At 69.0% G+C, this 55,172-nt stretch carries 56 protein-coding genes, 2 tRNA genes and 1 pseudogene (1 of these 59 running past the window's edge); 34 read left to right on the top strand and 25 right to left on the bottom strand.

Annotation, left to right across the window (positions count from 1 at the left end; genetic code table 11):
- Window positions 1-475 carry the 3' portion of a DUF8185 domain-containing protein gene (locus NC7_RS17460; protein ID WP_067984401.1) on the top strand. The gene continues 197 nt to the left of window position 1, outside the view, so 475 of the gene's 672 nt are visible here — the last part of the coding sequence; the start codon falls outside the window, past its left edge; it ends in the stop codon at window positions 473-475.
- 237 nt (window positions 476-712) lie between these two features.
- Here NC7_RS17460 and NC7_RS17455 read toward each other — a convergent pair whose 3' ends face one another.
- Together NC7_RS17455 and NC7_RS30425 are read right to left on the bottom strand one after the other, a co-directional pair.
- Complete coding sequence (locus NC7_RS17455; protein ID WP_067486144.1) at window positions 713-1,033, bottom strand: AzlD domain-containing protein; 321 nt, start codon at window positions 1,031-1,033, stop codon at window positions 713-715.
- A complete protein-coding gene (locus NC7_RS30425) occupies window positions 1,030-2,022 on the bottom strand; it encodes an AzlC family ABC transporter permease (RefSeq protein ID WP_157102052.1) in 993 nt (330 codons plus the stop codon). Before NC7_RS30425 ends, NC7_RS17455 begins: the two co-directional genes overlap by 4 nt.
- A gap of 64 nt (window positions 2,023-2,086) precedes the next feature.
- Between NC7_RS30425 and NC7_RS17445 the strand changes: the two genes are divergently transcribed.
- Complete coding sequence (locus tag NC7_RS17445; RefSeq protein WP_067984399.1) at window positions 2,087-2,656, top strand: helix-turn-helix domain-containing protein; 570 nt, start codon at window positions 2,087-2,089, stop codon at window positions 2,654-2,656.
- On the opposite strand, the gene NC7_RS17440 is transcribed toward NC7_RS17445, so the two are convergent.
- Window positions 2,657-3,370 carry an HNH endonuclease gene (locus NC7_RS17440; RefSeq protein ID WP_236573554.1) on the bottom strand — a complete coding sequence of 238 codons (714 nt, stop codon included), beginning with the start codon at window positions 3,368-3,370 and terminating at the stop codon, window positions 2,657-2,659.
- Between the two features lie 152 nt (window positions 3,371-3,522).
- Here NC7_RS17440 and NC7_RS17435 point away from each other — a divergent pair, with 152 nt between their 5' ends.
- The 9 genes from NC7_RS17435 to NC7_RS17395 all read left to right on the top strand — a co-directional run bounded on the left by NC7_RS17435 (window position 3,523) and on the right by NC7_RS17395 (window position 11,032).
- On the top strand, window positions 3,523-3,936 hold the full coding sequence (locus NC7_RS17435) for a globin (protein WP_067984396.1): 414 nt from the start codon (window positions 3,523-3,525) through the stop codon (window positions 3,934-3,936).
- Between the two features lie 175 nt (window positions 3,937-4,111).
- Complete coding sequence (locus NC7_RS17430; protein WP_236573552.1) at window positions 4,112-5,713, top strand: glycoside hydrolase family 13 protein; 1,602 nt, start codon at window positions 4,112-4,114, stop codon at window positions 5,711-5,713.
- A gap of 61 nt (window positions 5,714-5,774) precedes the next feature.
- Entirely contained in the window at window positions 5,775-6,053 is a 279-nt protein-coding gene (gene ctaJ / locus NC7_RS17425; RefSeq protein WP_067486150.1) for an aa3-type cytochrome oxidase subunit CtaJ, read from the top strand.
- Window positions 6,040-6,504, top strand: a complete 465-nt coding sequence (locus NC7_RS17420) for a DUF5130 domain-containing protein (protein ID WP_067984395.1) — start codon at window positions 6,040-6,042, stop codon at window positions 6,502-6,504. Before ctaJ ends, NC7_RS17420 begins: the two co-directional genes overlap by 14 nt.
- A gap of 151 nt (window positions 6,505-6,655) precedes the next feature.
- Window positions 6,656-7,795, top strand: a complete 1,140-nt coding sequence (locus tag NC7_RS17415) for an MFS transporter (RefSeq protein WP_084458558.1) — start codon at window positions 6,656-6,658, stop codon at window positions 7,793-7,795.
- Between the two features lie 37 nt (window positions 7,796-7,832).
- The gene (locus NC7_RS17410) at window positions 7,833-8,699 is read left to right on the top strand and encodes an alpha/beta fold hydrolase (RefSeq protein WP_067984389.1); all 867 of its coding nucleotides are present in this window, start codon (window positions 7,833-7,835) and stop codon (window positions 8,697-8,699) included.
- Window positions 8,700-8,805: 106 nt separating this feature from the next.
- A complete protein-coding gene (locus NC7_RS17405; protein ID WP_067984387.1) occupies window positions 8,806-10,005 on the top strand; it encodes a lipase family protein in 1,200 nt (399 codons plus the stop codon).
- A gap of 61 nt (window positions 10,006-10,066) precedes the next feature.
- Window positions 10,067-10,453 carry a helix-turn-helix domain-containing protein gene (locus tag NC7_RS17400; protein ID WP_067984385.1) on the top strand — a complete coding sequence of 129 codons (387 nt, stop codon included), beginning with the start codon at window positions 10,067-10,069 and terminating at the stop codon, window positions 10,451-10,453.
- Window positions 10,454-10,546: 93 nt separating this feature from the next.
- A complete protein-coding gene (locus NC7_RS17395; RefSeq protein ID WP_157102051.1) occupies window positions 10,547-11,032 on the top strand; it encodes a DUF732 domain-containing protein in 486 nt (161 codons plus the stop codon).
- A gap of 74 nt (window positions 11,033-11,106) precedes the next feature.
- Here NC7_RS17395 and NC7_RS17390 read toward each other — a convergent pair whose 3' ends face one another.
- Window positions 11,107-11,706 carry a TetR/AcrR family transcriptional regulator gene (locus tag NC7_RS17390; protein WP_067984381.1) on the bottom strand — a complete coding sequence of 200 codons (600 nt, stop codon included), beginning with the start codon at window positions 11,704-11,706 and terminating at the stop codon, window positions 11,107-11,109.
- Between the two features lie 60 nt (window positions 11,707-11,766).
- Between NC7_RS17390 and NC7_RS17385 the strand changes: the two genes are divergently transcribed.
- The 3 genes from NC7_RS17385 to NC7_RS17375 all read left to right on the top strand — a co-directional run bounded on the left by NC7_RS17385 (window position 11,767) and on the right by NC7_RS17375 (window position 15,137).
- The gene (locus NC7_RS17385) at window positions 11,767-12,732 is read left to right on the top strand and encodes a patatin-like phospholipase family protein (RefSeq protein WP_067984379.1); all 966 of its coding nucleotides are present in this window, start codon (window positions 11,767-11,769) and stop codon (window positions 12,730-12,732) included.
- A gap of 105 nt (window positions 12,733-12,837) precedes the next feature.
- Window positions 12,838-14,304 (top strand): flavin-containing monooxygenase, encoded by a 1,467-nt coding sequence (locus NC7_RS17380; RefSeq protein WP_067984377.1) that lies wholly within the window; start codon window positions 12,838-12,840, stop codon window positions 14,302-14,304.
- Window positions 14,301-15,137, top strand: a complete 837-nt coding sequence (locus tag NC7_RS17375; RefSeq protein ID WP_067984375.1) for an SDR family oxidoreductase — start codon at window positions 14,301-14,303, stop codon at window positions 15,135-15,137. Before NC7_RS17380 ends, NC7_RS17375 begins: the two co-directional genes overlap by 4 nt.
- A 12-nt stretch (window positions 15,138-15,149) precedes the next feature.
- On the opposite strand, the gene NC7_RS17370 is transcribed toward NC7_RS17375, so the two are convergent.
- The 5 genes from NC7_RS17370 to NC7_RS17350 all read right to left on the bottom strand — a co-directional run bounded on the left by NC7_RS17370 (window position 15,150) and on the right by NC7_RS17350 (window position 21,024).
- A complete protein-coding gene (locus tag NC7_RS17370) occupies window positions 15,150-15,740 on the bottom strand; it encodes a ClpP family protease (RefSeq protein WP_067984373.1) in 591 nt (196 codons plus the stop codon).
- A gap of 141 nt (window positions 15,741-15,881) precedes the next feature.
- On the bottom strand, window positions 15,882-16,487 hold the full coding sequence (locus NC7_RS17365) for a ClpP family protease (RefSeq protein WP_067984697.1): 606 nt from the start codon (window positions 16,485-16,487) through the stop codon (window positions 15,882-15,884).
- Between the two features lie 198 nt (window positions 16,488-16,685).
- Window positions 16,686-17,138: an SRPBCC family protein gene (locus NC7_RS17360; RefSeq protein WP_067984371.1), complete on the bottom strand. Its 453-nt coding sequence runs from the start codon at window positions 17,136-17,138 to the stop codon at window positions 16,686-16,688.
- Between the two features lie 129 nt (window positions 17,139-17,267).
- Window positions 17,268-19,859 carry an aminopeptidase N gene (pepN, locus tag NC7_RS17355; protein WP_067984369.1) on the bottom strand — a complete coding sequence of 864 codons (2,592 nt, stop codon included), beginning with the start codon at window positions 19,857-19,859 and terminating at the stop codon, window positions 17,268-17,270.
- A 217-nt stretch (window positions 19,860-20,076) separates the two neighbouring features.
- A complete protein-coding gene (locus tag NC7_RS17350; RefSeq protein WP_067984695.1) occupies window positions 20,077-21,024 on the bottom strand; it encodes an NADP-dependent oxidoreductase in 948 nt (315 codons plus the stop codon).
- Window positions 21,025-21,094: 70 nt separating this feature from the next.
- Here NC7_RS17350 and NC7_RS17345 point away from each other — a divergent pair, with 70 nt between their 5' ends.
- Together NC7_RS17345 and NC7_RS17340 are read left to right on the top strand one after the other, a co-directional pair.
- Window positions 21,095-22,051, top strand: a complete 957-nt coding sequence (locus NC7_RS17345) for a GlxA family transcriptional regulator (protein ID WP_067984367.1) — start codon at window positions 21,095-21,097, stop codon at window positions 22,049-22,051.
- Between the two features lie 138 nt (window positions 22,052-22,189).
- Window positions 22,190-23,029: a phosphoribosylaminoimidazolesuccinocarboxamide synthase gene (locus tag NC7_RS17340; RefSeq protein ID WP_067984365.1), complete on the top strand. Its 840-nt coding sequence runs from the start codon at window positions 22,190-22,192 to the stop codon at window positions 23,027-23,029.
- Between the two features lie 125 nt (window positions 23,030-23,154).
- Here the strand turns inward: NC7_RS17340 and NC7_RS17335 are convergent, their stop codons facing one another.
- Window positions 23,155-23,511, bottom strand: a complete 357-nt coding sequence (locus NC7_RS17335; protein ID WP_067984363.1) for a winged helix-turn-helix transcriptional regulator — start codon at window positions 23,509-23,511, stop codon at window positions 23,155-23,157.
- An 81-nt stretch (window positions 23,512-23,592) separates the two neighbouring features.
- Between NC7_RS17335 and NC7_RS17330 the strand changes: the two genes are divergently transcribed.
- On the top strand, window positions 23,593-24,456 hold the full coding sequence (locus NC7_RS17330; RefSeq protein WP_255285058.1) for an NAD(P)-dependent oxidoreductase: 864 nt from the start codon (window positions 23,593-23,595) through the stop codon (window positions 24,454-24,456).
- A 108-nt stretch (window positions 24,457-24,564) separates the two neighbouring features.
- Here NC7_RS17330 and NC7_RS17325 read toward each other — a convergent pair whose 3' ends face one another.
- A complete protein-coding gene (locus NC7_RS17325; protein WP_084458557.1) occupies window positions 24,565-25,356 on the bottom strand; it encodes an NAD(P)H oxidoreductase in 792 nt (263 codons plus the stop codon).
- 124 nt (window positions 25,357-25,480) lie between these two features.
- Between NC7_RS17325 and NC7_RS17320 the strand changes: the two genes are divergently transcribed.
- Window positions 25,481-26,443 carry an AraC family transcriptional regulator gene (locus NC7_RS17320; RefSeq protein WP_067984359.1) on the top strand — a complete coding sequence of 321 codons (963 nt, stop codon included), beginning with the start codon at window positions 25,481-25,483 and terminating at the stop codon, window positions 26,441-26,443.
- Window positions 26,444-26,449: 6 nt separating this feature from the next.
- Here the strand turns inward: NC7_RS17320 and NC7_RS17315 are convergent, their stop codons facing one another.
- The 3 genes from NC7_RS17315 to NC7_RS17305 form a co-directional block, all read right to left on the bottom strand.
- Window positions 26,450-26,941, bottom strand: a complete 492-nt coding sequence (locus NC7_RS17315) for an NUDIX hydrolase (protein WP_067984356.1) — start codon at window positions 26,939-26,941, stop codon at window positions 26,450-26,452.
- Between the two features lie 38 nt (window positions 26,942-26,979).
- Window positions 26,980-27,573 carry a winged helix DNA-binding protein gene (locus tag NC7_RS29740; protein ID WP_174550237.1) on the bottom strand — a complete coding sequence of 198 codons (594 nt, stop codon included), beginning with the start codon at window positions 27,571-27,573 and terminating at the stop codon, window positions 26,980-26,982.
- 117 nt (window positions 27,574-27,690) lie between these two features.
- Entirely contained in the window at window positions 27,691-28,911 is a 1,221-nt protein-coding gene (locus NC7_RS17305; protein ID WP_067984354.1) for an NAD(P)/FAD-dependent oxidoreductase, read from the bottom strand.
- A 148-nt stretch (window positions 28,912-29,059) separates the two neighbouring features.
- Here NC7_RS17305 and NC7_RS17300 point away from each other — a divergent pair, with 148 nt between their 5' ends.
- Complete coding sequence (locus NC7_RS17300; protein ID WP_067984352.1) at window positions 29,060-29,701, top strand: mycothiol-dependent nitroreductase Rv2466c family protein; 642 nt, start codon at window positions 29,060-29,062, stop codon at window positions 29,699-29,701.
- 165 nt (window positions 29,702-29,866) lie between these two features.
- Here the strand turns inward: NC7_RS17300 and NC7_RS17295 are convergent, their stop codons facing one another.
- Complete coding sequence (locus tag NC7_RS17295) at window positions 29,867-30,232, bottom strand: VOC family protein (RefSeq protein WP_067984351.1); 366 nt, start codon at window positions 30,230-30,232, stop codon at window positions 29,867-29,869.
- Window positions 30,233-30,272: 40 nt separating this feature from the next.
- Complete coding sequence (locus NC7_RS30205; RefSeq protein WP_236573550.1) at window positions 30,273-31,277, bottom strand: M48 family metallopeptidase; 1,005 nt, start codon at window positions 31,275-31,277, stop codon at window positions 30,273-30,275.
- 588 nt (window positions 31,278-31,865) lie between these two features.
- Here NC7_RS30205 and NC7_RS17285 point away from each other — a divergent pair.
- Both NC7_RS17285 and NC7_RS17280 read left to right on the top strand, forming a co-directional pair.
- A complete protein-coding gene (locus tag NC7_RS17285; protein WP_067984328.1) occupies window positions 31,866-32,339 on the top strand; it encodes a ribose-5-phosphate isomerase in 474 nt (157 codons plus the stop codon).
- A gap of 148 nt (window positions 32,340-32,487) precedes the next feature.
- Complete coding sequence (locus NC7_RS17280) at window positions 32,488-33,291, top strand: Fpg/Nei family DNA glycosylase (RefSeq protein WP_067984326.1); 804 nt, start codon at window positions 32,488-32,490, stop codon at window positions 33,289-33,291.
- Window positions 33,292-33,388: 97 nt separating this feature from the next.
- Here NC7_RS17280 and NC7_RS17275 read toward each other — a convergent pair whose 3' ends face one another.
- The gene (locus NC7_RS17275) at window positions 33,389-34,345 is read right to left on the bottom strand and encodes a GGDEF domain-containing protein (RefSeq protein WP_067486965.1); all 957 of its coding nucleotides are present in this window, start codon (window positions 34,343-34,345) and stop codon (window positions 33,389-33,391) included.
- A 649-nt stretch (window positions 34,346-34,994) separates the two neighbouring features.
- On the opposite strand from NC7_RS17275, the gene NC7_RS17270 reads away from it, so the two are divergent.
- The 3 genes from NC7_RS17270 (at window position 34,995) to fabG (ending at window position 35,975) form a co-directional block, all read left to right on the top strand.
- Window positions 34,995-35,065: transfer RNA gene (locus NC7_RS17270), tRNA-Gly, on the top strand.
- A gap of 42 nt (window positions 35,066-35,107) precedes the next feature.
- Window positions 35,108-35,184: transfer RNA gene (locus NC7_RS17265), tRNA-Pro, on the top strand.
- 32 nt (window positions 35,185-35,216) lie between these two features.
- Window positions 35,217-35,975 carry a 3-oxoacyl-ACP reductase FabG gene (gene fabG, locus NC7_RS17260; protein WP_067984324.1) on the top strand — a complete coding sequence of 253 codons (759 nt, stop codon included), beginning with the start codon at window positions 35,217-35,219 and terminating at the stop codon, window positions 35,973-35,975.
- A gap of 3 nt (window positions 35,976-35,978) precedes the next feature.
- Here the strand turns inward: fabG and NC7_RS17255 are convergent, their stop codons facing one another.
- The 3 genes and pseudogenes from NC7_RS17255 to NC7_RS17245 all read right to left on the bottom strand — a co-directional run bounded on the left by NC7_RS17255 (window position 35,979) and on the right by NC7_RS17245 (window position 39,711).
- Window positions 35,979-36,338, bottom strand: a complete 360-nt coding sequence (locus NC7_RS17255; RefSeq protein ID WP_067984322.1) for a hypothetical protein — start codon at window positions 36,336-36,338, stop codon at window positions 35,979-35,981.
- 79 nt (window positions 36,339-36,417) lie between these two features.
- Window positions 36,418-37,155 (bottom strand): annotated as a pseudogene (locus NC7_RS17250) (metallophosphoesterase); the annotation flags it as partial.
- 78 nt (window positions 37,156-37,233) lie between these two features.
- Window positions 37,234-39,711: a phosphoketolase family protein gene (locus tag NC7_RS17245; RefSeq protein ID WP_084458555.1), complete on the bottom strand. Its 2,478-nt coding sequence runs from the start codon at window positions 39,709-39,711 to the stop codon at window positions 37,234-37,236.
- Window positions 39,712-39,872: 161 nt separating this feature from the next.
- Here NC7_RS17245 and NC7_RS17240 point away from each other — a divergent pair, with 161 nt between their 5' ends.
- From NC7_RS17240 to clpX, 5 genes are all read left to right on the top strand, one after another.
- Window positions 39,873-40,394 carry an FKBP-type peptidyl-prolyl cis-trans isomerase gene (locus NC7_RS17240; protein ID WP_067984317.1) on the top strand — a complete coding sequence of 174 codons (522 nt, stop codon included), beginning with the start codon at window positions 39,873-39,875 and terminating at the stop codon, window positions 40,392-40,394.
- Window positions 40,395-40,537: 143 nt separating this feature from the next.
- Window positions 40,538-41,902: a trigger factor gene (tig, locus tag NC7_RS17235; protein WP_067984686.1), complete on the top strand. Its 1,365-nt coding sequence runs from the start codon at window positions 40,538-40,540 to the stop codon at window positions 41,900-41,902.
- Window positions 41,903-42,066: 164 nt separating this feature from the next.
- On the top strand, window positions 42,067-42,642 hold the full coding sequence (locus NC7_RS17230; RefSeq protein WP_067984684.1) for an ATP-dependent Clp protease proteolytic subunit: 576 nt from the start codon (window positions 42,067-42,069) through the stop codon (window positions 42,640-42,642).
- Window positions 42,643-42,688: 46 nt separating this feature from the next.
- A complete protein-coding gene (locus tag NC7_RS17225) occupies window positions 42,689-43,354 on the top strand; it encodes an ATP-dependent Clp protease proteolytic subunit (protein WP_067486212.1) in 666 nt (221 codons plus the stop codon).
- A gap of 212 nt (window positions 43,355-43,566) precedes the next feature.
- Window positions 43,567-44,847 carry an ATP-dependent Clp protease ATP-binding subunit ClpX gene (clpX, locus tag NC7_RS17220; protein WP_067984316.1) on the top strand — a complete coding sequence of 427 codons (1,281 nt, stop codon included), beginning with the start codon at window positions 43,567-43,569 and terminating at the stop codon, window positions 44,845-44,847.
- A 67-nt stretch (window positions 44,848-44,914) separates the two neighbouring features.
- On the opposite strand, the gene NC7_RS17215 is transcribed toward clpX, so the two are convergent.
- Window positions 44,915-45,724, bottom strand: coding sequence for a hypothetical protein (locus NC7_RS17215; RefSeq protein WP_067984313.1), 810 nt, complete (start codon window positions 45,722-45,724; stop codon window positions 44,915-44,917).
- 475 nt (window positions 45,725-46,199) lie between these two features.
- Here NC7_RS17215 and mihF point away from each other — a divergent pair, with 475 nt between their 5' ends.
- Entirely contained in the window at window positions 46,200-46,514 is a 315-nt protein-coding gene (mihF, locus tag NC7_RS17210; protein ID WP_019045768.1) for an integration host factor, actinobacterial type, read from the top strand.
- 63 nt (window positions 46,515-46,577) lie between these two features.
- Here the strand turns inward: mihF and NC7_RS17205 are convergent, their stop codons facing one another.
- Window positions 46,578-47,735 (bottom strand): hypothetical protein, encoded by a 1,158-nt coding sequence (locus NC7_RS17205; RefSeq protein WP_157102050.1) that lies wholly within the window; start codon window positions 47,733-47,735, stop codon window positions 46,578-46,580.
- A 124-nt stretch (window positions 47,736-47,859) separates the two neighbouring features.
- On the opposite strand from NC7_RS17205, the gene NC7_RS17200 reads away from it, so the two are divergent.
- On the top strand, window positions 47,860-48,501 hold the full coding sequence (locus NC7_RS17200) for a TetR/AcrR family transcriptional regulator (protein ID WP_067984309.1): 642 nt from the start codon (window positions 47,860-47,862) through the stop codon (window positions 48,499-48,501).
- Entirely contained in the window at window positions 48,498-49,139 is a 642-nt protein-coding gene (locus NC7_RS17195) for a GNAT family N-acetyltransferase (RefSeq protein ID WP_084458554.1), read from the top strand. Before NC7_RS17200 ends, NC7_RS17195 begins: the two co-directional genes overlap by 4 nt.
- Before the next feature lie 89 nt (window positions 49,140-49,228).
- On the opposite strand, the gene NC7_RS17190 is transcribed toward NC7_RS17195, so the two are convergent.
- Together NC7_RS17190 and NC7_RS17185 are read right to left on the bottom strand one after the other, a co-directional pair.
- Window positions 49,229-50,788 (bottom strand): glycerol-3-phosphate dehydrogenase/oxidase, encoded by a 1,560-nt coding sequence (locus NC7_RS17190; protein ID WP_067984682.1) that lies wholly within the window; start codon window positions 50,786-50,788, stop codon window positions 49,229-49,231.
- Between the two features lie 18 nt (window positions 50,789-50,806).
- Window positions 50,807-51,400, bottom strand: coding sequence for a TetR/AcrR family transcriptional regulator (locus tag NC7_RS17185; protein WP_067984307.1), 594 nt, complete (start codon window positions 51,398-51,400; stop codon window positions 50,807-50,809).
- A 195-nt stretch (window positions 51,401-51,595) separates the two neighbouring features.
- Between NC7_RS17185 and NC7_RS17180 the strand changes: the two genes are divergently transcribed.
- Window positions 51,596-53,224, top strand: coding sequence for an FAD-binding oxidoreductase (locus NC7_RS17180; protein ID WP_084458553.1), 1,629 nt, complete (start codon window positions 51,596-51,598; stop codon window positions 53,222-53,224).
- Window positions 53,221-54,171, top strand: coding sequence for a diacylglycerol kinase family protein (locus NC7_RS17175; RefSeq protein WP_067984305.1), 951 nt, complete (start codon window positions 53,221-53,223; stop codon window positions 54,169-54,171). The genes NC7_RS17180 and NC7_RS17175 overlap by 4 nt, the downstream gene beginning before the upstream one ends.
- Before the next feature lie 35 nt (window positions 54,172-54,206).
- Here the strand turns inward: NC7_RS17175 and NC7_RS17170 are convergent, their stop codons facing one another.
- Window positions 54,207-54,899, bottom strand: coding sequence for an AAA family ATPase (locus NC7_RS17170; protein WP_236573548.1), 693 nt, complete (start codon window positions 54,897-54,899; stop codon window positions 54,207-54,209).
- Between the last annotated feature and the right edge of the window lie 273 nt (window positions 54,900-55,172).

Below are 55,172 nucleotides of genomic sequence, written 5' to 3'. Positions count from 1 at the left end.
CGTCGACGATGTGACGGTCGGCGCCGATACCGTGCTGGCGGGGTTGCGCACCGGACACCCGGTGGACCTCGGCTACTCGATGGACTCGGCGTGGCGCGGTGCGTTGCCCCCGATGGACGGCTTCGCCCACGTCGATGACGTGCCCGCCCGCGCCCTGGTCGAATTGGCCGAGCGCGGTGCCGATCTGGCCCGCGAACACGGTGGCGTCCACGGCCCGCCCGCCTCGCTGCTCGATCAGTCGGTGCTCACGGTGACCGGCGCCGACGACCTCGAGGTGCAGGTGCCCATGCGCGTCGTCTTCGCCCTCACCGCCATGGATTTCATCCCGCACGCGGGGGAGAAGGCCGAAGCGCGACGCATCCAGCCCACCGAATTGGTCCGTGTCCGTGCCACCCGCACCTGGCTACGCCTCGACGCCCGCTACGGTTCCGTGGCTCGCCGCTTGGGCGGCGGAATCCCTCTGTCGCCCAGCTGAACTCACACGCATCGGCGCTCGACGCCAACCCGCAGGCACGCAGGTGCCGAATTCGACCCGAGCGCCATGCGAGGTGATCGGGCTGCGTATTGCGATCGGTCGGTACTTTGCCGCTGGGCCGCGCTACGCCACTGGGTCGCGCTACGCCACCGGGCGGCACTCTGCCACGGGCCGGCACCTTGCCGTCGGCCGGCGCTACGCCCCTCGGCCGATCGCGCGGCGCGGGTGGGGCTCGGTTCAATGCACGCCGACGAGCCGAAGCAGTGCGGTCGTGGCGGCTGCGGCGATCACCGTGACGAGCAAGGGTGCCCGTCGCCAGGCGAGCACACCGCCGACCGCCACCCCGGCGGGCAAGGCGACCCCGAGTTCCCCGGTGCCCGTCGGCAACGTCGCCGTCGCCACCAGCGCGGCCAGCAGAATCAACGCCCCGGTGTCGAGCAGCGCAATAGTGCGCGCCGACAACCGGATTCGATCCCGCAACGCGGGCCCCGCCCACCGCAGCGCATAGGTGCCGACCGCCAGCGCCATCATCGCGGGCACCAGGTAGGGCGCGTTCACGACGCACCCCCGCGCGAGAACGCCGCAGCTGGGCAGCAATCCGAGTCGGCGGCGACCCACCCGCCCGGCAGCACGCAGGCACCCGCCGCGCCGATGCCTGCTACGCAACCATCGTCCACCGCTGAAACCACGCCCCGAGCGCCGACGTTGGCATGGCGAGCCGATCGGAGAGCTTGTGGTGCCGCCAAGGCTGTGGCGTCCGGTGCATCGGCTTCCGCGTAGCCGGCCTCCGGGACGCGCTGTGGTGTCGCCCCCGCCGCGTCGACTTCCGCGTGGCCGACACCACCGACGCTCTCCGGCTGTGCCGCTGCGGAATCCGACGGCTTCACAGGCCGGGACGCCAGCACCAACCCGATCAGCGCGATCAACACCGGCAAACCGGCCGGCACGAATGGCGCAATCGCGACTGCCAGCCCGGCCCCGGCCAGCACCGGCCGCAGCGTCGCTCGATCACGCAGCGCGGGCAGCAGGAGTGCGAGCAGGATGACCGGGAACACCGCGTCGAGGCCCAGCGCGGAGGTGTCGGGGACGAGGGAACCGAGGGCGGCGCCGAGGGTCGCGCCGAGCGGCCAGCACAGGGCCACCCCGATTCCGCACGCCCAGTACGCCGCTCGCTTGCGTTCCCGAGCGCCGGGCGCGGTCGCGAAGGCCACCGACTCGTCGTTGAGGACGTGGATGCCGAGCAGGCGCCGCCAGCCGTGACCGAACACGTCGGGGGCGGCCAGCCCGTAAGGCAGATGCCTGGCATTGAGCAGCAGCCCGGCGACGACGGCGGCGAGCGGACTGCCTCCGGCGGCGACGATCCCGAAGAACAGCAGTTCGGAGCCACCGGCGAGCACCGTCACGGCGGCGACGATCGGCATCCACACCGGGAATCCGGCCGCGATGGTCGAGGCGCCGTAGGAGACGCCGAACAGGCCGACGGCCAGACAGGCCGCGGCCACAGCGGCGGAGGTCCGCCGATCGAGTGTTCGCCAGATCGAACGCATGTTTTTCATAGTGAACGCGGCGGGTCGGTAAAGTCAACGCGGAAACAGCTCCCAGGAGGCGTCGATGGACCGGCAGGACCCGGTCGCCGGACCACCCCAAGCGGTGATCGCGGCGGCCCTACGACGTGAACGCGCCCGCGCGGGCCTGTCGCTCACCGAGGTCGCCAGCCGCGCCGGTGTGGCGAAGTCAACACTCTCGCAATTGGAATCGGGCACCGGGAATCCCAGCCTGGAAACCCTGTGGGCGCTGTGTGTCGCGCTGGAGATGCCGTTCTCGCGTCTGCTCGACCCGCCACGCCCGAATGTGCAGGTGATCCGCGCCGAGGAGGGGTCGCCGGTGCCGTCGGCCGACGCCGACTACCGGGTCACCTTGCTCGCGGCAGGCCAGTCACACACGCGCTGCGATGTGTACCGGATCGCGGCCGAACCCGGGCAGATCCGCCGTTCGGAACCGCACACGCCCGGAGTCGTCGAGCATGTGGTGCTCGCCGCCGGGCACGCCATCGTCGGTCCCGCCGACGAACCCGTGGAGATGCGCCCAGGCGACTACATCCGCTACCTGGGCGATCTGCCGCACGTCTTCGAAGCTCTCGAGCCGGGCACGTGGGCCACGATGGTCATCGAGAGCGCCTGATCAGGCCGCCCCTTCGCCCAGGTATTGCAGCCAGAGCGGGTCGAGGTCGGCGGTGGTGGACAGCAACCGCCAGTGTGGACCCTTGGGCGAGACCAGCTGATGACGCAGCGTCCAGCCCAGTTCGGTCAGCATCTTGTCGGCTTTGCGATGGTTGCACGGCGCGCAGCTGGCCACGCAGTTCTCCCATGAGTGCTCCCCGCCGCGGCTGCGCGGGACGACGTGGTCGATGGTCTCGGCTTTGCCGCCGCAGTATCCGCACCGGTAGCGGTCGCGGTGCATGAGTGCGGCACGGGTCATCGGCACCCGAGCGCGGTAGGGGACGCGCACGTAGGTGCGCAACCGGATCACGGAGGGAATGGCTACCGCCGCGCCTGCCGAATGCAGGACCGGGGCGGCGGGATCGTCGTGGACCGCGTCGGCTTTCGCGCAGATCAGCAGAACGACGGCGCGGCGAGCGGACAGTGCGGTGAGTGGTTCGTAGGTGGCGTTGAGAAGCAGGACCCGGCGTTTACGCCAGGCGGCGGCGTCGTGATCGCCGGCGAGATGCAGTGGCGCGGGGCGATGCGGCAGGTCGTGCGGACCGTGTGCGCCCGGATGGTGATCGGACAAGATGTGCAGCGGAGTAGCCCCCGAGCCACGATTGTGGACGTCGGCGGGCTGGAGTTGTCGGTGCGCGCGCGCCTCGTGTGACCTGGCGCCTGGCCGCTGCTTCATTGTGTGACCTCAATTTCATGATTGGCAGGATCATGTGGTATCTGGGGTCGATACTGTCCCCCAGTTGACCACGGTTGGGCCGGTATTGCACGGTTATTTTTCAAACTTTCGGGTGAACTGTGATTGAAGGCCCGGCGCGCGCTCGGGGCACAATGGAGCGCGTGACTTCAGGTGAGCAGACAACGACCTCGTTCTACGACGCGGTGGGTGGCGCGGAGACCTTCCGCCGCATCGTGTCGGTGTTCTATCGCGAGGTCGCTGCCGACGAGATCCTGCGCCCGCTGTACCCGGAGGAGGATCTCGGGCCCGCCGAGCGCAGGTTGCGGTTGTTCCTCGAGCAGTACTGGGGCGGGCCGCGCACCTACTCCGACGAGCGCGGCCACCCGCGGCTGCGGATGCGTCATCATCCGTTCGTCATCGGAGCGCTCGAGCGCGACGCGTGGCTGCGCTGCATGCGGATCGCGGTCGACGAGATCGAGCCGTCGATCCTGGACGCCGAACATCGCAAGGCGATGCTGGACTACTTCCAGATGGCAGCGGCTTCGCTCCAGAACGCGCCGCACTGACCCCGGGACGCCCGGGATTCGCTGATGACCACCAGGTAGCGGCCCGATTTCGGACCTGCGGCCTGGTTTACCGCGATGTTTCGGTCCGGCGTGGCGAACGCTGGCGATTTGCCGGATTCGAAGAAAGTCCCGCGCCGAGTGAATATTGTCGGCGGACTTTGGCAATATTGCGGTTGTGACACAGACACCTGCCTCGCCGGTGCCGGGGGACAACAGCACCGCTCCGTGGTGGAAAACCGCCGTGTTCTATCAGGTCTATCCGCGTTCGTTCGCCGACTCCGATGGTGACGGTGTCGGCGACCTCGGCGGTGTGCGCGAGAAGATGGGCTACCTCGAGCTATTGGGGGTCGACGCGCTGTGGATCTGTCCGGTGATGCGCTCGCCGCAGGCCGACGGTGGTTACGACGTGTCCGATCCGCGCGACATCGACCCGCTCTTCGGCGGTCTCGACGCGCTGGACCGACTCATCGCCGAGGCCCACGATCGCGAGATCAAGGTCACGATGGATCTGGTGCCCAACCACACGAGCACCGAGCATCCGTGGTTCGCGGCCGCGCTCGAAGCCGCGCCGGGCAGCCCCGAGCGGGCCCGCTACATCTTCCGTGACGGCCGGGGCGCCGACGGTGCCGAGCCGCCCAACAACTGGCCGAGCATCTTCGGCGGCCCGGCCTGGACCAGGATCACCGAACCCGACGGCACCCCCGGGCAGTGGTACCTGCACATCTTCGCGCGTGAACAGCCCGACCTGAACTGGGACAACCCCGAGGTGGCCGCGGATTTCGAGAAGACGCTGCGGTTCTGGCTCGATCGCGGGGTCGACGGCTTCCGGCTCGACGTGGCACACGGCATGGCCAAACCCGACGGCCTGCCCGACATGGCGCGCGTCGACACCAAGATGCTGGTGCACGACGACGACGATCCCCGCTTCAACAACCCCGGTGTCCACGCCATCCACCGCCGCATCCGCACGGTGCTCGACGACTATCCGCACGCGGTGTCGATCGGTGAGGTGTGGGTCGACGACAATGTGCGCTTCGGCGAGTACGTGCGCCCCGACGAACTGCACCTGGCGTTCAACTTCCGGCTGGCCGAGGCGGGCTTCGCCGCCGAGGACGTGCGCACCGCCATCACCCATTCCCTCGACGCGGTGAGCGCCGTCGGCGCGCCGCCCACCTGGACGCTGTCCAATCACGACATCGAACGCGAGGTGACCCGGTACGGCGGCGGCAAGACCGGGGTGGCGCGGGCGCGGGCGATGATGATGGTCGAATTGGCGCTGCCCGGTGCGGTTTTCGTCTACAACGGCGCCGAGTTGGGCCTGCCCAATGTCGACGATCTGCCCGAGGACGCGCTGCGGGACCCGGTGTGGGAACGCTCGGGCCACACCGAGCGTGGTCGCGACGGGTGCCGGGTGCCGATCCCGTGGGAGGGCGGCGCGGCGCCGTTCGGTTTCACCTCGGGCACACCGTGGCTTCCGATGCCCGCCCAGTGGGCCGACCGCACCGTCGAAGCGCAGTTGGAAACCCTGCACTCGACGTTGTCGCTGTATCGCCTGGCGATCGATCTGCGTGGCACCCGTGCGGAGTTCGCGGGCGATCGGATCGAGTGGTACGGCAGCCCCACGGGGTGTCTGGCGTTTCGGCGCCCGGGCGGTTTGGTGTGTGTGCTCAACGCGTCCGACGGCCCGATTCAGTTGCCGCCGGGGGAGTTGCTGCTGTCGAGTGCGCCGGTGGCCGACGACCGGTTGCCCGCGAACGCGGCGGCCTGGCTGGTCTGACACGCGGTGTTTCGGCAGCCGGAGGTCGAACTACTACACAGCATCGTCTAACGTTTGATCCGTGAGCATTCTCGAGACAGTGCTGATCTTCGTCGGCATCCCGGCCGCGATCTACTTCGCGATCGCGGGTTTGTCCTATCTCGGTAAGCCACTGCCCGGTGAGAAGCCGGCCCACTTCGAGCTCGGGCAGAAGTGGACCCACCCGCCGGTGCTGTGGAGCGCTACCGACGAGGTGACCGCTGCGTCCGGTCACCACCACGCCGAACCGCATGGCAGCCATGCGGTTCTCGAACCCGCGCACGCGGAGCTGATCGGAGGCCGGGCAAGTGGCAAGTTCTAATTGGCCCGCGGTTGTCGAAGCCGACCTGCCGCACGGGTACGCCCTGACCAGCAGTGGCCGGGTCTCCGGTGTGCACGAGCCGGGCACGGTGTTCGACGAGGTGCCGTTCACCGATCGTGAGCGGGTCGCGCTCGACAACGCGCTCACCGATGCCACCCGCGCGACGAAGGTGCGCTTCAACATCTACCTCGGCGACCTCGGCGCCGACCCGGCCGCGGGCGCCGACGCGCTGCTGCCGAACACGCCCGAGTCCGCCGACTCGGTGCTGATCGCGGTGTCGCCCAACCAGGGTGTTGTCGAGGTCCGTTCGGGTGCCGCGGTGGCCGAGCGTGCCAACGACCGCATCTGCCAGCTCGGCGTCACCGCCGCGCTGGCCTCGTTCCGGCAGGGCAACCTGATCGACGGTCTCATCTCGGCCGTGCGTGTCATGGCCGCGGCCATCGGCCGTTAGTCCGTTCTCCGCGCGACGGCGCGTTCACCCCCAGGGGTGAACGCGCCGTTCGTGTTTCGGCGCAAGAAATTCTTCCGCGTCAGGGAATCAATCAGGCGGCCGTCGACTTCTAACCACTGAAACAGCTGTCAGCGGTTAGGAAGTGGCGAGCATGCGGCGAGAGAATCTTGCCTGGGCAGGACTGGCGGCGATGACCGTCTCGTTCGGGCTGAACTTCACGATGGGGGTGTTCTTCGCACCCACCGCGGCGTCGTACGGGGTGTCGGCGACCGCGCTGGCCGTGGCCGCCGCGCTCGGCACGGCGGTGACCGGGTTGGCCCAGCAGGGAATCGGGCGACTGCTCGACCGGTTCGGGCCCAAGAAGGTACTGATCGGCGGGCTCAGCCTGATCTCGGCCAGCTACCTCGTGCTCGCCGTGGTCACCCAGACCTGGCAGTTCGTCGCCGCCTACATGGTGCTCGGTGGGCTCGGGTTCGCCTCGGCGTCCACGCTCACCGTCACCACGCTGCTCGGGCGGGCGCACGGCGCGCAGGCGGGGCCTGCCATGGCGCGGGCCGCGATCGGCATCAACCTCGGCCAGCTGGTGACACCGTGGGCGGCGACCGCGTTGTTCGAGCCGATCGGCGTGCGCGCCACCTTCGCCCTGCTCGGCGCGGTCGGTCTGGCCGTCACGGCTGTGCTGTGGCTGCTGTTGCCCGACGATCAGCAGGCGAACACCGTGCCGGGAGCGGGCGAGTCACTGGCCGACCGGTGGAAGGTGTTGGTGGCGTTCGGATTGCATTCCGCGACGCTCTACGTGGTCGTGCTGATGCTGCCCGAGCACGCGGTGGAACTGGGTTGGTCGATCACGGGCGCGGGTCGGCTGGTCGCGGTGGCGGCGCTCGCCGCGGGCCTGACTTCCGCCGCGCTGGTCCCGCTGCTGCGCCGTCATCGGCCCGAGGATCTGCTGCGGATCCTGTTCGTGGTGCGACTCGCCGCGTTGCTGCTCGCGGTGTTCGTGCCGGGTTCGCTGGTGCTGGTCGCGGTGCTGTTCGGCATCGCCTCCTTCCCCGTCATCCCGCTCACCATGGCCATAGTGTCGCGTGGTCTCGACCCGGCGCGGATGGGCCGCAGCCTGGCCCCCGCCTGGGTGATCCACCAGCTCTCGGCCGCCGCCGGGCTCGGCGTCGCCGCCGTGATCCACGCCCTCACCGACAGCTATCGCGGCTATTTCGCGCTGACCGTGGTGTTCACCGTGGCCGCCGCCGTCCTCGTCGCACCGGTTCGCCGCCGCGAACCGGTCACCGTCTGACCCTTCCGCAACACCCACCGAGAAAGCGAGAATCATCATGAGCCAGGTCCGTCACCACACGGTGCAGATCCAGGGGCAGTCCCTCTTCTATCGCGAGGCGGGTGACCCGTCGGCACCGACTGTCGTTCTCCTGCACGGATTCCCGGCCAGTTCGGCGATGTTCCGCAATCTGATCCCCGCCCTCGCCGTCGACTACCACGTGATCGCACCCGACCACCTCGGCTTCGGACAGTCCGCAATGCCGAAGGCCGACGAATTCGACTACACCTTCGACAATCTCACGGCACTCACCCTCGCCCTGCTCGACTCCCTCGGCCTCGACCGCTTCGCGATCTACATCCAGGACTACGGCGCCCCCATCGGCCTGCGCATCGCCGCCCGCGACCCGCGGCGCGTCACCGCCATCGTCACCCAGAGCGGCAACGCCTACATGGAGGGCTTCACACCCTTCTGGGAGCCGTTGTTCGCGCATGCCGAGGACCGCACGGGACACGAGGCCGAGATGCGCGAGCTCTACTCGCTCGACGCCACGACATGGCAGTACACCCATGGCGTTCCGGCCGACCGCCTGCCGTTGATCAGCCCCGACACCTGGACCCTCGATCAGGCCTACCTCGATCGTCCCGGCAACCAGGAGATCCAGCTCGATCTGTTCGCCGACTACAAGAATAACCTCGACCTCTACCCCGAGTTCCAGAAGTACTTCGCCGAGCACCGTCCGCCGACCCTCATCACCTGGGGTGCGCACGACGAGATCTTCGGTGCCGACGGCGCCCGCGCCTACCTGCGCGATCTCCCCGACGCCGAGCTGCACCTGCTCGACACGGGCCACTTCGCCCTCGAGACGCACGGTCCCGAGATCGCCGCCCTGATCCGCGATTTCCTCGGTCGGGCCCTGCACTGAGCCACCCGCGACGGCCGGGTACCCGCCCGGCCGTCCGTTGGTGATCGAGTACCCTGATCGGCGGCTTTCGCGGCCGGTCGCGGCCGGTCGCCGGTGAAGGGGGATCATGCGCACAGCACTGGCTCGGATCGTCGTCGCGGTGGCGGCGACCTGCTCGTTGACCGTCGGCTGCGCCGACGACTCGTTCCGCGACACCGAACCCGCCGCCGGTGCGCCGACCTCGGACTTCTACACCGTCGACGGGGAAACCCTGCCGGGCGCACGGGGTTCGGTGATCCGCACGAGGTCGCTGCCCGACGCGGTACCGGGAGCACGCACCGAACTGGTGCTCTACCGCTCCATCGACGCGCACGGGGCGACGGTCGCCGTCTCGGGAACGGTGTCGGTGCCGCCGGGGACGCCACCGCCGGGCGGCTGGCCGCTGATCTCCTTCGCACCGGGCACCAACGGTGTCGCCGACGTGTGCGCGCCCTCGCGAGCCGACGGGGCGTCACCGACGAGGGGCGAACTGGCCCGCTGGGTCGCCGCCGGTTACGCGGTCGCCCGCACCGACTATCAGGGCCTCGGCACCGCGGGCGGCCACGGCTACCTCATCGGGGAGACCGAACAGCGCGCCGTCGCCGACATCGTCGTCGCGGCAAGGGAATTCAACCGTGACATCGGGACCCGCTGGGTGGCGATGGGCCATTCCCAGGGTGGGCACGCCGCCCTGTTCGCCGCGAGCGCGTCGGGAGGCTGGGCACCGGCGGTCGACCTGCTCGGTGCGGTGGCGCTCGCCCCCGCCTCCCACCTGGGAGAGCAGGTGCGGATGGCGAAGTGGGCGGTGTCGAACCCGCTCGGCTCGGTCGGGACCGGTGGGCTGGCGGTGTATCTGCCGATGCTGGTTCGTGGCGCGCAGACCGTCACCGACCTGGATCCGGCCCGGTTCCTCACCGAACGGGCGGTGTCGATGCTGCCGCTCGCCGACACCGACTGCGCGGCCGGGCTCAACGAATCGGGCAAGTGGGGTGGGTTGTCGGTCAAGGAGGTCCTCACCCGCGACGGTGACCTGTCCGGGCTGCTGCGCGTCCTCGACGACAACGACCCGAGCGGACTCGGCTTCACCGAACCGGTGCTGGTGCTGCAGGGCCGCGACGACCACACCGTGCCGTTGAAGTCGACCGACGCGATGGTCGCCCAGCAGCAGATGCGGGGTCAGTCGGTGGACTACCGCAAGTACGACGGCGTCGACCACAGCGAGATCATCTCCGCGTCGTTCGCCGACGCCCTCGGCTGGGTCGACACCCGCTTCGGCATCACCCGCTGACGGGTTACGCCCACAGCAGAAGAACCGGGTGTGTCGCGCCGCCAGTCCTTACGCTCGGACCATGGGCGAGCACAAAGGTTTGCGGGTGATCCCGGGCGGGCGCGAGCAGCGGCGGACACGCCCCGAACCGCTGTGGCGCGAGGCCCTCGGCGAACGCCTGCGCACACTGCGCCAGGAGCAACACTCGACGCTGGTCGACACCGCGGGCCGCGCGGGCATCTCCCCCCAATACCTCTCCGAGGTCGAACGCGGCCGCAAGGAACCCTCCAGCGAGATGATCGCCGCCCTCGCCGGTGCCCTCGGCACCACCGTCGGCGACCTGGTCGCCCAGGTCGCGGCCACGATGCGCACCCGAACCGTCACCCTCGGCGGCGACCGCCGCATCGCCACCCCCGCCATGCGGGGCTCCACCATGACCGCCCCCAACGCCCGGCTGATGGCGGCCTGACGCAGCTGGTCAGCTCGATCGACTACGCGTAACAGTGGCGTCAGCGCGTGCGACAAGTTGGGTAGGGCCGGGGCCTTTCAACGGAGCCACGTCATGAGCATTTACCCGACCCCCAAGACTCTTCGCGTGAGCGCATTCGGAGCTGTTGCGGCAGTTGCCCTTGTCGCGGGGTGCGGCGTAGGCGGTGACACCGAGCCGACTGCCCAGAACCGGGTTTTCCCAGCCACCGAGGCTGACCCGACCACCGAATATGCCCCACTGACCACCGGGTACGCGGCTCCGACCACCGAGTACGCGGCTCCGACATTGTCGGATGACCAGAATGACCAAATCTACCTGGCGGTACTGAGCGAACGTGGAATCACGAGGCTGCAGGGCACCAGTGTCAGCCTGATCGCCTTCGGTGAGACTGTGGTCTGCGGTGCGCTCGAAGAAGAAGTTCACCCGACCCCGGCCTTCGCGGCGGGCTTGGCTCTGGGCGCTGTGGAGTATTTCGACAGCTATGACGACGCCGCCTATGCGATCGGCGCCGCTATCGCCACCTACTGCCCCCGGTTCGAGTACGTGTTCGATGAGTAGCCTTGCGGCACTGGGCATTTGCCTCGAACGGCTGACCTTTCACTCGACTTTCGCAGGTGTGCGCAGCCGTGCGTTCAGGGGGTGCGGATCGGGGCGATCAGTTCGCGGAGCATGTCGACCAGGGCGGTGACCGGCATCTCGGGGTCGAAGGCGCGTTGGACGCCGAGGCCGATGCCGAGCGAGAGCATGCGCAGGGCCGCTTCGTCGGCGGGGATGGGGAGGTCGATGCCGAGTTCGCCTGCCTGGATCTCGACGATGGATGCCAGCACGGCCGTGAGGGAGCGGCGGCGTTCGGCCAGTTCGGTGCGGATCTCGGGGAGATGGCGGGTGCTGGTGGCGAACTCGACTTCCAGCGCCGTCCAGCCGACATCGCCGATGTTCTCGTCGGCCCAGCGGGCGAATCCGTCGATGCGGTCGGCCATGGTGTCGGGGCCGAGGACCGCCGCCGACAGTGATTCGGCCCGCTCCACGTGCACCACGTCGAGCACGGCGAGGCCGAGTTCGTGTTTGGTGGCGAAATTCGAGTAGACCGCGCCCTTGGAGAAGCCTGCCTCGGCGGCGACCTTCTCCAGCGAGGTCACGTTGTACCCGTCGGCCAGGAACAGGCGTTTGGCGGTTTCGACGAGGCGTTCCCGCGTCCGTGCGTGGGACTCTTTGCGCGTCAACCTGGCCATATGCGGCAGTTTAGCAAAAAGGGGTACCGACAGAATTCGAATACCGTTAGTATCTGGAATATGAGCACTCGACGTGGCCTCGCCATCGGTTGCGGAGGCGTCCTCGGCTTCGCCTGGACCGCCGTCGCCCTCGACGCGGTCGAACGCGCACTGGACTGGGATGCCCGATCGGCGGACGCGCTGATCGGGACGTCGGCCGGGGCGGAGATCGTGGCCGCCCTCGGTTCCGGCCGCACACCCGCCGACCTCCTGGCCGCCCTCGACGCCGAGCCCGGCGCCGACCCGGTCCTCGCGGCACACGTCGCCGTCGACCCCGGCCGCTTCCCGCCGCTGCCCGGTCTCGGCCTGCCGAACCTCGGCCTGGTCGGTGCGGGTCTGCGCGCGGGCTCGCCCTACAGCGCGCTGGCCGGGCTCCTGCCGCGCGGCCGCGGTGACGCGAGTTGGCTCCGTTCCTTCGGTCGGGCGCTGGTCGGCGGTGACGGATGGGTTGACCACCCCGCGACCTGGCTGGTGGCCGCCGACGCCGCGACCGGCCGACGAATCACTTTCGGCGCCAAGGAGTTCGAAGCCGATCCGTCGCAGCGGACAGGTGTCGACCTCGGTGACGCGATCGCCGCGTCGTGGGCGATCCCCGGTTGGTTCCCGCCGGTGCGGATCGGTGGCCGCGACTACGTCGACGGCGGCGCGGTCTCCTCGGTCTCGGCCGACCTGCTGCTCCCGCTCGACCTCGACGAGGTGGTGGTGATCGCCCCGATGACCTCTGCGGGCGGCGCCTCGGCGACCGGCCTCGATCGCGTCGAACGACTCCTGCGCACGCAGATGACCCGTGGCCTCGATCGCGAGGTGGAGCTCCTGCGCGACAACGGCATCCGGGTGATCCGCGTCGAACCGGGGCCCGCCGAACTGGCTGCGATGGGCCCCAATTTCATGGATTCGCGCCGTCGCCCGGCGACCCTCGCCGCCGCCCGCGCCAACGCCGATGCCCGCGTGCACGAAGCGCGACGCGCCGCGAGCCGCACGCGATGATCGTCGACCCGGCTACCGGCCTGGTTCCGGGCGCCGAGCATGCGAATCCCACGTGCGCAACACAAGCGCACAGCGACCCGAGATTCTGCGAAGAAGGAGAACCGGATGATTCAGCACCATGAGGTGATCGTGATCGGGGCGGGGGTGTCCGGGGTCGGTGCCGCCATCAAGTTGCGGGAGGCGGGCGTCGACGACGTCGTGATCATCGAGAAGGCCGAGACGTTCGGCGGGACGTGGCGGGCCAACACCTATCCGGGTTGCGCGTGCGATGTGCCGTCGGGGCTGTACTCGTTCTCGTTCGCGCCGAACCCGGAGTGGTCGCGGTTGTTCGCGACCCAGCCGGAGATCCTGGCCTACGTCGACCGAGTGGCCCGCGAGCACGGACTGGCCGAGCGCACCCGCTTCGGAGTGACGATGACCGGCGCCCAGTGGGACGCGGCGGCCGAGCTGTGGCGCCTCGACACCACCTCGGGCGAGTTCACGGCGCGTTTCGTCGTGTCGGCGGCGGGCCCGTGGAACGAACCACGCCTCCCCGACATCAGCGGTCTGGACGAGTTCGAGGGCGAGGTCTTCCATTCGGCGCGTTGGAATCACGACTACGACCTGCGCGGCAAGCGGGTCGCGGTGATCGGCACGGGTGCCTCCGCGGTGCAGTTCGTGCCGCGGATCCAGCCGGAGGTCGCCGCGCTGCACCTGTTCCAGCGCACCGCGCAGTGGGTGCTGCCAAAGCCGGACCATCCGGTGCCGGAGTTCGAGAAGCAGGTGATGCGCCGCGTCCCGTTCGCGCACAAGGCCTTACGTGGCATCGAGTACGCGATGATGGAGGGCCTCGGGGTGGCCTTCCGGCATCCACGCCCGCTCATGCAGGCGGTGCAGGGGATCGGGTCGGCGTATCTGCGTGCGGTGGTGCGTGATCCGGCGCTGCGCGCCAAGCTCACCCCGGACTACCTGCTCGGCTGCAAGCGAATCCTGTTCTCCAACAACTACCTCCAGTCGCTCGTCAAAGCCAATGTCGAGGTGCACGCCACCGCCGTCACCGAGATCCGGGGCAACACGGTGATCGGCGTCGACGGCAGCAGCGCCGAGGTGGACGCGATCATTCTCGGCACCGGCTTCCACATCCTGGACTCCCCGCTGGGCGAGATCGTGCGCGACAGCGACGGACGCTCCTTGGCCGACCACTGGAAGGGTTCGCCCGAGGCGTACCTCGGCACCGTCACCACCGGGTTCCCCAATCTGTTCTCCATCCTCGGCCCGAGCCTGGGCACCGGCCACTCCTCGGCGTTCGCCGTCCTGGAAGCGCAGATCAGCTTCGTGGTCTCGGCCCTCACCCGTGCCCGCCGCGAGGGCTGGCCGGTGCTGGACGTGCGGCCACAGGTGCAGGCCCGGTATGTCGACGAGGTACAGGCCGCGCTCGGGGGCACCGTCTACAACTCCGGTGGCTGCCGCAGCTACTACCTGGACGTGAACGGGCGCAACAGCTTCAGCTGGCCCTGGTCGACCGGGGCACTCACGAGCCGCGTCAGTTCTTTCGATCCGTCCGATTTCACTGTCACCGAGGTGCTGTCATGAGCTATCCGAAAATCGAACTCGACGGCGCGCTGGTCGCCATCACCGGCGCGGCGCGAGGCATCGGCCTGTGCACCGCGCGTGCTTTCGTGGCGGCGGGTGCGCGCGTGGCGCTCGGCGATCTCGACGAGGCGCTGGTCGTGCAGGCCGCGGCCGAATTCGGCGAGGGCGCGATGGGGCACGCGCTCGATGTCACCGACAAGGACTCCTACGCACGCTTCCTCGATGCCGCCGCCGAGTGGCACGGTGGCCCGCTCGATGTCCTGGTCAACAACGCGGGCGTCATGCCCAACGCGCCGTTCCTCGAGCAGTCCGACCGGATCGACCGGCTCACCATGGACGTCAATGTGTACGGCGTCATCCACGGCATGCGCCTGGCACTGCCCGGCATGGTGGAGCGCGGCTACGGTCACGTCGTGAACGTGGCGTCGCTGGCCGGGAAGTTCCCGCTCAAAGGCCTGGCGGTGTACAACGCGAGCAAGTTCGCGGTGGTCGGGCTCAGTGCGGCGACCCGGCTCGAGATGGACGGCACCGGCGTGAGCGTGAGCACCGTCCTGCCCTCGGCCGTGCGCACCGAACTCAGCTCGGGGATCGACGTGGGCATCCTGCCGACGGTCGAGCCCGAGGACATCGCCGCCGCCGTGGTCCGCACCGTGCGGAGCCGCGCCGCCGAGACGGCGGTCCCGTCGTACGCCGGTGTCGCCGCGAACGCCGCAACGCTGCTGCCGGAATCGCTGATCCGGTTGGTGCGCAAGGCCGCTCACGACGACGCCGCGATCAACCGGGTCGACGACAAGGTGCGCCGGGTCTACCTCGACCGCATCGAAAAGCAGTAGCGCCCGGCCGGATCATTCCCGTTCGTGCAGAACCTGATCCACCAGCCCGTACTCCAGGGCTGTGTCAGCGGTGAACACGCGGTCGCGGTCGGTGTCGCGGCGCAAGGTCTCCGGGCTCTGACCCGTGTGCTTCGACAGGATCGCCTCGATCGCCGCCCGCATCCGCACGATCTCGTCGGCCTGCAAAATCAGGTCGGGGATCGTGCCCTGTCCACGAGTCGCGGGCTGGTGCAACACGATGCGGGTGTGCGGCAGCATGGCCCGGTGCCCGGCCTCGCCGCCCGCGAGGAGCACGGCACCGACCGCGATGGCCTGGCCGACGCAGGTGGTGTGCACCGGCGCCTTGATGAACCGCATGGTGTCGTACACGGCGAGCATGGCCGACAGGTCGCCGCCCTCGCAGTTGATGTAAAGGCTGATCGGTTGGCCGGGACTGTCGGACTCCAGGTGCAGCAGTTGCGCGATGAGCGCGTTGGCGACGCCGGAATCGATGGGTGTGCCCAGGTAGACGATGCGTTCGCTGAGCAGATGTGAATAGATGTCGGTGATGCGTTCCCCACCGCGATGCTGGGAAACGACATTCGGAATCGTGTAGCTGGACATATCCGCCTCTCCGCGAATTCTGGCCTGACTCGTCTGCCACCTGGATTGCGTCGGCGGCAAGCTGTCGGCGTAGGGGTCGGGTCGGCCCGTCCCCGGTGAGTTACCCATGTACGCGCGTGATCACCTGGTGCCAGCGGCAATTCATGCGGTGATACCGATGCGACGACGATTGGGTACCACTTGGTCGAAGGACTCCACGACATGGTCGATGAAGCCGTACTCGAGGGCCTGGGTGGCGGTGAACCAGCGGTCGTGCAGGGAGTCCTCGTAGACGCGCTCGAAGGGCTGGCCGGTGTCCTGCGCGATCAGTCCGAGGACGGTGTCCACGGTGTAGCGCAGGTCGTCGGCCTGCACCTCCACCTCCACCGCGCTGCCACCGATGCCCGCCGAACCCTGGTGCATCAGGATGCGGGCGTGCGGCATCGCGTACCGCTTGCCGGGCGTCCCGGAGGACAACAGGAATTGCCCCGCGCTGCAAGCCAATCCAAGTGCGAGGGTCGACACCTCGCACGGAACGAGGCGCATCACGTCGCGGATGGCGAGCATCGACGGCACCGAGCCGCCGGGGGAGTGGATCCACAGTGAGATCCCGGCCTCGGGGGCCTGTGCGGCCAGGGTGAGCAACTGGGTGATGAGCAGGGTCCCGTTGTCGTCGTCGAGCGCACCGTCGAGCACGAGAATTCGCCGCCCGAACAACTGCTCCCGCATCCGCCAACTGAACATCGGTGCTTTGTCGTCGTGTGCCATGCGTCCACGGTGCATGGCTCCCACCACCTCTCGCCGCCGATGCTGCCCGCAGCAGATCTGCTCACAGCAGCGAGCGACGCAGGAGAGACCCGGTTCGCCGCCGATGCTGTCCGCAGCAGCGAGCGACGCAGGAGCCCGACGGCATCGCACCTGGTTCGGGTCGGTCGACGGCGAGAGACAGGAAAGCCGATCGCGTTCTCAGCGGCGGACGGCCACCCCGAGGTCTTTCGCGCACGCGTCGAGGATGTTCCCGAAGACCGCCGCGGCGATCGGCGTGGTGAGCCGGGTGATCGCCGCCGCCGCGAAGGGAGCCTTCACCTCACCGACGCTGGTCCACCGCACCCGGGTGCCACCGGGTTCCGCCGTGAAAGTCATGCTCGCGCCCTCGTGCCGCGACGGTGGAAAGCTGCGCTCGACGAGGTAGTCGAACGCCCGAGGCGGGTCGTAGCGTGTGATCCGCTCGGTGAACCGGCCGATCGACCACAGGTGTTCCCGGACCGCGCCGACACCGTAGGGCGCGTCCGCTCCGTGGCTGACCCAACGATTACGCAGCACCCAGAACGAACGCCCGTAATTCCTTGTGTCGGCGCACCATTCGAAGACCTGCTCGATCGGCGCGGCGATGAAGCGCTCGGCCGTGATGGTTCCCATCTCGTTTCTCCTTCGGAGTGCGACATGGAGGAAATCCCCCGCCTCGAATACTACTCGCGGTAGTAGTTCCGTGGTGGCGAAATGGCCGATGGCCCCGATCCGGCGAGATCGGGGCCATCGGTTCGGTGCCTACTTGGCGTCGAATTCCCGTGCGCGCAAAGAGCGTTCGATCCCGGCGCGACCCTCGGAGACCAGTCGGCGCAGAGCCGGTGGGTGGTCGCCCGCGAGGAATTCGTCGGCCGCGGCCATCGCCTCCTCGGTGATCGCCCAGTGCGGGTACAGGCCGACGACCACGGTCTGGGCCACCTCACTCGAGCGACGCTCCCACACGGCGGGGACATCGGCGAAGTACCGGTCGACGTACCGCGCGAGCAACTCGCCCTGACCCGCAGGAGCGAATCCACCGACGATGGCGCGGGCGGTGATGTTGGGAACCGTGTCGTCGCCCATCACCGTGTTCCACGCCTGTTCCTTCACCGCGGCCAACGGGCGCGCCGTGCGTGCGGCGGCGGCCTGGCGCTTGCCCGCCGCCGTCGGATCACGGTCCAGCTCGGCGTCGATCACCGGCGACTCGAGGCCGTCGGCGTCGATGCGGCCCGCCGCGGCCAGCGCGGTGACCACACGCCAGCGCAGATCGGTGTCGACCGTGAGCCCCGCCAGCCCGACCTCGGCCGGGTCGCTGTCGAGCAGCCGGGCGAGCACATCGGTGTGCCGGGTGTCGAGCTTGGCACCGGTGAGCGCGTTGACGAACGCCAGTTGATGATCCGACCCCGCCTCGGCGCCGCGCGCCAGCTCGAGCAGCCGGTCGGCGAAACCGGGCCAGCCCTCCTGCTCGGCCCACCCGGGCTCGGCGTAGCTGGAGATGGCGGTCGCGGCCTGCATGAGCAGCCGCTGCACCACCCCGATCTCGGACTCCGCGCCGATGCCACGCTGCACGAGCGCGACGAAATCGCGGGCCTTCATCTCGGCCTGTCTCGTCATCTCCCAGGCCGCCGACCAGGCCAGCGTGCGCGGCAGCGATTCGGCGATGTCACCGACGCGGTCGACGATCACCGCGAGCGACTCGGGGTCAAGGCGCAGCGAGCAGTAGGTGAGGTCGTCGTCGTTGACCAGCACCAGCGCCCCACTCGTCACCCCGACCAGCTCCGGCACCTCGGTGCGCACGGCGGCGTCGAGGTCGAGCTCGACACGCTTGGTACGCACCAGCTTTCCGTCGACATCGTCGTAGACGCCGATCGCGATCCGGTGCACCCGGTACTCACCGGCACCCGGCTCGGCACCGTCCTGCACGACGGCGAATTCCGAGAACGTGCCGTCGGCCGCGACGGTGAAGTCGGGCCGCAGGATGTTGAGACCGGTGGTCTTGAGCCACTGCGCACCCCAGTCCGACAGGTCACGCCCCGACGCCTTCTCCAGCGCCGACAGCAGGTTGTCGAAGGTGGCATTGCCGTAGGCGTGGTCGGCGAAGTACTCCCGCAGTCCGGCCAGGAACGGTCGCAGACCGACGTAGGCGACGAGCTGCTTGAGCACCGAGGCGCCCTTGGCGTAGGTGATGCCGTCGAAGTTCACCTCCACCGCGTGCAGGTCGGGGATGTCGGCGGCGATCGGGTGGGTGGAGGGCAGCTGGTCCTGACGGTAGGCCCAGGACTTCTCCACATTCGCGAAAGTGGTCCAGGCACTGGTGTATTCGGTGGCCTCGGCCTGGCACAGCACCGACGCGAACGTGGCGAACGATTCGTTGAGCCACAGGTCGTCCCACCACTTCATGGTGACCAGGTCGCCGAACCACATGTGCGCCATCTCGTGCAGCACGGTCTCCGCGCGGCGCTCATAGGACGCGCGGGTCACCTTGGACCGGAACACGTAGTCCTCGAGGAAGGTGACCGCGCCCGCGTTCTCCATCGCGCCCGCGTTGAACTCCGGCACGAACAACTGGTCGTACTTGCCGAAGGCGTACGGCACGCCGAAGTTCTCGTGGTAGAAGGCGAAACCCTGCTTGGTCTCGGTGAACAGCCGTTCGTGGTCCATGTGCTCGGCCAGCGAGGCCCGGCAGAACAGGCCGAGGGGGATCTCGCCGTGCGAATCCTGGTACACGTCGGTCCATTTCGCGTACGGACCGGCGATCATCGCGACCAGGTAGGTGCTCATCTTCGGCGTGGTGGCGAAGGTGTGCCGGACCACGGCGCCGATCTTGTGCTCCTCGGCGGTGGCGCCGTTGGACACGACCTGCCAGTCGGCGGGCGCGGTGGCGACGACATCGAAGGTGGCCTTGAGGTCGGGCTGGTCGAAGCAGGCGAACATGCGCTTGGCGTCGGCGGTTTCGAACTGCGAGTAGAGGTACACCTTGTCGTCGGCTGGGTCGACGAAGCGGTGCAGACCCTCACCGGTGTGCGAGTACTCGCAGTCGGCTTCGACGACGAGCTCGTTGGTGGCGGCCAGGTCCGGCAGTGCGATGCCGGTCGATTCGTCGTAGCCGCTCACGTCCAGCGGGGTGCCGTTGAGCACGGCCGAGCGCACGCGGGGCGCGACCAGGTCGATGAACGTGCTCGCGCCGGGGGTGGCGGTGAACGTGACGGTGGTCGTGGAACCGAAGGTGTCCGACACCTCCGAACCGGCGCCGCGCGGCTGGTCGGTGAGGTCGAGTTCGATCCGGTAGTTCTGCACGGCCACGATGGCCGCGCGTTCGACCGCCTGGTCGCGGGTGAGATTCGGGGCGGACATAGATCTCCTTCGTCGTCGACGAACACGGCACACTTCGGCGCACCGGTATCGCACCGGCGCGCGCGTCAGCGTCCACAATGCCACCTGCCGTCGGCACCCGCTCCCGAGTTTCCCTCGGGTGTCCACGTGGGCCCGGGTCGCGTGCGCCGCCAGCCCCGCGGTGCTCGCCCGTTCGGGACGACGCGACCGCGGGGGGCGATCGACCGGTGTCTTCCGCTCAGTCGACGGTGAGCACGAGCTTGCCGAGGGTGCGGCCGGTCTCGCCGAGCGCATGAGCCTTCCCCGCCTCCGCCAGCGGGAAGACCCCGGCGATGGTCGGGATGAGCGCTCCCGATTCGAGCAGGGCGGCCACCGCGCGCATTCCCTCGTGGTCGGCCTCGACGAGCAGCGACGCGAAGCGGACGCCCCGTTCGGCGGCGAGAGCGGACAGCTCGGCGTCCTGGCGGGCAAGGATGCTCACGAGCACGCCACCGGGGCGCAGCGTCGGTAGCGAACGGCGGCAGTTCTCCGGGCCGAGGGTGTCGAGCACCACGTCGACCTCGCGCACCACGTCGGTGAAGTCCACGCTCCGGTAGTCGATGAGCTCGTCGGCGCCGAGCGCGCGCAGATGGTCGTGCTTGGCCGCGCTCGCCGTCCCGATGACGTACGCGCCGCGCGCCTTGGCGACCTGCACCGCCAAATGACCGACACCACCGCCCGCCGCATGGATCAGCACCCGTTGCCCCGCCTCGACCTGCGCGGTGTCGACCAGTGCCTGCCAGGCGGTGAGCGCGGCCAGCGGCGTCGCACCCGCCACGACGTGCTCGACAGCGGTGGGCTTGCGGACGAACGCGCGCGCGGGACCGACGACGTACTCCGCCAGCGATCCGTGCCCGTACGGATACGGCAGCATGCCGAAGACCTCGTCGCCGGGTGCGAACAGCGTGACGCCGAAGCCGACGGCCTCGACGACTCCGGAGACGTCCCAGCCGAGGACGAAAGGCGGTGCGGGCAGGAACAATCCGGGCAGGGCTCGGTGCTTCCAGTCGGTGGGGTTGATGCCCGCGGCGTGTACCCGGATCAGCAGCTGGCTCGGGCCGGGTTCGGGACGGGGGAGTTCGACTTCGCGCAGGACCTCGGGTCCGCCGAGGGTGTCCTGACTGATGGCACGCATGGTTTCGGTCATGCCGTTCACGGTGCCGCAGGGCGGTCGTGCGGGAAATGGCATGAATGTCATCATCCGATAGGATCGTGCCATGCATCGCGTGGTGGTTCTCGCGCTCGACGGCGTGTACCCGTTCGAACTGGGCATCCCGAAACGGATCTTCGGCAATCTCGACGACCGCTACGAGGTACTGACCTGCTCGGCCGACGGCGGACCGGTACGCACCTGCGCCGACTACGGAATCACCGTCGCGCACGGCCCTGAGCTCCTGGCCACCGCCGACACCGTGATCATCCCGTCGTGCGATCCGGCCATGACCGACGGCGAGCTCGACCGGGTGACGCTCGACGCGCTGGCCATGATCCGGCCCGGCACCCGCATCGTCTCGATCTGCACCGGCGCGTTCGTGCTGGCGGCCGCGGGCCTGCTCGACGGCCGTCCGGCGACCACCCACTGGCGGCTGGCCGAGGACTTCCGGCGCCGGTTCCCGCACATCGCGCTCGACCCGGACGTGCTGTTCGTCGACGACGGTGACGTGCTCACCTCGGCGGGCGCGGCCTCCGGCATCGACCTGTGCCTGCACATCGTGCGCGCCGACCACGGCAGCGCGGTGGCCAATCAGGTCGCGCGCGTCAGCGTGGTGCCGCCGTGGCGCGACGGCGGGCAGGCGCAGTACATCGACCAACCCGTCCCCGATCCCTCGGTCGCGAGCACCGCCGCTACCCGACAGTGGGCCCTCGAACATTTGGACCTCCCGCTGAGCATGGCCGAGCTGGCCGCGCACGCGCGGATGAGCAGGCGCACCTTCGCCCGCCGCTTCGTCGACGAGGTGGGTCTGAGCCCCGGGCGCTGGCTCACCCAGCAGCGGGTGGCCAGGGCGCGGCACCTGCTCGAGGCCGGCGACCTGTCGGTCGAGCGGATCGCGAGCCGGGTCGGCTTCGCCACCGGAACCTCGCTGCGTCAGCACTTCCAGGCCGCCGTCGGCGTCGCCCCGCTGGCCTACCGGCGCACGTTCCGCGTCGCCGACAGCGGGCGCGTGAGCGCCTGATAATCCGGCCGGGCGAGAGCCTGTCACGGTGGAATGTGACCGGCCTCCCGTCGCGGCGACCAGGTCGAATTCGGCAACGGCCCCGGCCGGTACAGTCCTACCTACTCAGTTCGTACGGCGCCACCAGGAGGTTCGACGTTGAAGCATGTGCACGCCGGAAAAGTTCGTGACCTCTACTCCGACGGCGACACCCTGCTGCTCGTCGCGTCGGACCGGGTCTCGGTCTACGACGTGGTGCTGCCGACGCCGATACCCGGCAAGGGTGCGCTGTTGACCCAGCTGTCGAACTGGTGGTTCGAGTACTTCACCGACATCCCCAACCACGTGGTGTCGGCCACCGACGTGCCCGCCGAGTTCGCCGGTCGCGGAATCCGGGTGAAGCCGCTGAAGATGCTGCAGGTCGAGTGCATCGCGCGCGGGTACCTGACCGGGTCGGGTCTGAAGGAGTACCAGCAGTCGGGCACGGTGTCGGGCATCGCGCTGCCGCCGGGTCTGCGTGACGGCGACAAACTGCCCGAACCGATCTTCACCCCCTCCACCAAGGCCGCCGAGGGCCACGACGAGGCGATCAGCTTCGCCGACGTGGTGAGCCAGGAAGGCCGCGAGGTCGCCGAGAAGCTGCGCGACCTGACTCTCGAGATCTACTCGCGCGGCGCCGAGCACGCGGCGAAGGCGGGGGTGATCGTCGCCGACACGAAGGTCGAATTCGGGTGGGACGGTGAGGTTCTCACCCTCGGTGACGAGGTGCTCACCTCCGATTCCTCGCGCTTCTGGCCCGCCGACGAGTGGGAGCCGGGCCGCGCCCAGCGTTCCTTCGACAAGCAGTTCGTGCGCGACTGGTCCACCTCCACCGGCTGGAACAAGGAATACCCCGGCCCGGAGATCCCGGCCGACGTGGTCGAGGCGACCCGCCGCAAGTACGAAGAGGCCTACGAACGAATCACGGGAAAAAGCTGGCCCACGTCCCCGCGTACCTAGGCTCGTCCGCCTCCCCGCGTACTCAGGCCGGATTCGGGCGCGGGGAGTTCGGTGGGGGCGGCAAGCTTTTCCCGTGCGGTTCGGTTCGTCGGTACCCGGGGAGTTACCCATGTGTCTGCGTTCGGTCAGTGGACCGGTGCCGCAACCCCTTTCACCCCGCAGATGTGGTCCATGTTCGCATTGCCCCATTCGCCGAGGGGCACCAGTGCGGCGTTGAGTGACACACCGCGTTCGGTGAGGGAGTACTCCACCTTCGGTGGCACCTGCGGGTAGATCTCGCGGCTGATGATGCCGTCGTGCTCGAGTTCGCGGAGCTGCTGGATCAGCATCTTCTCGGTCACGCCGGGAACCAGGCGTTTGAGGTCGCCGAAGCGCTGGGTGCCGGTGGACAGGGCCCACAGGATCAGTGCCTTCCATTTGCCGCCGACCACGTCGAGGGCGGCATCGATACCGCACGAATACGGATGCTGGCGCTGCTTCATGTCCGCCTTACTTACTTTTTTGTAGGTATTGCACTTCACAGTCAGTACTTGTGAAGTCTAGCGGAACGGGAGAATCTAGGAGTGCATCGCCGAACGGCGGCGACAACCTTGCGGACTAGGGGAGAGATGAGCAACTCGACTGTGGCACAGCGTGTTTCGGTGATCGGTCTCGGCGCGATGGGTGCCGCGCTCGCGAAGGCGCTGCTGGTGGGTGGGCACGAGGTGACGGTGTGGAACCGCACCGCCGCGCGCGCCGAACCGCTGGTCGCCGACGGCGCGACGCTGGCGGCCACCCCGGCCGAGGCGATGGCGGCGGCGGATCTGGTGATTCTGTGCGTCCTCGACGACGCGGCCGTGCGCGAACAGGTGGCGCCCGCCGCCGAGCAGCTGCGCGGCCGGGTGCTGGTGAACCTGACGACCACCACCCCTGAGCAGGGCCGCTCGCTCGGCCGCTGGGCCGAGGCCAACGGTGTCGAGCTCATCGACGGCGGCATCATGGCCGTGCCCGCGATGATCGGTGGACCGGCGGCCTTCCTGCTCTACAGCGGGGTCACCCCGGCGTTCGACCGGTTCCGGCATGTTCTCGACCTGTTCGGCCGCGCCGAATGGGTCGGCACCGACTACGGCGCCGCCGCCATGTACGACCTGGCGATTCTCGGCGGCATGTACTCGATGTTCGCGGGCTTCCAGCAGGGCGGGAAGATGGTGCGAACCACCGGCGGGTCGGCCGCCCACCTGGCGACATTGATGGGACCGTTCCTGCAGGCGATGGCCGGGCTGTTCGGCCAGTACGCCCCGGGCATCGACGACCCGGCGACCTACGTTCCCGAGCAGAGCGCGGAGTTCACCTCGGGCGCACTCACCACCATCAACACCGCCGCCGACGAGGCGGGCACGCCGAGCGAACTGCTCCAGGTGCTGCTGAAGACGGTGCCCGGCATCTGATCCATCATGTGCTGGACCGGCTCGAGGTCGAAGATGACCAGTGCGCGGTCCGATCGTGCGAGAGTGCCGCGACCGGACCGCGCTGAGGCGTCCGACAACCGTTCACACTCAGGCCGACACCAGCTCGGCGGCCAGGAATTCGTCGACGAAGCCCTCGGCCCGCGCGTCGAACGCGGCGTAATGGGCGGCCCGTGCGTCGCCCGCGATGGCCTCGCCGATCACCAGATTGCCGTCGGCGTCGATGGTTTGGGGCTGGTCCTCGGCATCGGGCAGCAGGCCGACACGTGAGTCGGCGAAACCGCTGTAGTACGCGAGTCCCTCGCTGAGCTGGGCCTCGAGCAGCTGCCGCATCCCCTCGACGATCGCGTCCCCGGCAGTGGCGCCTGCCAGGCCGAGCCACAGGATGCGCTTGCCCGCAAGCTTGGGCTTGCTGCGGCCGTAGGCGAAGCCGTAGTTCCAGACACTGTCGATCCAGCCCTTGAGCATGGCGGGCACGCTCTGCCAGTACACGGGGAACACGACGACGATCACATCGGCGGCCTGCACCCGCCGCATGTGCGCCTCGGTGCTCGCCGAGTACACCTTGTCGCGATTGCCCCATTCCGGCTGGTCGGCGACGGTCATCCGGGGGTCGAAGTTCTCGGCGTGCAGGTCGAGGAAGTCGATCGCGTACCCGGCGGCGGTGAGCCGGGACGCCGCCCGCTCGGCGACGTGGGCCGAGAGCGAATCGGCACGGTGATGGGACAGCACGACCAGGGCCCGTCGGCCCGCCGTCGAGGTGGTGTCGGCGGCGCCGCCGCGCTGGGCGTGGATTGGAGCGGGGACGGCCTCGTCGCGGCCGGTCGGCACGGGGAGGGGTGTCGTGTGGGCGGATTCGGGGACGGCGGACTGCTGCGACATGATGACTCCCTGGTCGATCGGAGGTGCGGGGCTGTGTGCCCTGTGCTTCGAGTCAACCGCGAATCCCGTGGACGATCTATGGGTGATCATCTCGCGTCGATAGGAATTCGTCTACGCTGGTGGGGTGGATCCGTTGAGTTCGCTGTTGAGCGGCATTCGTGCCGAAGGATCGGTCGTCACGCACGCCGTGCTGCGATCGCCGTGGACCATCCGCTTCGCCGACCGGGCGCCCCTGGTCATGGTCACCGTCCTGCGTGGTGGGGGCACCCTGGTGCTCGCCGACGGGTCGGCGACCCGGCTGATCGCCGGTGACACCGCCATCGTCCAGGCCTGCGAACCGTTCCATCTGGCCGACACCCGGGCGGCCCTCGACCGACCGCACATGGGATACGAGCTGTCGTGTTTCGTGCCGCACGGCTTCGGTCCGGCCGATCTCGCCTGCGCCACACCGGAACTCGTCGAGACCGCCACCGGCGCACCCGAGGAGACCTCGCTCGTCGTCGGCGCCTACCGGGCATCGGGGCGACGGCACGAACGACTGCTGCGGGCGCTGCCGCCGGTGATGGTCGTCAGCGACGACCCGGAAGTCTGTGCGTGGCTGGAACAGTCCGCCGCCGACGCCGTCCGGCTCAGCGCGGGCTCGCAGGCGCTGATGGATCGGCTCCTGGACTGGGCGCTGGTCTGCACTCTGCGGACCTGGCTTGCGGCGCAAGAGCATTGCGCGCCCGCGTGGTATCGCGGCATGGCCGACGCGGTTGTCGGACCCGCGCTGGAGGCGATCCACAACGATCCGTTCCGGCGCTGGACCGTGGCGGATCTGGCCGCCGAGGCCTCGGTGTCGCGGGCGCTGTTCGCCCGCCGGTTCAGCGAGGTGATGGGGGAAACGCCGCTGGCCTACCTCACCGAATGGCGGATGGCCGAGGCCGAGGAACTGCTGGCCGACCCGAATCGCAGCGTCGCCCAGGTGGCGACCACCGTCGGGTACGCCGATGCGTTCGGGTTCAGCGCCGCGTTCAAACGCCTTCGTGGACAGAGCCCTTCGGAGTTCCGCTCCACGGTGCGCGCTCCCGCGCTCGCGGGAACCTGAGGCCGGTCACGGCGTCGGTGCGGTTCCCGCGAGGTGCTCGCCCAGGCGTTGCAGCAGCGGACGCTGGCCCTTGACCAGCTTGGGCTCGGCGATCGCCGGTGCGAACCAGCCGACCCGGTCGATCTCGGGAAACTCGCCCACGCGGCCCGAGCGGGGCGGCCACTCCATGGTGAAGGTGCCGGGGACGATCGCGTCCGGATCGAGGTCGCCCTCCACGGCCCACACGGTGACCGTCTTACGACGCGACCCGCTGCCGTACTGCACGTCGCCGAGTGCGATCCACGGCCCGTCCGGCACCGGCAACCCGAGCTCCTCGGTGAATTCGCGGGCCGCGGCGACCTCCGCCGATTCGACCCCGATCTCGTACTCGCCCTTGGGAATCGACCACGCCGACTCGTCCTTCTTCGCGAACAGCGGACCGCCCATGTGCCCGATCAACACCTCGATCCCGACCTCGCCACGCCGGAACACCAGTACACCCGCGCTGTAGACATCCACGGCGTCGAGTCTGCCAGGACGCGAACCGGGGCGTCCGCTCAGTCGATGGCGTCGACGAAACGGGCGAGCAGACGGGCGAATTCGGTGCGTTCAGCCGAGGTCCACCCGGCCATGGCTCGGTCGAAAGCGCGCTGGCGGCGGTGGTGGGCGGCGGCGAGAATGTCGGTGCCGCGCTCGGTGAGCTCCAGCAGCGACCGGCGGCCGTCGGACTGATCGGCCACACGGCGCACCGCCCCGGCAGCCACCGCGGCGGCCACCAGTTTGCTCGCTCTCGGCTGGTCGACGGCGAGGGCCGCGGCCACGGTGGAGATGCCTTCGACCGGGCCGTCGAAACTGTCGGCATGACACGGCGCGAGTGGCAGACGCTCTCGGCGGTTCAGCGCGCGAGTCCCACGGACGCGGAGTCGACGGAGGCGCTGCGTCCGTTCTGGGACGACGACGAATCCGCCGATGAGGTCACCCGGGCGCTGGCCGTGGCTCACCCGCGATCCGGCGGGTCGCTTGGCACCGACAGCGGCGGGCCGCAGGGCCGTGGATGCGGCGACCAGTACCGTCGCCGACCTCCGGGGCCGCATGGCCGACGGCATCAGCGCCGACGACTTCGCCTCTTGCACAGCGACTCTGGACCGCATGACCGGAAACCTCGAGGCGCTCCTCGGCATCGCACGGTGACGGCCGAGGGCGGTGCGTGTAGAGCGGCCGACCGTCGAGGTCCTACCGGTGCGGCAGAGACCTCGGGCGGCGCCGCGTCAGAAGTCGACGGAAAGGTCGACGAGGCGTTCCGGGTCGACCTGTTCGCCCGAGGTCACCAGCTCCCTGATGCGATCGGTGACATCCCAGACATTCACGTTCATGCCCGCGCGCACCCGGTTGTCCGGATCCAGCCAGAAGGCGACGAACTCCGGTTTCGCCACATCGCCGCGAACGACCACCCGCACGTCGTCGTCGCGACCGACATAGCCGGTGTACTCCATTCCCAGGTCGTACTGGTCGGTGAAGAAATAGGGGAGACGGTCGTAGGCGGCCGGTTTGCCGAGCATCGTCAGCGCGGCCACCGCGGGCTGATTCAGGGCATTGGCCCAGTGCTCCACCCGCACCCGTCTGCCGAGCAGGGGATGCAGCGCCTCGGCGATGTCACCGACGGCAACCACATCCGGATCGCTGGTCCGCAGGGACTCATCGACCAGGATTCCGGTGTCGGTGGCCAGCCCGGCGGCTTTCGCGATCTCGATATTCGGCTGCGCGCCGACCGCGATCAGCACCGCGTCGGCGGGCACCACCTGGCCGTCGTCGAGCTGCACACCGGTGGCCTCGCCGTCCTCGGCCAGGATCAGATCGACGCCGACGCCGGTGCGCAGGTCCACGCCGTGCGCCCGATGCAATTCGGCGAACACGGTGCCCATCCGCGGGCCGAGCACCGACACCAGCGGCAACTCGGCCGCCTCCAGCACCGTCACCTCCAGCTTCCGCGCCCGCGCCTGCGCGGCGACCTCCAGCCCGATCCAGCCCGCCCCGATGATCACCAACCGACGCCGCGACCGCAGCACCTCGAGCAGCCGATCGGAGTCACCGATCGTGCGCAAGGTGTACACATTCGACGCGTCGGCGCCGGGAAGGTCGAGGGCGCGCGGACGCGACCCGGTGGCCAGCGCCAGCTTGTCGTAGGACAACGTCGAACCATCCGGCAGCGACACCGTTCTCGCCGCCGGATCGAACGCCGCCACCGTGGTACCCAACCGCAGATCGACGTGGTGATCGCGGTACCAGGCGGGCGGATCCACCGTGAAATCCGGCAGCTGCTGGTCACCGGCCAGATGCTGCTTGGACAGCGGCGGGCGCTCGTACGGTAGATCGTCCTCGGCCGCCAGCAGCGTCACCCGGCCCCCGAAATCGTTGGCGCGCAAGGCTTCGGCCACTTTCACACCGGCGAGCCCACCGCCGACGATCACGAAATGCTGATTCGAGCTCATACACGGACTCCTTCTCACGGACGTTCCGGTCTCCCTCGCCGTCGAGCCTAACCCCGGGCAGTGACCAGGGGAACGAATCCGGGACCCGCGCGGTTGCACCAACCAGCGGGCCGCCTGCCCGCCAGCAGCTGACCCGAGAGGAAGACCCGTGAGCGATCAGGCCACCAAGGATCTCGCCGAATTCTGGTTCGACCCCCTGTGCCCGTGGTGCTGGATCACCTCGCGCTGGATCCTGGAAGTCCAGCAGGTCCGCGATATCGAGGTCCGTTTCCACGTGATGAGCCTGGCCGTACTCAACGAAGGCAGGGATCTGCCGCCGCAGTACGTGGAACTGATGGCCGCGGGCTGGGGCCCGGTGCGCGTCGCCATCGCCGCCGCCCAGAAATACGGCGACCAGATCCTCGCCCCGCTCTACACCGCCCTCGGCACCCGCATCCACGACCGCAAGGCCGAATTCGAACGCGCCACCACCCAGGAAACCCTGACGGCCGTGATCGCCGACGCCCTCGCCGAACTCGACCTGCCCGCCGAACTCGCCGAAGCCGCCGACAGCACCGACTACGACGAAGCACTGCGCGTGAGCCACCACGCGGGCATGGACAAGGTCGGACCCGACGTTGGCACCCCGACCATCCACGTCAACGGCGTCGCGTTCTTCGGCCCGGTGCTCTCGCGCATCCCACGCGGTGAAGACGCGGGCCGGGTATGGGACGGCGTCGTCGCCCTCGCCTCCTACCCCCACTTCTTCGAACTCAAGCGCACCCGCACCGAAGAGCCTGTGTTCATTTAGCGGCTGGCGCCGCGGGATTTTCGGCCCGGGGGGCCTCGAATCCGAGGAGCGATACTTCGGCTTCGCCGTTACGTCTCGCTCCTCGGATCCGAGGCGGCCGAAAATCCGTGGGGGTTGGGACCGGGGGGAGGCGGGCGGTGGGTGTGACGGTCGGGTGTCGGAGCCTCAACGCGAATATTTGACCAGGCAGAACTCGTGCTCCTCGGGATCGCGCATGACCATGACGATTCCCTCGTCGTAGTCGTGCCGCTCGCCGGACCAGCGGCCGCCCAGGTCCTCCACCTGACGGCGACCGGCTTCGATGTCATCGACTTCGATGTCGAGGTGGATGCGGACCTTGCCGATCTTGGGCTCGTCCACTCGTTGGAAGGTCAAGCGCGGTCTGTCGTCGACACGCGAGCCGACGGTCGCCCATCCCGGATCATCGCCATGTTCGGCCGTGGCGGGGATACTCAGGATCGCGCTCCAGAACGAGGCCAGTCGTGTCGGGTTCGCGCAGTCGATCGTGATCCCCATCCACCGATTCGCCATGCCTGACAGCATGAACGAATCGGGTCGTCCACGCTCGGCGTCACGCGGAAGTCGTGCTCGTGCCAGGCCCACGAACAAGGCAACGGGGGAGACGGCCGGGGTCAGCGGGGTTTCGGGGGGTTGGCTGGGGGTGCTGTTTGCAGGGGTAGCCGCCGGGGGGTGGGATCGTGCCGGGGTGGGGTGGGCTCGGGTGCCAGAACATGGGGCCGGGTTTGCTGCGGTCGCGCAGTGCCCACATTCGCCAGGTGAGGACCGGGTGGCTGGACATGGCGTTCACCAGCAGGACGAAGCCGCCCTTCTCGGTGGCGGCGCGGTCGGCCATCTCGTCGAAACCGACCTCGGTGTTGAGGTACTTGCCCGCGGCGAGGGTGGCCATCGCGCCCGGCGCGCCCAGATGACGGTTGCAGAAGCCGTGGTTGTCGGCGGTGTACTCCTGCGCGCGGATCAGGGACGACCCGAGGATCGGCAGGTACGGCGCGACGAACATGCCGAGCTGGCGCCAATACGACACGTGACCAGCGGCGATGTGGCCGACCTCGTGGCCGATGATGAAAGCGAGCGCGTCGGGTTCACGGGCCTTGCCGCCGATCTCGAACAGGTCGCTGTAGACCACGACGAAGCGGCGGAAGCCGTGCCCGGAGGCGAAGGCGTTGATCTGACCGTTGCCGAGGATCACGTACGCGTCCGGCGCCTTCGACATCCCGAACCGCGCGGCGGCTTCCTGCACCAACCGGTAACCCTCGGGGAACTGGGTGGGTGACATCCGCACCCCGTTGATCCGCATCCGCGCGAAGTTCAGGCCACGTCCGGCCCACAGCAGCACCGGCGCGAACAACAGCACCAGCACATAGGGGCTGGTCAGCAGCGAGCCACCGGACTCGGGCTGCCCCTGGGCGTCGACCACGGGCTCGGCGACCAGTTCCACCAGCACCAACAGGATGGCCAGCAGGTAGGCGACACCGGTGATCATGATGACCACCACGAGCAGCGGAATCTCCCACGGATGCCGAGCTGGCATCCCGAACGGCGACAGTCCGCGCGGCATCGGCTGCGTTGTCCCGGGTGGTCCACCGGGCGGGTGGAAACCGTGCGGCACAGGCGGATACGCACCGGTGGGCCCCACCGGAAACGAGCCGGTGGGATGCCCGGGCTGCTGCCACGGCGACGACCCCGCGAACCCGGGCTGTCCCTGCGGCCACGATGCCGGGTCCGGCGTCTGCTGCCACGGCGACGACCCCGCGAACCCGGGCTGTCTCTGCGGCCACGATGCCGGACCCGGCGCCTGCTGCCACGGGTCGGACGCCGCGTCGTTCGGGACATGCGGTCGAGGCGCCGAAGGGTCGTGCGGCTGGGATCCGGGCGCGCTCGGAGAACGAGGAGCCGACGGTCCTTGCTGCCAGGATCCGGATGAGTCCGCCGTCGGGCTCTCGGCTGCCTGCTTCGACAACGACGAGGTGCCGTCGCGCGGCGGATAGTCGCCCGACGGTGGCACGGGCTGATCGGCGGGCGTGGCGTCGCTCGGCCGGTCGGCGGGTTGCCCGGAGCGCTCCGGTGGGGGACCTGCCGAATGCGGGGAATGCGGTTCGTGCGGGTGCATGAAACGACTCTAAGCGCGCCTGCGACAATCGCAGCCATGCGCGTTTACCTGGGTGCCGACCATGCCGGTTTCGAACTGAAGAATCACGTCAAGGCCCATCTGCTCGAGGCCGGACACGAGGTCGTCGACTGCGGCGCCCTCGAATACGACGCTCTCGACGACTACCCCGCCTTCTGCATCGAAGCGGCGCGGCGCACCGTCGCCGACCCGGGCTCCCTCGGCCTGGTCTTCGGTGGCAGCGGCAACGGCGAACAGATCGCCGCCAACAAGGTCCCCGGCGCCCGCTGCGCCCTCGCCTGGAGCGTCGAAACCGCCAAGCTGGCCCGCGAACACAACAACGCCCAGCTCATCGGCATCGGCGGCCGTATGCACACCACCGAGGAAGCCCTCGCCATCGTCGACGCGTTCCTCGCCCAGCCCTGGTCGGAGGAAGCCCGCCACCAGCGCCGCATCGACATCCTCGCCGACTACGAGAAGTCCGGCGAGGCCCCGGCCGTCCCCGCCTACTGAGCTGGGCTCACCCGCCTCCCCGGAGATTCAGGCCGGACTCAGGTGCGACGAGGCTTGCGTCGGCGGCCAGACAAGGTAGGGGGTCACGGTAGCCCGTGCCCGGTGAGTTACCCATGTGTTCACGAGATCAGTTGGTGAGGGGTGTTTCATGCCTGAGGGGCACACCCTTCATCGCATAGCGCGATTGCATCAGGAGCGGTTCGCTGGTGTGGCCGTGCGGGTTTCGAGTCCGCAGGGGCGGTTCGCCGACGGGGCGGCGCTCGTGGACGGGCAGGTGCTCGAGCGGGCCGAAGCCTTCGGTAAGCATCTGCTGCATCACTATGCGTCCGGGCTGACCGTGCATGTGCACCTCGGGTTGTACGGCACGTTCAGCGAGGTGGAGTTGCCGATGCCCGCGCCGATCGGGCAGGTGCGGATGCGGATGGTCGGTACCGCGACGGGATTCGGCACCGATCTGCGCGGACCGACCGCGTGCGAGGTGCTGCATCCGCCGGAGGTGGAGGCACTCACCGCCCGCCTCGGGGCCGACCCGCTGCGCCCGGACGCCGACCACGAGCGGGCGGGCGCACGAATTCGGCGCTCCCGCAGGGCGATCGGCGCACTACTGATGGACCAGTCGCTGATCGCCGGAGTGGGCAACGTCTACCGCGCCGAAGTTCTCTTCCGGCACGGCATCTCACCGTTTCGGCCCGGTACGTCGATCACCTCGGCCGAATGGGACGCGCTGTGGGCCGACCTGGTCGAGCTCATGCCGGTCGGGGTGGAAACCGGGCGTATGCACGTCGTGCGCACCGAACACGACACCGGCGCACCGTCCTACGCCAAGGACCGCCCGCGCACCTATGTCTACCGCCGTCAGGGTGAACCCTGCCGCGTCTGCGGCACCCCGGTGTCCCACGGCACCATGGACGCCCGAAACCTCTTCTGGTGCACCGTCTGTCAGCCGCGCTGACCAGAACACCTCGGCCACGGTCGTGAAACCGTGGCCGAGGTGTGCGGAGAAGATCGACTGAGCCCGGGCCGCGAAGTGCAGGCTTCGCGATCCGGACTCAGCCGGCGACCGCCGTTCCCAGTTCGGGGTCGCCCGATTCGGCGAGGGCGAAACGCCGCCCGCCCGCGGATTTCGCCGAATACATCGCGCGGTCGGCGCGACGCAGCAGGTCGGTGAAATCGCACGTCTTTCCCGGTGGGCAGAACGCCGTGCCCACGCTGGCCGACACCGGCACCGGGCCCGCGCTCGACCACACCGGGTCGCGCAGGGCCGCGACCACACGGTGCGCCAGCTCGCTCAAGGTGTCGCGGCGCGGATTGGCCGCCACGACGAACTCGTCGCCGCCGTACCGGCAGATCACGGTGTCCGGTGGGCACACCTCGCGCAGCCGGTTGGCCAACTCCACGAGCACCTCGTCACCGATCGCGTGTCCGTAGCCGTCGTTGATCTGTTTGAAGCGGTCCAGGTCGACCACCAGCACACCGACTCCGCGTGTCGGGTCGGCGGCGAAGGCACGCACCCGCTCCTGCAGGAGTGTGCGGTTCGCCAGGTCGGTGAGGGCGTCGTGGGTCGCTTCGTGGCGCAGGCGGTGCTGCAGCGCGGCGATCTCCTGCACGCGCAGCGACACCTTCGCCGAGATGTTCTGCTCCTGTTGCGCCAACGCGCGTTCCTGCAGTGCCTGGGCGTAGCTGTCGATGGCCTGGCTGGCCACCAGCGGCCAGCGCGTCGCCACCAGGGACCCGGGCACCCCCGAGGGGAAACCGAGCAACCAGCGGGTGGCGTGGGCCAGCATTCTCGTCCGTTCGAACGGCGCCTCGGCCAGTCGTGCGCCGAGCTTGCGCGCCTGCGGTACCGGGAACGGTTCTGTCCTGGCCAGATGCAGCAGGCGCTCGACGATCTCGATGAGCACAGGCTCCAACTGGTGCGGTGCCACGGACGATCCCGGCTCGGCACACACCGCGCGGGCCCAGGCGCGGGCCATCGCGGCGACCGGTGGTTCGATGTGTGCGGACATCGACATCACCGGCGGAAGGTGGCAACGGTCTTGCCACCTCGATCGTTCGCACTGCTACGCGGTTGGGTCCGCCGAGTTCGGCACACGCTCACCGCCCCCTTTCCAGATACCCCCGTCCGGCAAAAAGGATCCTAGCAAGCCACTCGAGACCCAAAAGCCGCGTTCTAGAACGTGTTGCAGGTCCCTCGCGAATGGCGATCGGCTATGACATCGCTACAGCCGCCCGGGCGTTACACACTTCGCGAAAAAACTTCGAAAACACCGAAACGTGCAGCGTGTTGCCCCATTTTCGGGCGGTGGGCGTGTTGTCGCCATGGTCCCTCCTGGCAAGGTGTCGTGCCGACCGGTAGAGCCGTCGCGCGCTCTTTCATGGTGGCCTACCCGCCGCCCCCATGCCAGGTTTTCGAGGAAAATTATCCTTTGTATTCCCCCGGTGGAGCAGGCGTCGGTCCCCTGAGACGCAACCACCATCGTGTCCGGTACCGGTGGTCCCGCAATAGGGCCATTGGGCCCTAATCGGGCGTGAAAAAGAGGGGGATCCGCCCGGGCGCCGACCGCTTCGCGGGGCCGGATTGGCGTTCGGCGCGCGGGATTCGGTACAGTCGTGGCGCACACGACATCGTGGCGATCCCATCGATGTCGTATGCCTGCGGGTGTAGTTCAATGGTAGAACCTCAGCCTTCCAAGCTGATGGTGCGGGTTCGATTCCCGTCACCCGCTCAAATATGAATTCCCTCGACGGCGTGAACCGCCCCGAGGTATCGGGGTGTAGCGCAGCTTGGTAGCGCATCCGCTTTGGGAGCGGAGGGTCGCAGGTTCAAATCCTGTCACCCCGACCATCACGACGAACGCGCCCGATAGGGTGGCGCGCATGTCCACTACCTCACGGGTCGCCATCGTCACCGGTGCCGCACGCGGAATCGGCGCCGCCGTCGCGAAGAAGCTCGCCGCCGACGGTCACGCCGTCGCTGTTCTCGACCTCGACGAAGCCGCCTGCGCCGACACCGTCTCGGCGATCGAAGCCGCCGGGGGCACCGCACTGGCCGTCGGCGCCGACGTCTCCGACGAAGACGCCGTCGCGGCGGCCGTGGAACGCATCGCCGACGCGCTCGGCGCGCCGACCGTGCTGGTCAACAACGCGGGCGTGCTGCGCGACAACCTGCTGTTCAAGATGTCGGTGCAGGACTGGGACATCGTCATGAACGTGCACCTGCGCGGCGCCTTCCTGATGACGCGCGCCGTGCAGAAGTACATGGTGGAGGCGAAGTTCGGACGCGTGGTCAACCTGTCCAGCACCTCCGCGCTCGGTAACCGCGGCCAGGCGAACTACTCCGCCGCCAAGGCGGGCATGCAGGGCTTCACCAAGACCCTCGCCTTCGAGCTCGGCAAATTCGGTGTCACCGCCAACGCGATCGCCCCCGGCTTCATCGAGACCGAGATGACCGCGGCCACCGCCGCCCGCGTGGGCGTCGACTTCGAGGCCTTCAAGCAGGCGGCGGCGGCCCAGATTCCGGTGAACCGGGTCGGTACGCCCGACGACATCGCCCACACCGCGTCGTTCCTGGCGAGCGAGGGCGCGGGCTTCGTGTCCGGTCAGGTCATCTACGTGGCGGGCGGACCCAAGGACTGACGCTCACGCGCAGCGGAAGCGGAACTCCGCGCGGGCCTCGGTGCTCGCGGTGACGGTGAGCCGCACGGGTTCGGTGTCGGCGAGGCCGCACCCGCCCGGCACCGTCACCACCCGCGCCTCGTAGCAGCCGTCGGGCAGGGCGACGCTCGCGCTGCCGTCGGCGCCGCTCACCAGAGTGGTGACGATCTCCTCGGCGCCGCAGGCGCGGACTTCGATATCGGCCCGGTTGACCGGCATGGGTTCGGAACCGGTGATCGCGCGGACGGTGAGTGTCCCGGTTCCCGGCGGCGCCGGATCGGCGCTCGCCACACCGGTGATCATCAGTGGAGCCAGAACGGACAGTGCGAGCAAACTACGGCGCATGAACCTCTCCTCGTCGATGAGTCGGGTCGTCCGCTGCTGATGGTAGGCCCTAGTCGGGCACCGGTGTGATACCCGCGCGTTCGTACCAGACCTGTTCGGCGGGCACCGAGACGGTGTGCAGCTCCGGGTAGCGCAGGGCCGACAGCGTGCCGCCGAACACCACGCCGGTGTCAAGACACAGCGTGTTGTTGACCCACTGCAGTGCCGTGACGGGCGTGTGCCCGTAGACGACCACCGGCGCTCCCCGATAATCCTGTGCCCAGTCGTAGCGGATCGGCAGGCCGTGCACGTCCACCTCGCCGGTGGGTGCCCCGTAGAGCGCGAAGGACCGGGCCCGCCCGGATGTGCTGCCGTGCAGGCTTTCCGGCAGCCCGGCGTGGGCGACGACCAGCCCGCCCCGGTCGAGCAGATAGTGGCCGGGCAGCTCGCGCAGGAAAGCCTGTGTGGCGGCGCGGAATTCGTCGTCCTCGTCGGCCAGCTGGGCCAGCGACTGCTCCAACCCGTGCGCGATCCGCACATTGCGGCCGTCGAGGGCGCGCACCAGTTTGTAGTCGTGGTTGCCCGCCACGCACAGGGCCGTTCGGGCCGCGACCATGCCCATCACCAGTCGCAGCACACCGGGCGTGTCGGGGCCACGGTCGACGAGATCGCCGACGAACACGGCCGTGCGGCCCTCGGGGTGGGCGGCCGTCACCGGCCTGCCTCGGTCGTCGTGCTCGATGCCGTACCCGAGTTCGCCGAGCAGCGTTTCGAGTTCGGCGCGGCAGCCGTGCACGTCCCCGATCACGTCGAAGGGACCACGCAGGTCGCGGCGGTCGCGCGGGAGTATGTCGATACGGCGTTGCTCGGTCATCGTCTCCATCGTCGGCCAGTCGCGACCCGCGCCGCAACCGCGTTACGTCACAGTGGGGACCGACGCCTCCGGCCACACCCAGTTCGCGACGGCCGGAATGTCCTCGCCGTGCTCCCTGGTCCAGCTGCGTGCCGCGAGCCGGGCGTCGACCATCTCCTGGCGCAAACCCGCCGCCCGCGTGCGCAGGCCGGGTACCCGGTCGATCACGTCGAGCACCAGGTGGAAGCGGTCGAGGTCGTTGAGCATCACCATGTCGAACGGGGTGGTCGTGGTGCCCTTCTCCTTGTATCCGCGCACGTGCAGGCCCGCGTGATTGCGCCTGCGGTAGGTGAGCCGGTGCACCAGCCAGGGGTAACCGTGGAAGGCGAAGATCACCGGCCGGTCGGCGGTGAAGAGGGTGTCGAAATGGGCGTCGGACAGGCCGTGTGGATGTTCCTCGGCCGGGAGCAGCCGCATCAGATCGACCACGTTGACCACGCGCACCCGCAGGTCGGGCAGCCGGTCACGCAGGATCGCGGCGGCGGCGAGTGTTTCCAGCGTGGGGACGTCACCCGCGCAGGCCAGCACCACATCGGGGGTGGTGCCCTGATCGTCGTTGTGGCCCGCCCACTCCCAGATGCCGACCCCGCGCGCGCAGTGCACGGCGGCCTCCGGCACCGAAAGCCAGTCCGGCCCCGGCTGTTTGCCCGCGACCACCACGTTCGCGTAGTGCATCGACCGCAGGCAGTGGTCGTAGGTGGACAGCAGCGTGTTGGCGTCGGGCGGCAGGTACACCCGCACGATCTCCGGGCTCTTGTTCACCACCACATCGAGGAAACCGGGGTCCTGGTGGGTGAAGCCGTTGTGGTCCTGGCGCCACACATGCGAACTCAGCAGATAGTTCAGGCTCGGGATGCGGCGTCGCCACGGGACCGCGAGGCTGGCATCGAGCCACTTGGCGTGCTGGTTGAACATGGCGTCGACGATGTGGATGAACGCCTCGTAGCAGGTGAACACGCCGTGGCGGCCGGTGAGCAGATAGCCCTCGAGCAGACCCTGGCACATGTGCTCGGACAGCACCTCGACCGCGCGCCCGGTCGGCGACAACGCCACGTCCCAGCGACCGACCTCGGCCTGCCAGTCGCGACCGGTCACCTCGAGGATGTCCCGGAGCCGGTTGCTGGCGAGCTCGTCGGGGGCGAAGGTCAGGAAGTTGTGCGGGTTGCGGGTGGTGACGTCACGCAGCCAAGCACCGAGCACCCGGGTCGGTTCGTGTCTGCTCGCCCCCGGCCGCTCCACCGGGAGGCCGTAGCCGCGCCAGTCCGGCAGGTCGAGATCGCGGACGAGTAGCCCACCGTTGGCCACCGGATTGAGGCTCATCGGGCGTTCGGGGATCTGGGTCAGCAGGGCGGATATCGGTCTGCCCTCGGCGTCGAACAGCTCCTCGGGGCGGTAGGACCGCAACCATTCCTCGAGCACCCGCCGGTGTTCCGGGTCGGTCCGCGCGGCGGGCAACGGAACCTGGTGGGCGCGGAAGGTGCCCTCGACCCGTTCGCCGTCGACCACCGGGGGACAGGTCCAGCCCTTCGGGGTGTGCAGCACGATCATCGGCCAGCGCGGGCGGGTGGTGTCGCCGTCCTCGCGCGCGGCCCGCTGGAACTCGGCGATCCGGTCAAGGCAGGCGTCCATGGCGGCGGCCATCTTCTGATGCACCCGTGACGGATCGTTGCCCGAGACGATCAGCGGTTCGTAGCCGTACCCGCGCAGCAGCTCGATGAGCTCCTCGCGGGGGACGCGCGCCAGGATCGTCGGATTGGCGATCTTGTACTCGTTGAGCGCGAGGATCGACACCACCGCGCCGTCGCGGCCCGCGTTGAGGAACTTGTTCGCGTGCCAGCTACCCGCGAGCGGGCCGGTCTCGGCCTCGCCGTCGCCGATCACGCAGAACACCGTGAGATCGGGGTTGTCCAGGGCGGCGCCGTAGGCGTGCAGCAGCGAATAGCCGAGCTCACCACCCTCGTGGAACGACCCGGGGGTCTCCGGGGCGCAGTGGCTCGGGACGCCGCCGGGGAAGGAGAACTGGTGGAACAACCGACGCATGCCGTCGACGTCACGGGGGATGTCGCGGTAGAGCTCGGCGTAGGCGCCTTCCAGCCAGGCGCAGGCGTTGGGGCCCGGCCCGCCGTGACCGGGGCCCGCGACGAAGACGGCGTTCAGATCGCGGTCGCGGATCACCCGATTCGCGTGCGCCCACACCAGATTCAGGCCGGGCACCGTGCCGAAATGGCCGAGCAGGCGCGGCTTGATGTCGGTGGAACGCAGCGGTTCGCGCAGCAGCGGGTTGCGCATCAGGTAGATCTGGCCGACCGCGAGATAGTTCGCGGCCCGCCACCACTTGTCGACCGCGATCAGTTCCTCACCGGTGAGCGGGCCAGGGGTTTCGGTGAGGGGATAGGGCTTGGGGGCGAGGGACTCGCCTTCCCCGCCGCCGCCCACGTTGTCGGCGGCGGTATCGCCCTCGCTGTTGCTGAGCCGGGTCATCGCTGACTCTCCTCGCACTCGCCTGCGCTGCGGCGTCGCCCGCCGCCGGACTGGTCGGCGCACCGGAGGACACCCGGCGGCGCCGGTGGAGAAACGCAGTGCCGAGCCTACCGTCGTGCCGGTTGGCGCCGCCGGATCCGCGCTCCACTACTGTGCGGGCCATGGTTTCTCTCCCCAGGATCATCGGGACCGGGCTGGTCGCCGTCGCCGCCCTCGCGAGCGCGGCGTGCGGTTCCGACAGCGGGTCGGCCGAGTCCACGGCGGCCCCGACCCGTGAATGCATCGCCGAGGACATCAAGGTGGTCGGCGGCTTCGGTGACCCGCCGGAGATCACCATCCCCGACGACTGCAACCCGCCCAAGTCGCTGCTGGTGAAGGACCTGGTGCCCGGCACCGGGCCCGGCGCCGTGGCCATGCAGCCGCTCACCATGAACTACGCGCTGGTCACCTGGTCGGACAAGCAGACCCTCGACAGCTCGTTCAAGCGCGGCGCGCCCTTCGATCTGACGCTCGGCGCCGGACAGGTCATCGAGGGCTGGGACAAGGGCCTGATCGGTGTGCAGCAGGGTGCGCGCAGGCTGCTCATCGTGCCGCCGGACCTCGGCTACGGCGAAGGCGGCAACGGCGTCGCGCCCAACGAGACACTCGTCTTCGTCACCGACGCGGTGCAGGTCGGCAGCTAGCCGCCACCGCAACCAACCGCCGATTGCGCGACCGCGACGGCGGTCAACTACCCTGGTCGGGATGCGTGCGTCCGCACCGACTCGAGGCGCGCGACGCCCCATGCGGGGCCACCACCATGAACTACGAACCAAGGAGCATGTCCGTGAAGAGCACCGTCGAGCAGCTGAGCCCGACCCGGGTCCGGATCAACGTCGAGGTGCCCTTCGAGGAGCTGAAGCCCGACTTCGACAAGGCGTACAAGGCGCTGGCCCAGCAGGTCAAGATCCCCGGTTTCCGTCCCGGCAAGGCCCCGGCCAAGCTGATCGAGACCCGCGTCGGCCGTGGCGCCGTGCTCGAGCAGGTCGTCAACGACGCGCTGCCGAACAAGTACGCCGAGGCCGTGCAGACCGGCGAGGTGAAGGTCATCGGCCAGCCCGAGATCGAGATCACCAAGATCGAGGACGGCGACGAGCTGGCCTTCACCGCCGAGGTCGACGTGCGCCCGGAGATCACCCTGCCCGACTACTCGGGCATCGAGGTCACCGTCGATTCCTTCACCATCGGCGACGACGACATCGAGCAGCAGCTCACCTCGCTGCGTCAGCGCTTCGGCACTCTGACCGGTGTCGAGCGGGCCGTGCAGGACGGCGACTTCGTCTCGATCGACCTGTCGGCCACCGTCGACGGCGAGGACGTGCCCGAGGCCGCCACCACCGGCCTGTCGCACGAGGTCGGTTCGGGTCAGCTCATCGAAGGCCTCGACGAGGCCGTCATCGGTCTGAAGGCCGGTGAGTCCGCCGAGTTCACCTCCACCCTGGTGGCCGGTGAGCACGCGGGCAAGGAAGCCGTGATCACCGTGACCGTGCAGTCGGTCAAGGAGCGCGAGCTGCCCGAGGCCGACGACGAGTTCGCCCAGCTGGCCAGCGAATTCGACACCATCGACGAGCTCAAGGAAGACCTCAAGGGCCGCGTCGAGCGCACCAAGAAGATCGAGCAGGCCGGTCAGATCCGCGACAAGGTCCTCGACACCCTGCTCGAGACCGTCGAGGTGCCGCTGCCCGAGGCCGTCGTCAAGGCGGAGGTCGACGCGGTGCTGCACGACGCCGTGCACGGCTTCGACCACGACGAGGCCAAGCTGGCCGAGGCGCTCGAGGCGCAGGGCTCCTCCCGCGAGGAGTTCGACAAGGACACTCAGGAAGCCGCCGAGAAGTCGGTGAAGACCCAGCTGCTGCTCGATGCCATCGCCGAGGCCGAGGGCACCCAGGTCGGCCAGCAGGAGCTCACCGAGCGCATCCTGTTCCAGGCCCAGCGCTACGGCATGTCGCCGGAGCAGTTCATCCAGCAGGTGCAGCAGGCCGGTCAGCTCGGCGCGGTGTTCGCCGACGTGCGGCGCGGCAAGGCGCTGGCCGGAGTTGTCGGTCAGGTGAAGGTCACCGACTCCGACGGCAACGAGGTCGACACCACCGAAATGTTCGGTGACCCTGCGGATTCCGCCGAGACCGAGCAGGGCGAAGCCGCTGCTGAGTAAGTTTTCTCGGCGTGATTTGATTGCGCTGTGAGCGAAGAAGGGCGGTACCGGGAGTTCGGTGCCGCCCTGTTTCGTTAGTGTTTGAGACGACGACGAACCGTAGGCCGTTTGCAATCGGTGAGAAGAGAAGGCAGGTATCCGTGACAATCAACCAGGCAGGGGTCATGACAGCCGCTACTGCTGGTCTCAACCTCAGTGATTCCGTGTACGAGCGGCTGCTGCGCGAGCGCATCATCTTCCTGGGCACCCAGGTCGACGACGAGATCGCGAACAAGATCTGCGCGCAGATCCTGCTGCTCTCGGCCGAGGACGCGACCAAGGACATCGCGCTCTACATCAACTCTCCCGGTGGCTCGGTCACCGCGGGCATGGCGATCTACGACACCATGCAGTTCGCCGAGTGCGACATCAAGACCGTCGCGATGGGCTTGGCCGCGTCGATGGGGCAGTTCCTGCTCACCGCGGGGACCAAGGGCAAGCGTTTCGCGCTGCCGCACACCCGGATCATGATGCACCAGCCGTCGGCGGGCATCGGTGGTTCGGCCGCCGACATCGCGATCATGGCCGAGCAGTTCGCGCACACCAAGCGTGAACTCAACGAGCTGCAGGCGCTGCACACCGGCAAGTCGGTCGAGCAGGTCACCGAGGACGCGGACCGCGACCGCTGGTTCACGGCGAAGGAAGCCCTCGAGTACGGCTTCATCGACCACGTGGTCAGCCACGCGAACCAGGCGAAGTAACCCACCGCCGCGCCCCGACACACTCGACTCGAGCTTGGAGACAACCATGGCCAATCTGATCGACCCGCGCGCAGGCTTGGGTGGCGCTGCCGCCGCCAACCCGCAGTCGCGCTACATCCTGCCGCAGTTCACCGAGCAGACTTCGTTCGGCGTCAAGACCTCCGACCCGTACAACAAGCTGTTCGAGGAGCGCATCATCTTCCTGGGCAACCAGGTCGACGATGTCTCGGCCAACGACATCATGGCGCAGCTGCTCGTGCTGGAGTCGCAGGATCCCGATCGCGACATCACCATGTACATCAACTCGCCCGGTGGCTCGTTCACCGCGCTGATGGCGATCTACGACACCATGCAGTACGTGCGTCCCGACGTGGTGACGGTGTGCCTCGGCCAGGCCGCCTCGGCCGCGGCCGTGCTGCTGGCCGCCGGTGCCCCGGGCAAGCGCGCCGCGCTGCCCAACGCGCGCATCCTGATCCACCAGCCGTCCTCGGGTGGCGTGCAGGGCCAGGTGTCCGACCTCGAGATCGCCGCCGCCGAGATCGAGCGGATGCGCCGTCTCATGGAGGTCACGATCTCGCGGCACACCGGCAAGTCCGAGGAGCAGGTCCGCAAGGACACCGACCGCGACAAGATCCTGACCGCCGAGGAAGCCAAGGAATACGGCATCGTCGACCAGGTCTTCGACTACCGCAAGCTCAGCGGACAGAAGTGACACGCCCGGGTCCGTCGTCGGCTGGTCGGCGGCGGACCCGGTTTTCTGCTACAACCCAACACATCGAACATGCGCGAGTTGTCGACCTGGCTCGCGCACAGCAGGTACGGTCGACTCAGGGACCATTGCTCTGATTGTCGGCACCGAAACGTATTCCGGCCCAATCGGAGGACGAGGGTCGCACTCGCACACAGGAAGTAGGGACCTACGAGATGGCGCGCATCGGAGACGGCGGCGATCTGCTCAAGTGCTCGTTCTGCGGAAAGAGCCAGAAGCAGGTCAAGAAGCTCATTGCGGGCCCCGGGGTCTATATCTGCGACGAGTGCATCGATCTCTGCAACGAGATCATCGAGGAGGAGTTGGCCGAGTCGAGCGAGGTCAAGCTCGACGAGCTGCCCAAGCCCTCGGAGATCCGCGATTTCCTCGAGAACTACGTGATCGGCCAGGACACCGCCAAGCGGACCCTCGCCGTCGCGGTCTACAACCACTACAAGCGCATCCAGGCGGGCGACAAGGGCCGCGACAGCCGGGGTGAGACGGTCGAGCTGGCCAAGTCGAACATCCTGATGCTCGGGCCGACCGGTTGCGGCAAGACCTACCTGGCGCAGACGCTGGCCAAGATGCTGAACGTGCCGTTCGCCATCGCCGACGCCACCGCGCTCACCGAGGCGGGTTACGTCGGCGAGGATGTCGAGAACATTCTGCTCAAGCTCATCCAGGCCGCCGACTACGACGTGAAGCGCGCCGAGACCGGCATCATCTACATCGACGAGGTCGACAAGATCGCCCGCAAGAGCGAGAACCCGTCGATCACCCGCGATGTCTCCGGTGAGGGTGTGCAGCAGGCGCTGCTGAAGATCCTGGAGGGCACCCAGGCCAGTGTGCCGCCGCAGGGCGGTCGCAAGCACCCGCACCAGGAGTTCATCCAGATCGACACCACGAATGTGCTGTTCATCGTGGCGGGCGCGTTCGCGGGTCTGGAGAAGATCATCTCCGACCGCACCGGTCACCGTGGCATCGGTTTCGGTGCCGAGGTGCGTTCCAAGGCCGAGGTCGACACCGACGACCACTTCGCCGACGTGATGCCCGAGGACCTGATCAAGTTCGGTCTGATCCCCGAGTTCATCGGTCGCCTCCCGGTGGTCGCCTCGGTGACCAACCTGGACAAGGAATCGCTGGTCAAGATCCTCTCCGAGCCGAAGAACGCGCTGGTCAAGCAGTACGTCCGGCTGTTCGAGATGGACGGTGTCGACCTCGAGTTCACCACCGACGCGCTCGAGGCCGTCGCCGATCAGGCCATCCTGCGCGGCACGGGCGCGCGTGGTCTGCGCGCGATCATGGAGGAAGTCCTGCTGCCGGTGATGTACGACATCCCGGGTCGCGACGATGTGGCGAAGGTGGTCGTGAACGCCGACACCGTCACCGAGAACGTCCTCCCGACCATCGTGCCGCGCAAGACGCAGCGCACCGAGCGTCGCGACAAGTCGGCCTGAGCGCCGCTGAACGCCTGAACGCCACAGCGCCCGCTGGATCGGATCCGGCGGGCGCTGTGCTGTGTGGTCAGTTGTCGCGGAACGAGGGGGCCGCGGAAATGCTGTCCTCGTCGTCCTCGGCGGGGATCTCGGCCGAAGCCCGGGCGATGGCCGTGCTATAGCGCGCGCTGGCGGCGTTGTGGATGAGCAGGGCCACCCCGATCATCACCGGGGCGACGGCGTGCACGGCGGCGTCGTACCAGTTGCCCGCGCTCAGATGCGGGTAGGTGTTGAGGGCGATGGTGAGGGTGAGCAGGAAACCCTCCGCGATGAACACCTGCGTGCGGTTGCCCATCACGCCCCACTCCGAGACCCGGGTGGTGCCGATCATGATGATGACCAGACAGACGCTGATCATCGCCTCCAGGCCGAAACTGGCCCAGAACAGCGGGTCGCTCGGGCCACCGGGGGCGATGTTGTGCTGCACGTTCACCGCCGACCACAGCATGCCCGCGATCACGACGCCCGCGAGCGCGCGCAGCGACCAGGTGCGGTGCTGGTAGAGCGAGGCCAGCCGGGCGCGGGGGTTGGATTCGCGGCGCTGCGCGGCGATGGCCTTGCGCGCGAGCATGAGGTCGGCCATCTCGGCGCGTTCCAGCTCGGCGGTCGTCTCGCGCAGGCGGTCGGCGTGCGTGGAGGCGGCTTTGATCTGCTTCCAGCGCTGATCGCGCTCGTAGGTGCGGATCTTCTCGGCGAGTTCCCGTTCGGCGCGCAGTTCGTCCTCCGAGAGCGCGTCGGTCAGCGCCGGGTCGGATTGGTAGCTGATGCGCTGCCGGGCACGTTCCACCCGGACGGGCAACGCGAGGACTTCGTCATCGAGCGGGTGTTCCTCGCGCATCGCAACTCCAGTGTGCAAAAGGGTTCGCCTGGTCGCGTCATTGTTGCGCATCGAGGCGCCCGAGGCACATCCGCGGTCCGGGTTGGCCGGGCCCACAGCTGTTTTCAGCGGCCGTCGTGGACACGGTGACGAACGATTCGCATCGTCCGCGCCCGGAGTCGAGGAGCGTCGTTGATCCTCCGTGGTTCGCCGTTGAACCTTCGTCCGTCCGGTGCTTCTGCTGATGATGTCGTTGCCGTTCATCAGCGTGTTACCTGATTGTCCGCAGGGACGGAAGGGTTGGGGGACAGTTTCCGTGGAAACCGTCTTTTCGTCCGTTTCGTCCGTCTGCAGGGCGTTTACCCATTAAGACGGGCTCACCGCGCAAAACTCATCGGCGTATCCTCGCGGTGTGTCGGACTGATGCGGCCGATTTCGTGCTGTTTACTCGGTCCGTCAATCAGATGTTCGAGTGACGAGTGGAAGCGGAGGAGACATGGCACTGCCTACGATGACCGCCGAACAGCGCACCGAGGCGTTGGCCAAAGCGGCTGCCGTGCGCAAGGCGCGCTCGGAACTGATCGGCAAGGTGAAGGAGGGCAAGGTCACCGTCGCCGATCTGCTCAAGAAGGCCGACAGCGACGACTTGGTGAAGAAGACCAAGGTCGCGGCCGTGATCAAGGCGCTGCCGGGCGTTGGCCCGGTGAAGGCGGCCAAGCTGATGGATCAGGCCGAGATTCCCGAGGATCGTCGTATCGGTGGTCTCGGTGCACGCCAGCGCGCGGCACTGCTCGACGCCCTCGAGGCCTGAGCCGGATCGTGATCCGGCGCCCGTGGTGCTCCACGCACGGGCGTCGGGATGGTCCGGGCGAGCTCAGACGCAGTACGTCAGCAGGAAATCGTTGATACGCAGGCGCCAGCCCGGCTGCAGTTCGATCGGGAGGGTGCCGACTCGCGACCATCGGTCGCTGTCGGGGGCGGCGAAGTAGGTGCCGGAGGTGGCGGGCGCCTCACGGACGAACACCTTGCCCCGGTCGGGGTCCACGAAGGCATGGACCCGCGAAACCAGCCGGTCGCGTTCGATCAGGATCGGGGTGGCGGCGGACTGGCGGACGGAATTGTCGCCGGAGGGGTTGCGACCGAGCACATACGGCCGGTCGAGGGGATAGCTCAGACCCTCCTCGGTGACCAGGGCACCCCGTGGACTCGTCGAACTACCCACGTGCGCTTGACCTTTGCGCAAGCCGACCGGCTCGGCACGCTTGGCCGCATCGATCGCCTGCGACCACGCCAGCGGCGCGTGGGTGGCGGGAGAGTTGCGCGGGCCGGTGCTCACGGTGGCGCCCTCGCCGGAATCGGCACGACCTCCCACGCTCACGGTCTCGCTGTCCGGAGCGCTCGTCACCGGCTCGTCGGCCACGGCGAAACCGCTGGTCGACGGTTGCGCGGCGGGTTCGGCCTCGGCACGCGGGCGGACCGCCTGGAAACCGGTGGCCTCGGTGGGTGGCGGTTCGTCGATCGCCTCCACGCGGCGCGGTGCCGGACCACGACGACGGCCGAGGTTGAGCACGAAACCGTTGCCGTTGACGATCCCCGACCGCAGGTCGGTGCGCGGGTTGGCGCTGGTCGGGTCGGCCATCTCGGCGCCGATGGCGATGCGGCGCACCGGCTCGCGGATGATCTCGTCGACCCAGGTGAAGGCGCGGTCCCCGGCGAGACGACGGTTGCCCTCGGCGCCGGAGACCTCGGCGATCACGGTGCCGCGCAACAAGATCAGAATGCCGTCGGCCGTGGGGGCGAGGACACCGAACGGCGGCGGCGCCGACGCGCCGCCGAACACCACCCCGGCCAGCCGTTGGGCCAGCGCCGCACCGGGGGCTGAGGCCGTGGTGTTGAGCGCGACCGTCTCGACGGCGCCGAGTAACCGGTCGGTGGAGGGTGTCTCACCGGCCAGATAGACCACGACATCGCCGAATCGGGCGACGATTCCGGTGCCGGGCACGATTGCCACCGTGGACGAATGCGCGCGCATCAACGCCTCCTTGTCGGATGGGGTCACTGCCAGCATAGAGGGACTCGGCGGGTGCGGAAGCGGGTTGTCACGCGAACAATGTTCGTGGCAAACGACGTTCGAGCGACGAGTAGAATGATCGGCCATGAAAGCCGCACCCGTCAGTCGCCGGGCCAGACCGGCGAAAGCTCCACTGAGTCGTGACATCGTCATCGAGACCGGACTGCGCATCCTCGATTCCGAGGGATCGGGCGCACTCACCATGCGCCGGGTGGCGCAGGAACTCGATACCGGTGCCGCCTCGCTCTATGTCTACGTCGCCAACCGCGACGACCTGATGACCGGCATGCTCGACCACGTGCTGGCCGCGGTGCCGACGCCAACGGTCGGCGACTGGCGTACCCGCCTGGAAACCCTCGTCGCCTCGGCCGTCGACGCGCTCGCCCGCCACGAGGGTCTCGCGCTGGTTGCCTTCGGCCGCTCGACCGGCCGCGCGCTCGGGCTGATCGAGCAGTTGCTCGGCCTGCTGCGCGAGGGCGGCCTCGATGCGGCGAGCGCCGCCTGGGGCGTCGACCTGCTGTACCCGCACATCACCGCCGCGGCCGCCGAGCGGGCGGTCTACGACGACTCGGCCGTCGCCCGCCGCCTCGCCGACCTGCCCGCCCGGCGCTACCCGAACATCACCGCCGTCCGCGAGCAACTGGTCGGCCAGGGTGCCGCCCGCGCGCGGTGGGCGCTGAACGCGCTGCTCAACGGCATCCTCGCCACCCCCGTGGAGGTGCGATGACCGGCTTGGAGCACGTACCCGCGATCGTCACCCGAACCGACTACGCGATCGTCGCAACCGATCCCGTTCGGCGCCGCGCAGCGATCCGAACCGGCGAACTCGGTCGGCCGGGCGGACCCATCCGGCCTGCCCGCGAACGCGATATCGCCGCGCTGCAGGAGATCGAACGGCGGGCCGGAGTGCCGTTCGCCGAGATCGGCATGGTCGCTGTCGCCGAGGACGAGCCGCCCTCGGCGGAACTGCTGCGCGAGTTTCTCGCGAGCGAACGGGCCTGGGTCTGGCCGGACGCGGACGATCGGCCCATCGGCTACCTGTTGCTCGGCATCGTGGACGGGCAACCGCACATCGACCAGGTGTCGGTCGACCCCGCCCATTCCGGTCTGCGGATCGGCAAGAGCCTCATCGACCACGCCGTCACCTGGGCGAAGTCCCAGGGCCTGCGCGAACTCACCCTCACGACCTTCACCGAGGTCCCGTGGAACGGCCCCTACTACGAACGTCTCGGCTTCACCTACATCCCCGTCGCCGACGAGTCGCCCGGCCTGCGCGCCATCCGCGCCGAGGAGTCGGCCAACGGCCTCGACGAATGGCCGCGCGCGTGCATGCGCGTTGACCTCGCGACCTGGGTGTACGACTGAGCCGTCGCTCGGGGCCGAGGCGGTGGTGTCGGCTGGCCTCGCGGAGTCCGCTTGTGTCGGCTATTCGGGCTGCGTCCCGGGCCGACGGCTTACGGGCGGCCTCCGATGATCGCGGCGTTGCGGGCGAGGGCGGCTTCGGCGGCCGGGATCGCGGCGGCGCGGTCGGTGGGGACCAGGCCGATGCGGGTGCGGCGGTCGAGGAGGTCGTCTACTGTCTCGGCGCCCTCGTGGGTGATGGCGAAGTCGAACTCGGCGGCGGTGACGTCGATTCCGGGGGCGACGGGGGCGGCGAGGGCCGGGTCGGCCAGCCAGGCCGAGACGATGGCTCCCGCTTCGTGGCCGTAGCGCTCGATCAGCACCGGCGGGGCGTCGATGCGGTCGCGGGACGCGCCCGACACCGCACCGACCAGGGGAAGTCGTGTGGTGCGGCACGGCGCGGCCGACAGGCCCGCGTGCGCGATCGCGGCGTCGACAGCGTCCTCGGCCATCCGCCGGTAGGTGGTGAGTTTGCCGCCGACGACGGTGATGAGGCCGTCGGGCGCGGTGAGCACGGCGTGCTCGCGGGAGATGTCGGCGGTGCTGTCGTCGGCCGTCTTCAACAGGGGGCGCAGACCGGCGAAGCGGCCCCGGATGTCCTTGCGGGTCAGCGGTTCCCGCAGGGCGGTGTTGATGGTGTCGAGCAGGAAGTCGATCTCGGCTTCGGTCGGTTGGGGTTCGTCGGGAATCGGGCCGGGGGCGTCCTCGTCGGTGAGGCCGAGGTAGACCCGGCCGTGCGCGGCGGGCAGGGCGAAGACGAAGCGGCTGATGCTGCCGGGAACGGGCACCGTCAGAGCCGCGCCGAGCCCACCGAAGGCGGCGGCGTCGAACACCAGGTGGGTGCCCCGGCTGGGGCGCAGTTCGATGCTGCGGTCGACCTCACCGGCCCAGACACCCGTCGCGTTGACGACGGCACGAGCGCGCACGGTCAGTTCCTCACCCGTGCGGGTGTCGCGTAGCCGCACCGAACGGCCGTCGGCGGCAACGGCTTCCGTCCGGGTGAGCACGGTCGCGCCCTGACCGGCCGCGGTGCGAGCCAGGGCGACGACGAGTCGGGCGTCGTCCACCAACTGCCCGTCCCACGCCTGCAGCCCGCCGCGCAGGCCGTCGCGGCGCACGGTCGGCGCCAGGCGCAGGGCCTCGGCGGCGGCGACCTTGCGCGAGCGAGGCAGGGTCGCGGCCCGGGTGCGCGCGGCCACCCGTAGCGCGTCACCGGCGGCGAAACCCGCACGGATCAGCGAACTCCGCGCCGCACCGACGCCGGGCAGCAGCGGAACGAGCTGGGGGAGTGGGCGAACCAGATGCGGTGCCGTGGTGCGCAACAGGATGCCGCGCTCCACCGCGCTCTCGTGCGCGATGCCGACCCGCCCGCTCGCCAGGTAGCGCAAGCCGCCGTGCACGAGCTTGGAACTCCAGCGGCTCGTGCCGAACGCGAAGTCGTGGCGTTCCACCAGCACGGTGCGCAGACCGCGCGCGGCGGCGTCGAGCGCGACACCGGCACCGGTGACGCCCGCGCCGATCACCACCACATCCACCTCCGGGTGGTCGCCGAGCGCGGCGAGGTCGGCGGCGCGGCGGGCCGCGTGGAGCGCGGTGGGCGAATCAGCAGTCATCACAATCCTTGTCGGGGTTCAGGGAAGCAGGTAACCCTCGATCGCCCTCGCCAGCTCCGCGTCGAACTGCGCACCCTCGAGCAGCGGCGCCATCGTGCCCGCCGACTGGACCGCCGACTGAGCGATGAGCAGCAGCATGGCGGCCAGCTGCTCGGGCTTGCCCGTGCGGATCGACCCGTCTTCCTGACCGATCCGGATCGCGGTGGCGAACAGTTCGATGAGCGTGCGCTGATTGCGGCCGAGCCGACCGAACACATAGGTGAGCATCAGGTCGGTGTCGGTGCGGAAGATCTTGGCGAACACCGCGTTCGACCGCACCGTCGCCGCACCGGCCACGATGCCGCGCACCAGCCGGTCGAGACCGAGACCCGTGTCGGGCATGGTCTCGGCGACGATGGTGCGCAACTCGCGCACCAGCAGTTCCGCGATCAACGAGCCGGTGTCCGGCCACCGCCGGTACACCGTCGGCCTGCTCACACCGGCGCGGCGCGCCACTTCGGTGAGCGTGGTGCGGCGCACCCCGAAGTCGACGACGCAGGCCCGCGCGGCATCGAGAATCGCCATGTCGGTAGGCGAAAGCCGCAGGTCGGCTCGAGCCGCGAGGTCGATCATCGTGGTACACCCCCAAGGTGTTCGGCGACGCCGTGGTGTGGCGCCGTTGGCTGGCCGGAACGCCCAAGGGTATCGAGCGCGCCGGGGGGTTCGTCGCCGCGATCGGGCGGCAGTGACATCCGACAACGGGGTGGAGGTCGATTCGAGGACATCTCGTGTAGTTACTGCTTGACATTATATGTCAGGATGTAACGCATGGTCGAGTTGAACAGCGAAATGTCCGGATCGGCGGCCGAGCGGCCGAGTATGGTGTGGGACGCCTGGGGTGTGCCCGCCGGACATCAACCCCTGTCGGCGCAGATCCGTGGCCTGCTCACCCAGGTGTTCGGGATCTCCGGTGAGCCGGCGGCACGACGCGACGAGGGCGACGTGCCGCTGGTCACGACCTCGCTCACCGACATCGCCCGCGCGGACCTCGGTGCCCTCGTCGGCGCCGAACACGTGAGCACCGACGACGTCGACCGGCTGCGGCACGCGGGCGGCAAGAGCACCCTCGACCTGCTCCGCCGCCGCGACACCCGCCCACAGGACGCGCCCGACGCGATCCTCGCCCCCGCCGACCACGACGCGGTCCTTGCCGTGCTGCGGTACTGCTCCGCGCGTGGCATCGCCGTGGTGCCCTTCGGCGGCGGCACCAGTGTGGTCGGTGGCGTCGACCCGATTCGCGGCCGATTCCCCACCGTCGTCGCGCTCGACCTGCGCCGCCTCGACACCCTCACCGACGTCGACCCGGTGAGCGGCACCGCCACCCTCGGCGCGGGGCTCACCGGGCCACAGGCGGAGAAACTGCTCGCCGCCCACGGTCTTTCGCTCGGCCATTTCCCGCAGAGTTTCGAATTCGCGACCATCGGCGGGTTCGCCGCCACCCGGTCGTCGGGGCAGGCGTCGGCCGGATACGGCCGGTTCGACGACATGGTCCAGCGGCTGGTGGTCGCCACCCCGCAGGGCACCCTCGACCTCGGCCGGGCGCCCGCCTCGGCGGCCGGTCCCGACCTGCGTGAGCTGTTCGTCGGGTCCGAGGGGACGCTCGGTGTCGTCACCTCGGTCACCCTGCGCGTGCACCCCATCCCGGAAACCACCGCCTACCAGGCCTGGTCGTTCCCCGACTTCGCCACCGGGGCGGCGGCCCTGCGCACCGTCGTGCGGACGGGCGCGGCGCCGACGGTGCTTCGGCTGTCCGACGAGGCCGAGACCGGCCTGAACCTGGCTCGTTCGAGCGATATCGGCGGCGCGCCGGTCGCGGGCTGTCTCGCGGTGACGACCTTCGAGGGCAGCACCGCCCACGTCGCGGCCCGCAGTGCCGAAGCGTCCGCATTGTTCCGCGCCGCCGGGGGAACCGCGCTCGGCGAAGCCCCGGCGCGGCAGTGGGAACACGGTCGCTTCGCCGCGCCGTACCTGCGCGACGCCCTCCTCGATGTCGGGGTGCTGTGCGAGACGCTCGAAACGGCGACCAGTTGGTCGAACCTGGCGAACCTGAAGGCGAAAGTGACCGCCGCGCTCACGGATTCGCTCACCGCGCAGGGCACGCCCGCACTGGTGATGTGCCACATCTCGCACACCTACCCGACCGGTGCGTCGCTGTACTTCACCGTCGTCGCCAAGCAACTCGACGACCCCATCGCGCAGTGGCGGGTCGCCAAGGCGGCCGCGGGCGACGCCATCGTCGCCGCCGGTGCCACCATCACCCACCATCACGCCGTCGGCGCCGACCATCGCCCGTGGATGGCGGCCGAGATCGGTGAGCTGGGTGTACGGGTGCTGCGGGCGGTGAAACACGAACTCGATCCCGCGGGCGTGCTGAACCCTGGAAAGCTGGTGCCGTGAAACAGCATTCGGTACAGCGATTATTGCTCGTCACCAATCCGCACTCCGGTGCCGGGCGCGGTGACGGCGTCGCCGAGGCGGTCCTGGCGGTGGCTCTCGCCGGTGGCGTCGAGGTCGCGCAGGTGCGGGCGCCCAGCGCGGCGGAATCGGTCGAGCAGGTGGCGGCCGCGATCGCCGACCCGGCCCGGCGACCCGACGCGGTCGTCTGCGTTGGCGGCGACGGTCTGATGAACGTCCTGCTCGCGGCGCTCGCGCACACCGGGGTGCCGCTCGGGCTGGTCCCCGCGGGCACGGGCAACGACCTGGCCCGCGAACTCGGCATCCCCACCCGCGACCCCCACGCCGCCGCCGAGATCGTGCTGCGCGGCCGCGCGAAGACCATCGACCTGGGTCGCATCGAATCCGCCGGTGCCACGCCAACCTGGTTCGCCACCATCGTCGGCGCCGGTTTCGACGCGCGAGTCACCCTGCGCGCCAACGCCATGCGCCGCCCACGCGGGCCGCTGCGCTACACCGTCGCCGCCGCCGCCGAACTCATGCGCGGCTACACCCTGCCCTTCCAGATCGAGATGTCGGGACTCGCGCCAGGCGCGCTCGACAACCCCGACGACGCGCACGCGGTGATCTACACCGACGCCGTGATGACGCCCATCGGCAACACCCGCACCTACGGTGGCGGAATGCTGGTGTGCCCCGACGCCCTGCCCGACGACGGGTACCTCGACATCACGGTGGTCGGTGCGGTTTCCCGGTGGGAGATGGCGCGGCTGCTGCCCGCGCTGTCGTCGGGCAAGCGCATCGACCACCCGTCGACCAAGCGGTACCGGGCCCGCCGCATCACCGTCACGGCCTCGGGCGGGTATACCACCGCCGACGGCGAACCGGCGGGCACCCTCCCGGTCACCGTCCAGGCGATGCCCGGCGCACTGACCGTGCTGGTGCCCTGAATCCCACCCGCCTCGGGCGTTGTCGAAGCGTCCGTTCAGGCGCTCGAGGTGAACGCGATACGGGAGATCGCGGAGAGGGTTGGCCGGTCGACGATCACCAGCGACGTGGCGGGCAACGGAGTGCGCGGTTCGGCGTCGCGGGCGCCGAGATCGCGCATCAGGCGTTCCCACCGGCGGCAGTGGGCACCGAAGGCGACGGTGTTCACCTGCCTGCCCCGCACGACCTGACCCCGCCTGGCCTGGGCGGCCGGGACATCGATCAGCACCATGTGCACTTCGCGCGTACCCGCGCGCGCCCAGCGCGCGATCAGGCGACGGCTCCAGGCGAACGTGGCGCAGTCGTGGATGGCGACCGGGCCGTCGGCGATCAGCAGCGCCGCGCGGATCGCCCGATAGTGCGCCCAGTGCACCAGCGGACGCCACAGCGGATAGGGCACCCGGCCGAGTCGGTGGCGCAAGCGATTGCGGGCGTGGTTGGAATCGAGCACCAGCGCGCCCGAGGTTGCCCGCACCGCCACCTCGGCGTTCGGGTCGGCGCCGAAAAGCCGGTGCAGCGCAGTGGATTTTCCGGCGCCGGGCACTCCGGCGAAGATCAACACCGCTGTGGCGGGGTAGCGCAATTCGTCGACGTGGTCCGCGCGTAAGTCCAGCAGTGAGGTGGGGGTGACGATCCGAGTCGGCACGGATCGGTCGGCGGAGGGGGCGCTGGCATCGAGCGGGGGCGTCACCCTCTCCAGAATCCGGGAAAACCGACATTTCGGCAATCGGTGGATACCCTGAGTTCGCCGTCGACCGGCCTGTCGGACAACAACTTCCGCGTGTCGGATGGTTCCGGTCACAATGTCGCTCGGCACCGCTTGGATGAATCTGAGAATTGGCTATGTATTCGAGGAGCGGGCGAAATTCGCCGGTAGAGTCGGGTGCGAGAGGCGAAGTCTTCGGTGTCCCTCATCCACCGAAGACTTCGCCTCTGTTTTTGTTGGAGCGCTGGCGGTGTTTTT

The organism is Nocardia caishijiensis NBRC 108228 (assembly GCF_001612825.1).
Lineage (GTDB): Bacteria > Actinomycetota > Actinomycetes > Mycobacteriales > Mycobacteriaceae > Nocardia > Nocardia caishijiensis.
This window is presented reverse-complemented; position numbering and strand designations above follow the sequence as displayed.

What these genes read in the sequence shown, in the direction of transcription:
- NC7_RS17190 (WP_067984682.1), bottom strand. Translation starts at nt 50,788, where the DNA reads ATGACTGCTGATTCGCCCACCGCGCTCCACGCGGCCCGCCGCGCCGCC.
- NC7_RS17195 (WP_084458554.1), top strand. Translation starts at nt 48,498, where the DNA reads ATGACCGGCTTGGAGCACGTACCCGCGATCGTCACCCGAACCGACTAC.
- NC7_RS17230 (WP_067984684.1), top strand. Translation starts at nt 42,067, where the DNA reads ATGACAGCCGCTACTGCTGGTCTCAACCTCAGTGATTCCGTGTACGAG.
- NC7_RS17275 (WP_067486965.1), bottom strand. Translation starts at nt 34,345, where the DNA reads ATGTCCGCACACATCGAACCACCGGTCGCCGCGATGGCCCGCGCCTGG.
- NC7_RS17370 (WP_067984373.1), bottom strand. Translation starts at nt 15,740, where the DNA reads ATGTCCAGCTACACGATTCCGAATGTCGTTTCCCAGCATCGCGGTGGG.
- NC7_RS17180 (WP_084458553.1), top strand. Translation starts at nt 51,596, where the DNA reads ATGGTCGAGTTGAACAGCGAAATGTCCGGATCGGCGGCCGAGCGGCCG.
- NC7_RS17185 (WP_067984307.1), bottom strand. Translation starts at nt 51,400, where the DNA reads ATGATCGACCTCGCGGCTCGAGCCGACCTGCGGCTTTCGCCTACCGAC.
- NC7_RS17325 (WP_084458557.1), bottom strand. Translation starts at nt 25,356, where the DNA reads ATGTCGCAGCAGTCCGCCGTCCCCGAATCCGCCCACACGACACCCCTC.
- NC7_RS17245 (WP_084458555.1), bottom strand. Translation starts at nt 39,711, where the DNA reads ATGACCCGGCTCAGCAACAGCGAGGGCGATACCGCCGCCGACAACGTG.
- NC7_RS29740 (WP_174550237.1), bottom strand. Translation starts at nt 27,573, where the DNA reads ATGCGGTCCAGAGTCGCTGTGCAAGAGGCGAAGTCGTCGGCGCTGATG.
- NC7_RS17415 (WP_084458558.1), top strand. Translation starts at nt 6,656, where the DNA reads ATGCGGCGAGAGAATCTTGCCTGGGCAGGACTGGCGGCGATGACCGTC.
- NC7_RS17400 (WP_067984385.1), top strand. Translation starts at nt 10,067, where the DNA reads ATGGGCGAGCACAAAGGTTTGCGGGTGATCCCGGGCGGGCGCGAGCAG.
- NC7_RS17375 (WP_067984375.1), top strand. Translation starts at nt 14,301, where the DNA reads ATGAGCTATCCGAAAATCGAACTCGACGGCGCGCTGGTCGCCATCACC.
- NC7_RS17255 (WP_067984322.1), bottom strand. Translation starts at nt 36,338, where the DNA reads ATGCGCCGTAGTTTGCTCGCACTGTCCGTTCTGGCTCCACTGATGATC.
- NC7_RS17285 (WP_067984328.1), top strand. Translation starts at nt 31,866, where the DNA reads ATGCGCGTTTACCTGGGTGCCGACCATGCCGGTTTCGAACTGAAGAAT.
- NC7_RS17365 (WP_067984697.1), bottom strand. Translation starts at nt 16,487, where the DNA reads ATGGCACACGACGACAAAGCACCGATGTTCAGTTGGCGGATGCGGGAG.
- NC7_RS17445 (WP_067984399.1), top strand. Translation starts at nt 2,087, where the DNA reads ATGGACCGGCAGGACCCGGTCGCCGGACCACCCCAAGCGGTGATCGCG.
- NC7_RS17380 (WP_067984377.1), top strand. Translation starts at nt 12,838, where the DNA reads ATGATTCAGCACCATGAGGTGATCGTGATCGGGGCGGGGGTGTCCGGG.
- NC7_RS17240 (WP_067984317.1), top strand. Translation starts at nt 39,873, where the DNA reads ATGGTTTCTCTCCCCAGGATCATCGGGACCGGGCTGGTCGCCGTCGCC.
- NC7_RS17435 (WP_067984396.1), top strand. Translation starts at nt 3,523, where the DNA reads ATGGAGCGCGTGACTTCAGGTGAGCAGACAACGACCTCGTTCTACGAC.
- NC7_RS17345 (WP_067984367.1), top strand. Translation starts at nt 21,095, where the DNA reads ATGCATCGCGTGGTGGTTCTCGCGCTCGACGGCGTGTACCCGTTCGAA.
- NC7_RS17295 (WP_067984351.1), bottom strand. Translation starts at nt 30,232, where the DNA reads ATGGCGAATCGGTGGATGGGGATCACGATCGACTGCGCGAACCCGACA.
- NC7_RS17405 (WP_067984387.1), top strand. Translation starts at nt 8,806, where the DNA reads ATGCGCACAGCACTGGCTCGGATCGTCGTCGCGGTGGCGGCGACCTGC.
- NC7_RS17385 (WP_067984379.1), top strand. Translation starts at nt 11,767, where the DNA reads ATGAGCACTCGACGTGGCCTCGCCATCGGTTGCGGAGGCGTCCTCGGC.
- pepN (WP_067984369.1), bottom strand. Translation starts at nt 19,859, where the DNA reads ATGTCCGCCCCGAATCTCACCCGCGACCAGGCGGTCGAACGCGCGGCC.
- NC7_RS17335 (WP_067984363.1), bottom strand. Translation starts at nt 23,511, where the DNA reads ATGAAGCAGCGCCAGCATCCGTATTCGTGCGGTATCGATGCCGCCCTC.
- NC7_RS17395 (WP_157102051.1), top strand. Translation starts at nt 10,547, where the DNA reads ATGAGCATTTACCCGACCCCCAAGACTCTTCGCGTGAGCGCATTCGGA.
- fabG (WP_067984324.1), top strand. Translation starts at nt 35,217, where the DNA reads ATGTCCACTACCTCACGGGTCGCCATCGTCACCGGTGCCGCACGCGGA.
- NC7_RS17200 (WP_067984309.1), top strand. Translation starts at nt 47,860, where the DNA reads ATGAAAGCCGCACCCGTCAGTCGCCGGGCCAGACCGGCGAAAGCTCCA.
- NC7_RS17225 (WP_067486212.1), top strand. Translation starts at nt 42,689, where the DNA reads ATGGCCAATCTGATCGACCCGCGCGCAGGCTTGGGTGGCGCTGCCGCC.
- NC7_RS17215 (WP_067984313.1), bottom strand. Translation starts at nt 45,724, where the DNA reads ATGCGCGAGGAACACCCGCTCGATGACGAAGTCCTCGCGTTGCCCGTC.
- NC7_RS17205 (WP_157102050.1), bottom strand. Translation starts at nt 47,735, where the DNA reads ATGCGCGCGCATTCGTCCACGGTGGCAATCGTGCCCGGCACCGGAATC.
- clpX (WP_067984316.1), top strand. Translation starts at nt 43,567, where the DNA reads ATGGCGCGCATCGGAGACGGCGGCGATCTGCTCAAGTGCTCGTTCTGC.
- NC7_RS30205 (WP_236573550.1), bottom strand. Translation starts at nt 31,277, where the DNA reads ATGCCGCGCGGACTGTCGCCGTTCGGGATGCCAGCTCGGCATCCGTGG.
- NC7_RS17390 (WP_067984381.1), bottom strand. Translation starts at nt 11,706, where the DNA reads ATGGCCAGGTTGACGCGCAAAGAGTCCCACGCACGGACGCGGGAACGC.
- NC7_RS17410 (WP_067984389.1), top strand. Translation starts at nt 7,833, where the DNA reads ATGAGCCAGGTCCGTCACCACACGGTGCAGATCCAGGGGCAGTCCCTC.
- NC7_RS17350 (WP_067984695.1), bottom strand. Translation starts at nt 21,024, where the DNA reads ATGACCGAAACCATGCGTGCCATCAGTCAGGACACCCTCGGCGGACCC.
- NC7_RS17280 (WP_067984326.1), top strand. Translation starts at nt 32,488, where the DNA reads ATGCCTGAGGGGCACACCCTTCATCGCATAGCGCGATTGCATCAGGAG.
- mihF (WP_019045768.1), top strand. Translation starts at nt 46,200, where the DNA reads ATGGCACTGCCTACGATGACCGCCGAACAGCGCACCGAGGCGTTGGCC.
- NC7_RS17360 (WP_067984371.1), bottom strand. Translation starts at nt 17,138, where the DNA reads ATGGGAACCATCACGGCCGAGCGCTTCATCGCCGCGCCGATCGAGCAG.
- NC7_RS17440 (WP_236573554.1), bottom strand. Translation starts at nt 3,370, where the DNA reads ATGAAGCAGCGGCCAGGCGCCAGGTCACACGAGGCGCGCGCGCACCGA.
- NC7_RS30425 (WP_157102052.1), bottom strand. Translation starts at nt 2,022, where the DNA reads ATGCGTTCGATCTGGCGAACACTCGATCGGCGGACCTCCGCCGCTGTG.
- NC7_RS17305 (WP_067984354.1), bottom strand. Translation starts at nt 28,911, where the DNA reads ATGAGCTCGAATCAGCATTTCGTGATCGTCGGCGGTGGGCTCGCCGGT.